Below are 57,671 nucleotides of genomic sequence, written 5' to 3' on the forward strand. Positions count from 1 at the left end.
CCCAAATAGAGCAGCATATTTTATATCATTCTTTTCAAAAGTTGATAATAATGGTTGTTTAGTATCGAATCGTTGTAATTTTTGATGTAATAATGTTTGTGAATTCCCTTGAATAGTAATTCTACCAAAACGACCTTTAAGTGGTGGAAAATTATTAAAATCTATATCTTTTTGTTGAAAAGTGATAAAATTCTTATTATAATCAGCTAAATAATCTTCTGATTGATTGATACTACTTTTAGAAAAATCGAATTTTGAATTTAGAAAACTCCAATTGGTTTTTAATCCTGTTACGACTAAAAAATTAGAGTTGATAGCATTCAATACTCGACTAAAACTGGCATCGGGTTGATATAGAATAAAAAATTGATAATTTGAATAGTTTATCTGTTTATTCAAATTCGTTTCAATAGTTACACTTCTTTTCTTATCACTTTCAATAGCTCGTTTTAATGCTCCTAAATCTGGATGTAAAACTGATGCTAAAATCAATCCTTTTTGCTGCTCATCTATAACTTCTACAGAGAAGTTTTTTATATTGTTTTTAGTATTTTTTTCGCCATTTATTTTAGTAATTTGAGCGGAATAAAACTGTACTCCTTTTCCTGTGGATTCTAAATTGGCAACAACTGTTTCTGTAGATTTATCTGGTGATAATTGTACTTTTTTTGTAAATACTTTCCTTCCTTTATGAAAAATTGCAAACTCTGTGGTAATCGAATTTTTACCATTATAATGCAACAAAGCTTCCACAGGAAACTTGTTCTTTATATAATTGTATTTGTTTACGTTTAATTGACTTATTCGAACATCTTGATATTGCGTTGTATCTCCCACAACTACTGGGAATATCTTCTTGTTAGAACGTACAAATTCATAATCATTTCCAACAGTTTGATTTCCATCGGTAAGTATAGCTATGGCTCCGAGTTTATCTTTATACAATTCATTTACAGATTGTATAGCTTTCGAAATGTTAGTTTGTTTTTGAGAGTTTAACGTAGAATCTGACAATGAAATATTATCAGAAAATGAATAGGCTCTAATTGAAAACTTATTATTGAGTTCTGAATTTGATTCTATCTTTTTTACAACCTCTTCTAATGTTTGTTCACTTTTAAAATAATTTATAGAAGACGATTTATCTTTTAAAACAGCTAAAATCGGTTTGCTATTTTCAGTAGTATTTAATTTTATTTTCGGATTAATTAATAAAACTAACAGTAAAAAAAAGCTTAACAATTTTAATGTAAACAATACTATTCTTCTAACAGTTTGTATTTTTTCTTTGTAGAAGTATTGAAAAAATGCCACTAACAAACTCAATAAAGCTGCAAGTATCAAATAAACTATTGTAGTAACGCTCACTAAAAATATTTTTAACCGTGAATATATAAATAACTATTAAAAATTCACTTAAAATACAGCCAATTTATTCTTTGTTTATGATTAGAGTCATAAAACCAAGACTCGTAGCTAAAGTAACTTTGTAGTAAATTATTTTAATTATGATTACTACACAAAATATAAACACAGACATCACTCTAAAACCACGATCTTTTTCTTTAATAGACTATATCAACAAAAAAATTCAACAAGAAGAAAAAAACGGAATAGGAATCGCAGTTATTTTGATAATGGTAAGTACTATGATAGCTTCTTTTTCTGCCGCTTTAGCAATTCACAAACAAATTAATATTATTCCTTTGGCATTTACATGTATCTCTGCTATGGGGGCAAATGCAGTAGCTATTAGCCAACGCCCTTTTAAATATATAGCTTGGGCATTTATAATTAGTATTGTAGGTAATATTGGTATGATTATTTATCAATTAGCTTTATTAGCTATTTAGGTTTTTTCTCAAACATTTTAAAGAAGAGCATAGAGGCAATGTTTCGTGCTCTTTCTTTGGCTTCGTTTGCTTTTTGTCCATGAAAAAGTTCATCGATTGTAGTAAACCACAATTCAAGCCACTTACCAAAATGTTCTTGATGAATACTGTATTGAAAATTAGCATCTACATCTTGATGCGCTTTCATTGGATTTCCTTTAAACTTTCGTACAAAAAACAAGTTTGTTTCCCAGAAGTCTGTTAATTTTTCTATGTGAGGTTCCCACTCATCATCAGAAATTGATTTCAGGAAAATAGGACCAATAAAATCATCTTTTTTAATTTTATTATAAAACGTATTTACTAATAAAAAAACATCTGCTCTGTTTTCAATTTCTTTTGTTGCCATTACTCTATATTAATTTACCTCAAAAGTATATCTTTATACTATTGACAATTTATGACCTTAATCATAATGATTCCAACTCAACTACTTCATACTATCGGTTCGCAAGTTAAAACATTTGCGAAAGATGAGCTTATTTTTAACGAAAATGATAATGCTAAAAACTATTATCAAATTCTTTCTGGAGCAGTAAAAATGAGTAATTTTAATGACGAAGGAAAAGAGTTTATTCAAGGTATATTTTATAAAGAACAAAGCTTTGGTGAACCTCCTTTGTTTATTGATGTAAAATATCCTGCACATGCTATTTCGTTAGATGAGACTCAATTATTTATTGTTCCAAAAGACGAATTTTTAAAGTTACTTCAAGAAAATCCTGATATTCATCTTTATTTCACGAAAACTTTGGCGAAACGCTTATATTACAAAGCCATTATTGCTTCAGAAATATCGAGTCAAGAACCCGCACATAGGATCTTACGATTTCTAGATTATTTAAAAAACGATGTATACAATATCACCAATTCTTTTGCTTTTGAAGTGCCTTATACAAGACAGCAAATAGCCGATACTTTAGGTTTACGTGTTGAAACTACCATTAGAGCAATTAAGAATTTAGAAAAACAAGGAAAAGTAAAAATCGTTAAGCGAAAAGTTTTCAGATAAAAACTGCTGATTTTTAGAAATTAATTGTAGTTATTTTTACTTTTGCGCTTTACAACACAACAACACAAAAATGAACTTAACTCAATTAAACGCCATCTCTCCTATAGATGGTAGATACCGAAATAAAGTTTCGGATTTAGCTCAATATTTTTCTGAAGAAGCACTTATAAAATATCGTGTAAAAGTAGAAATTGAATATTTTATTGCTTTATGCGAAATTCCTTTACCACAATTAAGCGATTTCAATACTGATTTATACGGTGACCTTCGTAAAATTTATGAAGATTTTTCTGCCGAAGATGCTTTAAAAATTAAAGAGATTGAAAGCGTAACGAATCACGATGTTAAGGCAGTTGAATACTTCATTAAAGAAAAGTTTGATGCTTTAGGTTTAAAAAAACATAAAGAATTTATTCACTTCGGACTAACCTCTCAAGATATTAACAACACGGCAATTCCTCTATCTATAAAAGATGCTATTGAAGAAGTATATTACCCAACTTTAGATGGTTTAACTTCTAAACTTGCAGAATTATCAGAAGAATGGGAAAACATACCAATGTTAGCAAGAACACATGGGCAACCAGCTTCTCCTACAAGATTAGGAAAAGAGTTGTTTGTTTTTGTAGAGAGAATCAATCAGCAAGTACTATTTATTCAAAACACGCCAAATGCTGCTAAATTTGGTGGAGCAACAGGAAATTACAATGCGCACAAAGTTGCCTACCCAAATATTGATTGGAAAAACTTCGGAACCAATTTCGTAGAAAATATTTTAGGATTACACCATTCTTTTCCAACAACTCAAATTGAACATTACGACCATATGGCTGCTTTGTTCGATGGTTTAAAGAGAATCAATACTATTTTAATCGATTTAGACCGTGATGTGTGGACATACATTTCTATGGACTATTTCAAACAAAAAATTAAAAAAGGTGAAGTTGGTTCTTCGGCAATGCCTCATAAAGTAAATCCGATTGATTTTGAAAATTCTGAAGGAAATTTAGGTATTGCCAATGCTATTTTTGAGCATTTATCGGCTAAGCTTCCTGTTTCAAGATTACAGCGTGATTTAACAGATAGTACTGTTTTACGTAATGTTGGAGTTCCTTTCGGACATACTGTAATTGGTTTTAAAGCCACTTTAAAAGGATTGAATAAATTATTATTGAATCAAGCTAAGTTTGAAGAAGATTTAGAAAATAACTGGGCAGTTGCAGCAGAAGCTATTCAAACTATTTTACGTCGCGAAGGTTACCCAAATCCGTACGAAGCTTTAAAAGGATTAACTCGTACTAATGAGAAAATAACACAACAATCAATTGCTAATTTTATTGATACGTTAGAAGTCTCAGATGCTATCAAAGCCGAATTAAAACAAATTACTCCATCTAACTATACAGGAATTTAATGAGAACATTTTTAGGATTTTTATTTGTATTCATATTTTTTGTTTCATGTAACAATACCCCACAAGGCAACCCAGAGCGTTTTAAAAAAGGAACGTTTGAAATACCTGCTGGTGATGGTTACGGAAAAACATTTATAACTCGAGTAGATAGCCTTCAAATTGAAGAATATACTAAAGAGGTTAGTGTATATAAAGATTCTGTTGCTACTTTAAAAAAGGTAAAGCATATTGATACACTTTTTATAAAGTGGAAAAACAATTTTGCGTATTCACTTAGAATGAAAAATCCTAAAACAAAATTAGACAAAGATCCAATTTTTGTTCAAATAAATAAGGTTACCGATACTTCATATAGTTTTACTGCAAAAATTGGATACTCAAATTTTAAACAAAAAGGAACCGTTTTTATTTCTAAAAAACAATAAGTATTTTAGCCTGATCTAATAAAAAAATCAACTATAAACTATGGAAATATTTTTACAACCAGATACTTGGGGTGCCTTGGTTACGTTAACTTTTTTAGAAATTGTTTTAGGTATCGATAACATTATATTTATATCGATTGCTGCAAACAAACTTCCTGAAAATCAACAGAAAAAAGCAACCAACATTGGTTTAGTTTTAGCCATGTTATTACGTATTGCTTTATTATTTGGTATTTCATTGCTTATTGCTATGAACTCTCCTCTTTTCCATATTGATTTATCTTGGTTTAAAGCTGGTGTAACTGGTCAAGCATTAATTTTATTTGCTGGGGGAATATTTTTACTATATAAAAGTACCAAAGAAATTCACCATAAAGTAGAAGGTGACGATGACGACGAAACTAATGGCAAGCCTCAAAAAGGATATACATTAACTCAAGCTATCATTCAAATTACCTTAATTAATATTGTATTCTCATTCGATTCTATTTTAACTGCTGTGGGTATGACTAATGGTGTTGAAGGTGCGATGATTATTATGATAACATCTGTAGTTTTATCAATGATTATTATGATGTTATTTGCTAATCCTGTTGGTAAATTTGTAAATAAGCATCCAACCATTCAAATGTTAGGATTATCATTCTTAATCTTAATTGGGTTCATGTTAATTGCTGAAAGTGCTCATTTATCACATGCAGTATTATTTGGTGAAGAAATGGGTACAATTCCTAAAGGATATTTATATTTTGCTATTACATTCTCTTTAGTTGTAGAAATGCTAAATATGAGAATGAGAGGTAATTCTAAGAAATAATTAAGAAAAGTTTATGACACTTTTCTTCAATACCTGATGATAAATTATCATCAGGTGTTTTATTTTTTATATTTTTGCCCAAATGCAGCTGTTTAAGAAACTCATAGCAACCCTTTTTTTCATCGCTTTAGTATTACCTACAGCAATTCAGTCTATGCATGCTTTCAAAGAGCATGAGCATGTTGTATGTACCTCTAAAACAGATCAGCATTTACATGAATTAGAAAATGATTGTGCAGAGTTACACTTACAATTAGAGCTCTTTTCTTTTCAAATAAATAATAATTACGAGGTAATTCCTCAAGATTATTATTCACAAAATTTTATCGAACAACCACAACAAGATAAGGTTGTTTACTTTTCTAAAAAATCATCTAGAGCACCACCCTACTTTACTATTTAATCAGTTTTTATTGGAGAGTATAACTACTTCAAGCTCAATTTTATTTAAAATCATTAAATAGTAAATACTAATGAAAAAATTATTTACAATCCTATTTTTATTAGGATTCGTTGCTGTATATGCACAAAACAGTTTATCTGGAAAAATTACCGACACTAATAATCAACCTTTAGAAGGAGTAGAGATTTATGCTCCTATGCTTCATAAAGGAACAACAACAAATCAAAAAGGAGAATACACTTTAAAAAATATTCCTAACGGAGAGATAACAATTAATGTAACTTTTTTAGGTTATAAAACTATTACTAAAACTTTTTCTTTCAAGAATAATAGTATTACAGACAACTTTTCTCTTAAGGAAGCTATTTTTGAAATAGACGAGGTTATTGTTTCTACACCTTTCAATAAACTACAATCAGACAATGTTATGAAAGTTGATAGATTAACAGCCAAATCTTTACAAAAAACTGGAGCTAGTTCATTAGCAGAAGGAATTACAAATATTGCTGGTGTATCTCAAATTTCTACAGGAATTGGAATTGGAAAGCCAGTTATTAGAGGGCTTAGTGGTAACAGAGTTTTAGTATATACTCAAGGGGTACGTTTAGAAAATCAACAATATGGTAGTGAGCATGGTTTAGGGTTAAGTGATAATGGAATACAAAGTATTGAAGTAATTAAAGGTCCTGCTTCTTTATTATACGGTTCTGATGCTTTAGGAGGTGTTTTATATATTAATCCTGAAAAATTTGCTCCAGAGAACAAATCTCAACTCTTATTTGGTCAACGTTACTTTAGTAATACTTTAGGTAGTAATACTACGATAGGCTTAAAACACTCTGGTAATTTATGGAATTTTTTAGCAAGAGGAACATATGCTCTTCATTCAGATTATAAGATTCCAACTAATCAAAGAGTAACAAACACTCGTTTTAAAGAAAAAGATTTAAAATTAGGTGTAGGTTTCAATAAAGATTATTTTACTTCAGAATTACGTTATAACTTTAACAACACAGTTGTTGGTATTCCTGAAGAAGGAATTAAAGAACAAACTACAACTACTACTCCAGAGAATCCTTATCAAAAAATTAACAATCACGTTATTAGTTTACATAACCACATTTTCTTCGGAGATTCAAAATTAGATGCTGACTTTGGTTATATTATTAACGACAGAAGTGAATTTGAAGAGCATGAAGATCATGATGAAGATGAAACTGAAGAAGAACATGAAGAGCATGGTGATGAAGCTGCCTTAAGAATGAAACTAAAAACATTTAGCTATAATCTTAAATACCACTTACCAAAATTTGGTGATTTTGAAACACTTGTGGGTATACAAGGAATGCATCAAACTAATAAAAACTTCGGAGAAGAACTTCTTATTCCAAACGCAAAAGTAAATGACTTTGGAGCTTTTGTTACTGCAAATTATGAATGGAATGACATAAACACATTACAAGCAGGTGTTCGTTTTGATAATAGAGCAATAACCACCGAAAGACATGAAGTTCAACATGAAGATGAAACTCATATTTTTAATGCGATAGACAAATCTTTCAATAGTTTTACAGCCTCTTTAGGATTTAAAACTCTTTTATTTAAACATTTAGATACAAGAATAAATATCGCAACTGGTTTTAGAGCACCTAACTTAGCAGAGTTAACTTCAAACGGAGTACATCACGGAACGAATCGTTTTGAAGTAGGAAACAACAACTTATCTACAGAAAAAAACATTCAAGTAGATCTTTCTTTTGAATATGATACCGAGCATTTCGAATTATTTGCTAATGGTTTTTATAATTCTATTAACGATTATATTTTTATTGCTCCTACTGGTGAAGTTGAAGATGGCGCACCTGTTTTTAGATTCACTCAAGAAGATGCTAAATTATATGGAGGAGAATTTGGTTTTCACTTACACCCTCACCCGTTAGATTGGTTACATTTAGAAAGTAGTTTCGAAACAGTAATTGGTAAACAAAATAATGGAAGTTATTTACCTTTAATTCCTGCTAATACATGGAAAAACTCTTTTAGAGGAGAGTTTAATGTATCTAACTGGTTACAAAGTGGTTATGCCTCAGTTTCTTTAAATACTACTTTCGATCAAAATAATATTAGTTCTTTTGAAACTAAAACAAATGGCTATAGTTTAGTTAACTTAGGCTTTGGTGGAGATTTAATATTTGGAAAAACTAAGTTCAATACTTCTATATCTGTAAACAATTTATTTAACAAGAAATATATTAATCATTTATCTCGCTTAAAATCTGATGGTATTTTAAATGCAGGTAGAAATATTGTACTAGGTTTACGTTTTACAATATAAAATGTAAGTATTTATTTTTTTTACGACTAAACACACATCAAATTGTTTCATTTAGTTGTATAAATTAAAAAAATATATAACTTTGAAGTGTAAATAATTACGAGCTGGGGGGCTTCTAATTATTAAATAAGTAAAAAGCTACTGATTTTATTATCGGCAGCTTTTTCTTTTTTTATTTAAATTAACTGATGTTACTCCAAATACCCGTTTTCTTTTGTAGTTGTGTATATGTTTTTAAAAACAATTCATGTTCTGGTTTCGATAAATTAGGGTCTTCGTTTAACGTTTTAATAGCTATTTGACGTGCTTGATGCAAAATAGGACTGTCTTTAACAACATCGGCAATTTTTAAATTCAGTACACCACTTTGCTGAGTTCCCATAATATTTCCTGGACCTCTTAATTTTAAATCTACTTCGGCTATTTTAAATCCGTCAGTAGTTTCTACCATGGTTTGTAAACGGGTTTTTCCATCGGAAGATAATTTGTAACTCGATAGTAAAATACAATAACTCTGTTCTGCTCCTCTACCAACTCTACCTCTTAGCTGATGTAATTGACTTAATCCAAAGCGTTCAGAACTTTCAATAACCATAACCGATGCATTTGGAACATTTACTCCAACTTCAATAACAGTTGTTGCTACCATTATTTGAGTTTCACCGTTGGCAAAACGCTCCATTTCATAATCTTTATCGGCAGGTTTCATTTGTCCATGAACAATACTTATTTGATATTTTGGTGAAGGAAATTCACGAGAAATACTTTCGTATCCATCCATCAAATCTTTATAATCCATTGCTTCCGATTCTTGAATTAACGGATATACCACATACACTTGTCTACCTTTTTCTATCTCATCTTTTAAGAACTTAAAAACTGCTAATCTATTACTATCATAACGATGTACTGTTTTTATTTCTTTTCTTCCTGGTGGTAATTCATCTATGACAGAAATATCTAAATCTCCATAAACAGACATTGCCAAAGTTCTTGGTATTGGCGTAGCAGTCATTACTAAAATATGAGGGGGCAATTCATTCTTTTGCCACATTTTAGATCGTTGAGCAACTCCAAAACGATGTTGTTCATCAATAATGGCAATTCCTAAGTTTTTAAACTGTACTTTATCCTCTAACAAAGCATGTGTACCTACTAAAATATGTAATGTTCCGTCTTCTAAATTTTGATGAATTTCTCTTCTCTTTTTGGTTTTTGTTGAGCCTGTTAGCAAGTTAACAGTAACATTGGTGCCTTTTAACAACTCTACCATTCCGTTGTAATGCTGGGTAGCCAAAATCTCAGTAGGAGCCATTATTGTTGCTTGATATCCGTTATCAATTGCCAATAACATCGTTAATAAAGCAACAATGGTTTTACCAGAACCAACATCTCCTTGTAATAAGCGATTCATGTGAGCTCCAGTACTAACATCTTTTCGAATTTCTTTTAAAACTCGTTTTTGGGCATTGGTTAATTCAAACGGTAGATAATTTTCGTAAAAATTGGTAAACTCCTCTCCTACTTTTTCAAAAACATATCCTTTAATTTTAGATTTTCGAATCAGCTTTTTTAACAACAATTGAATTTGAATAAAAAACAATTCTTCAAACTTTAATCTGTATTGAGCTTTTGCTAATAATTCTTGACTCTTAGGAAAATGAATATTCAACAAAGCTTCTTTCTTTCCAAAAAATTGATATTCATCAATAAAATACTTCGGAAATGTTTCTTCTATAGATCCATAAACTTGCTGTAACAAGTTTTGAATCATAGTTCGCATGACCTTATTGGTAATTCCTTTATTACTTAACTTTTCTGTCGAAGGATACACAGGCTGCATAGCCATTTGAAGTTTACTTTTATAAGCACTCACAGTCTCCATTTCAGGATGTGGCATGCTTGCTTTACCATTAAACCAATTCAATTTTCCGTACACTACATAAGGTGTATTTACTTTAAGAGAATCTTGAATCCATTTTACACCTTTAAACCAAACCAATTCAATAGTTCCTGTAGCATCTGCAAAAGTGGCAACCAATCGGCTTCCTCTTTTTTGTTTTACCGTTTTTATACCTGTTATTTTTCCAACAATTTGAACTTCAGATGAGTTTTGTTGCAACTGATTTATCGTATAAAACTGCGTTTTATCTACATATCTAAAAGGAAATAAATGTAATAAATCTCTACAAGTACGTATTCCTAGCTCAGAATACAACAATTCTGCCCTAGCAACACTTACTCCTTTTATATACGTAACGGGTTGATTTAAATTCATGCAAAACGAAAATACAAAAAGCCATTAAATTCAACTATCTTTGCAGCCTTAAATCCATCAAATGAGACTACATAGAAATTTAGTTTTCGCGGTTATCGATAGCCTACGCGATATTTTTAATGAAGATGTTTATGCAGACAAAGCTGTTGAAAAAGCTTTAAAAAGAGACAAACGTTGGGGAGCAAGAGATCGTAAGTTCGTTGCCGAAACTATTTATGAAATTGTTCGTTGGAAACGTTTATATGCTGAAATTGCGAATGTTAAAGCTCCTTTTTCTCGACCAGATTTATGGCGTTTATTTGCCGTTTGGTGTGTTTTAAAAGGAATTAAATTACCAGATTGGAATCAAATTGAACCTACTCCAACTCGTAGAATTAAAGGAAAGTTTGATGAATTATCTAAAATTAGAAAGTTTAGAGAAGCTATTCCTGATTGGATTGATGAAGTTGGCGTTAGAGAATTAGGTGAAAAAGTTTGGACTAAAGAAATAGCTGCGTTAAACAAGCAAGCTGAAGTAATTTTAAGAACCAATACTTTAAATATTTCTAAAGAACAGTTACAAAAAATGCTTCGCACTGAAGATATAGATACGGAATTCATCAAAGGAAATGATGATGCTTTAAAACTTGTAGAAAGAGCGAATGTTTTTAAAACTGCTGCTTTTAAGAAAGGTTTTTTTGAAGTTCAAGATGCTTCTTCGCAATTAGTTGCTCCTTTTTTAGATGTGAAACCAGGTATGAAAGTTATTGATACCTGTGCTGGTGCTGGTGGAAAAACCTTACACTTAGCATCTTTAATGGAAAACAAAGGACAAATTATAGCTATGGATATTTACGAAAGTAAATTAAAAAAGCTTAAAGTTCGTGCACGTAGAAACGGAGTTCACAACATCGATACTAAAGTTATCGATTCTACCAAAGTTATTAAGAAATTACATGGAAAAGCAGATAGAGTTTTAATTGATGCTCCATGTTCTGGTTTAGGAGTAATCAGAAGAAATCCTGATAGTAAATGGAAATTACAACCTGAGTTTTTAGATAGAATTAGAGGTGTTCAACAAGAGGTTTTACAACAATATTCTAAAATGGTTAAACCTGGCGGAAAGTTAGTTTATGCTACCTGCTCAGTGTTACCTTCTGAAAATCAGCAACAAATAGAATTCTTTTTAGCTTCTGATGAAGGAAAAGATTTTATCTTTGTAGAAGATAAGAAAGTGCTTGCTTCAGAATCTGGTTTCGACGGATTCTATATGGCACTGTTAGAAAAGAAATAATTATGATGAAAAAATTACCCTTATTAATTTTTCTTGCTTCGTTTTCTCTTTTTGCGCAGCAAAGCTATTATAATGATGTAGATTTAACCAAATCTGGCACAGCATTACGTGATGAATTAGCAACGAAAATTATTAATACGCACACCAAAGTATTGAGTTACGGATGGGAAGCAGATCAAGCTACTGATGTAGATCCTAATGACGCTTCAAAAGTATTTTTAATTTATGGTTGGGAAGATGGTAGTGACTCTGATTGTACAAATGATTTAAAAAGAGGAATTAATGACAATGGAGGGAGTAGTTGTGATTGGAATAGAGAACACGTGTATCCTAAATCTTTAGGAACACCTTCTTTTAGTAATAATACTACACCTGGTGCAGACGGACATCATATTAGAGCTAGTGATGTACAAAGAAACAATTCACGAGGAAATTTATTGTTTACCAATGGCTCTGGTAATTCTAAAAGTGTATCTGGTGGTTGGTATCCTGGAGATGAATGGTGTGGTGATGTAGCAAGAATTATTATGTATATGTATTTACGCTACGGAAATCAATGTTTACCAAAAAATGTTGGAACTGGTGCTACTAATTCTGTTGATAGTAATATGATGAATTTATTCCTTGAATGGAATGCAGCTGATCCTGTTTCTGCTACCGAAGATCAACGTAATAATTATCTTGAGAATTCTAGTAACACTTACGGTCAAGGTAATAGAAATCCTTTTATCGACAACCCGAATTTAGCTACTCAAATTTGGGGAGGTCCAACTGCCGAAAATCGTTGGGCTACCGCTAGTACTGAAGAAAATGTTCTTTTATCTTCAATTGCTATTTTTCCAAATCCATCAACAACAAGAAGTATAAATATAAGAACACCTAATTCATCTCTTAGCATTATAAATATTACTTTATATTCTGTTATTGGTAAAAAAGTATTCTCTACTAATAAACCAGTATTTGATAATAATTTACTTACTATTGAATCTTTAAATAGTGGTATTTATCTTTTAAAAATATCGAGTAAAAATTCGAGTACAACCAAAAAAATTATCATTCAATAAAAAAGGGAAGCTTAAAGCTTCCCTTTTTTTATTATTAATTTTTGTTATTAAATTAACTTTTCTTCTCTTCTTTAGATGCTTTGTTCCAAATTTTAATTTCATCTTCAGCTCCAATACCTTCTAACAATTCTACGTTTACACCGTCTGAAGTACCTAACTTTAATGTTTTCTTTTCGAACTTACCTTCTTCTCCTGTTTTAATTTCTACGTAAGGCTCTTCAGTCTTCTTGTCAAAACGTAATAACGATTCTTTGATAGATAATACGCTGTCTTTCTTCTCTAAAACAATATCAGCATTTGCACTATATCCTGCTCTTACAAAATATTGATCATCTAAAGTTACATCTGCTTTAATTTTAAATTGTACCGCTCCATTTTCTTCAGTTCCTTTTGGTGCAATAAAATTTAATTTAGCAGGAAACTTCTTTCCTTCAATAGCTCCTAAAGAAACTTGAATATCTGAATCTTTAACTAATTTTCCTACTTCTGACTCATCAACTTTTCCTTCAAAAATCATTTTACTCATATCTGCAATAGTAGCAACTGTTGTACCTGCATTAAAACTATTTGCTTCAATTACTTGATACCCCTTTTTAACAGGTATTTCAACTACCATTCCTGATGCTGTTGCACGAATATTTGTATTTGCTCCAGAAGAACCTGCAGAACCTCTTTTTATGATTTGATAATCATTTTGTGCATTTCTTAAATCATTTTTAGCTTGATTATATGCTAATTCAGAGGCTTCGAATGCTTGACTAGAAATTACTCCTTTATCAAATAATTTTTTATTTCTATCATATTGAACTTTGGCATTGTTTAATTGAATTTGTACTGAGTTAATTCTACCTTTAGCACTTTGTAACGATTGTTCGTTTGGTACAACTCTAATAGTTGCAATTAGATCTCCCGCTTTTACAATTGCACCTTCTTCTACCATTATTTTATTAATAATACCTGCTATTTGTGGTTTAATTTCTACTTCTTCTAACGGAATAACTTTTCCTGTAGCAACTGCTTTCTTTACTATTGTTGCCTTAAATGGCTTTTCTGTTTCATAAGTAACAATGCTTTTTTGATTTTTCTTTCCTAGCCATACTAGAATTGCTACAAATAACACTGCTACAATTGCTAAAATAATTTTTGCTCTTTTACTCATGATTAATTGATTGATTTTATTCTTCTCTTAATGCTTCTATTGGTTTTATAATTGTTGCCATATATGCTGGTATCATTCCTATTAATGTTCCTAAGAACACTAATATTGTAAATGCTAGCATTACTATGGGTATGTTCACTGTTGGATTTACAAGCGTTGGATCTGGTCCTTGACCAACTGCCATATCTATAATATATAATACGATTCCTCCGAATATAATTCCTAACATTCCTGCAATTGTAGTTAAGAATACCGATTCTAATATTACTTGTCGTCTTATACTTCTTGGCGTTGCACCAATTGCTCTTCTAATTCCTATTTCTTTTGTACGTTCTTTTACTGTAATTAATAAGATGTTACCGATTGCAAAAACACCTGCTATTAAGGTTGCAATACCTACAAACCAAGTTAAGAATTGCATACCTTTTAAGAATCCCATAAACTTACCTATTTGATCTCCTAAGTTTACACTACCAAATGCTCTTGTGTCATCTGGGTGAACTTTATGCAGACCTTTTAAAGTTAAAAGAATGTCTTTTTCCATTTGTTTAATATCTACTCCTTCATTAGCTGTAATCATCATCCAATCAATAGTATTTGATGTGTTATATACTTTTTGAAAAGTTGTGAATGGAATGTAGGCCGTGTCTCCATCAATATCTATAGTATTTGAAGGCTTGTAAACTCCAACTACTTTATAGTTTATATTGCTAATTTTTACATATTGACCTATAGGTTGTTCATTTTTATCAAACAGTTGTTTGTACATATCTTCTGAAATAACACAAACTTTAGCTGTTGATTTTATATCATTATTATTAATGAAACGACCGTAAATTAAATTTTTCTTCTGAACTTGATCTAATACTGGATAATCTCCACTAACTTGAAATGAACCAGATTTAAAATCTTTAACAACGTTTCCGTTAGTTTGATTTCTTGGAGCTAATAATTTAATCTCATTTTCATATTCTTTCTTAAGAACTTCAATGTCTTTAAAAGTCAAGCTAAATCTTCTGCCTTTTTGAAAACCTTTAAACGGAATATCTGTTCTTTGCGTCCACATAAAAACACTATTGGTAGCAAAGTTTCCGAATATTCTTTTAAAATTATTTTCCATTCCTCTAGCTGCTCCAAGTAAAACAACTAGTATGAATATTCCCCATAATACACCAACTATGGTAATACCAGTTCTAAGTTTATTTTTACGAATACTTCCGTAAATTTCTTGCCAAACGTCTGAATCTAATAAAAACTTCATAATTAGTCTGCTCTTAATGCTACAATTGGTTTAATTTGAGCTGCTTTTTTTGCTGGTAAATACCCTGCAATTAACCCTGAAAGAATTAAAATGATAGTTGCTCCTATTACAATTCCTGGGCTTACACTTGGATCTTTAATAAAATACTCTTTTAATCCGTCTCCAATAAAACTTAGAATATAAGTACCTAAGGATAATCCTAAATAACCTGCTATTGTGGTTATAAGTACAGATTCTTGTACTACCATTGCAATAATTGAACTTGGTTTAGCTCCTAAAGCTTTTCTAATTCCGAATTCTTTAGTTCTTTCTTTAATTGCAAAAATCATAATGTTACTAATTCCAATAATTCCTGCGATTAAAGTTCCTGATCCAACAAAAATTACTATGAAATACAAAGCAAACATAAACTGATTAATTCCTTTATTTGCCTCTGCCATGTTTCTAACAGATAATGCACTTTGATCATCTGGATGGATACCTAACTTTTTTCTTAAATCTTTTTCTAACTTGTTTCCAAATTTAATTGCTTGATCTAAACTTAATTTAGGATCATATCCAATATTTATCTGACTTATATAATCGTTATTACCATATAACTTTTGAGCAGTAGTAACAGGCATATACGTCTGTCTTTCTTCATTATCTCCTCCTTTATCAGAAAATACCCCAATCACTTTATACGATATTCCATCTACATTAACTTGTTTTCCTAAAGCTGGTTTTTCTCCAAATAAATCTTTCTTAACTAATCTACCAATTACAATTACTTTCGATTTATTCTTAAGGTCTAACTCATTAATATATCTACCTTCATCCATTATAGTTTTTTCTAAAAACTGATGATCTGGATGTACTGCTCTTAACCTATAGTTATTCTGCTTATTTTTATAACCAATATTCACACTTCTATAAATTCTTGCTGTTAAATGCTGAATTTTATCTTCGTATTGATCTTTTACATAGTTATAATCCTTATTCTTTAACTGAATTCTTCTTCCTGTTTGAAGACCTTTATATGGTTTTGAAGTTTTCCAAACTCTAACAAACATTGAATTATTAGCATCATCTACAAAAGCAGATTTAAACTGATTTTGTAAACCCGATACAATACCAAATAAAAGTGTAAAAAGAAGTATGGCGAAAGCTACAGTAAAACCAGATAAAACGGAACGCAGCTTGTTTTTATTAATACTTTGGAAGATTTCTCTCCAACGATCTAAATCAAACATAACTAAGCAATTTTAACTTTAGCTTTACCCGATGACGTTAATTCATCGCTAATAATAACACCGTCTTTTAAACGTACTACTCTATCTGTTTGTTCAGCTACATCTTCTTCGTGTGTAATTACAAAAACAGTCATTCCTTCATCGTTAATTTCTTTCAATAAATCCATTACCGAATCGGTAGTAGTTGAATCTAATGCTCCTGTTGGCTCATCGGCTAAAACTACTTTTGGCTTCGTTGCTAAAGCTCTTGCAATTGCAACACGTTGTTTTTGTCCTCCAGAAAGTTCGTTTGGTAAATGGTTTGCCCAATCTTTTAGTCCTACTTTTTCTAAGTAATCTAACGCAATTTTTAAGCGTTCTTTTCTTCCAATTCCTTTATAGTATAATGGAAGTGCTACATTTTCTAACGCTGTTTTGTATGAAATAAGGTTAAACGATTGAAATACAAAACCTAAAAACTTGTTTCTTAAAATAGCAGCTTTTTTTTCATTTAAGTTTTCTATTAACTGACCGTTTAAGTAGTAATTTCCTTCATCGTGAGAATCTAATAATCCAACAATATTTAATAATGTTGATTTACCAGAACCCGATGACCCCATAATTGAAACAAACTCTCCTTCTTTTATATGTAAGTCTAATCCTTTTAAAACGTGAAGTGAATCTTTTCCAATTGGATAGGATTTGTGTAGATTTTCTATTCGAATCATTAGTTAGTTAATTTTTATACTAAGGTATTTATCATTCGTAAGTTTCATTATTAATTAAATGTTAAAACAATTAGAATGATATACTACAAGACGCACAAATAAAAATAATGTTACAAAAACTTATTGTAATTTTGTAAAAACCTTTTTAAATGATTGATTTACCTAGTAATAAAAAAATTATTTTGTTTGATGGTGTTTGTAATTTTTGTAATGATACTATTTTAAAAGTTATAAAATACGACACCAAAAACACCTTTGTTTTTACTTCTCTTCAATCTAAAAAAGGAAAAGAAATAACCAACTATTTAGGTATTGATACCGATAAGGTAGACTCTATTATATTATACGAACCTAATGTTTCTTACGATATTAAATCTACTGCTGCTCTTAAAGTTATGAATGATTTTGGTGGTGTTTGGAAACTCTCACAAATCTTCCTTCTCTTCCCTGAAATCATTCGCAATTTAGTTTATGATATTATAGCTAAAAACAGGTATAAGTGGTTTGGTAAAAAAAGTGAGTGTATGATTCCTACTCCAGAACTTAGGGCTAAATTTATTGAATAAAAAAACTCACCTAAATAGGTGAGTTTAAAAATCTATTTTATAGATTTTTCAAGGGGGATTAATTCATAATTAAAACTGTAAACGAACTCCTAATTTATAGTTTCTTCCTCTTGAACTAAATCCTAATGTTTCTTCATAATCTTCATTTAAAATATTAGAAACAGCCCCAAAGAATGTTACTTTATCATTTAATACTTTATAGTTTGCATTAAAATCTACCAAACTATAATTTGGTAATATTACATTTTCTCCAGCAACTCCAAAGCCTCCATATCTATCATATAATACTCTTTCTCCTACGTTCTTATAAACTAAAGACATAAATAAATTTTTCACATGTGTACTTTCTATAGAAGTTACTATTTTATGAGTAGGTATATAATCATCAAAATGTTCTGTACTAACAACATCTGTATAAGTATAATTAGCTAAAACTTTTAACTTTTTAATTGGATTAAGAGTTAAATTTGTTTCTATACCATTCGCTGTTTTATTAGCATTATAATATTTGAATGTAGTATAATCATATTCGATAGCGTTATTTTCTTTTCTATTAAAATAAACTGCTGTGAAATTAACTATCTTATTATATTCAGCATCAAACCCTATTTCAAATGTTTTACTATCCTCAGGATTTAAATCTAAATTTCCTCCAGATGAATATAATTGATACAAACTTGGTGCTATAAATGATGTACCATATGAAGACATTAATTTTAATTTATAATTTCTATCTTTAAATACATTATAAGACACATTAGCATCATAAACAAAATGATTACCATATACGCTGTGAATATTTAAACGGCTTCCTGCATTAACGTTTAAACCAAAGTCTGATATGTAAACTAAAGACACGTAAGGATCTATTGTATTAAAATCCTTATCAATAGCTCCAAATGGAGTTTGAGTATTATTAGTATGTTTTTGATAATTTAAACCAGCTATTATTTGAAGTTGTTCATCTAAAACAGAATATTTATTTACTAAATCAATATTAATTGCTGTTCCTTCATATACAGAATTATCTATTCTATTTGCAAAAGAATTAAATTGAGTTAAATCTCTCTTTATTTCATTAAAAGATGCTAAAGCATAAACTTCTCCTTTATTGTATTTATAACTTGGTTTTATTCCATAACGAACTTGAGAATATTTCCAATTGTTATCAGAATTATCTCTATAAGCACCTGCATCGAATTCAGAATCAAATGCATCGTAATTTAAAAATGCATCAACTTTAATAGCATCATTAATTTGGTATCCTAATTTTACAAGCCCATTTCTCCCATAAAAAGAATCATCTTCAAAATTAGCTCCATTTTTACTTCTTGCAGCTGATAATCCTTCAGAGCCTGTTAAATTAAAATAAGCTAAATAATTAACTTTACCTAAAGTACCATTAATACTTACATTTTGATTTTTATCGTTAGGTCTTAAACTTTTTGATGCACTTGAATTATTGGTACCTAAACTAGCTTCATAAACAGCTGATATTTCTTTCTTAGAAGATTTATTTAAGATTATGTTTATAACTCCAGTAGCTGCTCCAGTACCATATAATGATGAAGCAGCACCTTTTAACACTTCAATTTTTTCTATTTGAGTTAAGGACAATAATCTTAAATCATATGTTTGATTAATTCCTGAAGCATCAGAGACAGGAATTCCATCAATTAAAATTAAGTTCTGACGGCTTCTTCCTCCTCTAACATAAACTCCTCTTACTCTTCCCCTAGTAGCGTTGGCTGCATTAATTTCAACTCCAGGTAAGTTGTTAAGTAATTCTACTACTGTTCTACCTGCATTATTTTTAATGTCTTCTTTGGTTATTTCATAAATTACTTTACCTGTGTGTTCTTTCTTTAACTTAAATTTAGTTGCAGTAACTACAACTTCATCTAATTTTTCGGTTTTCTCTTGCTCTTGAGCAAAAGTTTTTGTGCTAGCTAATGATAATGCCAAAGCACCAACAATTAGTAATTGTTTTTTCATTGGTAATGATTTAATTTTACAATTAATCAGGTTAAATTTTTGTACGTAATAGGTTTAAGTACATAAACTTTTATCCCGAAAGTTTTACTTATTTCGATTGTGGCAGGTCTCCTGACTTGCGTCTTGTAACTTACCTTCCCGTTAAAAACAGTGGTTAAAGTTTTAGTTACAAGCTTTATAGCTTACAGTTGCGGGAACAGTTTTGGATTTTCACCAAATTCCCTTTTAATTTCTAATAGATAGATTATCTGTTAGAAAACCAAAATCGGCGCAAATGTATAAGAAAAATTATGAATCAACAACCAAATTAACAATCTATAATTTTATAAAAGTTGAAAATGATAATGAAGTAGTAGATATATCAACAATTATAAAATACTTTCGTAAACTTGCTAAAAAAACAAATATGCTTAACAAATTAGTTAAAATCGTATTCTTTTTTACACTTCTTTCAATAACTTCTTGTAAGAAAGAACAAAAAGAATCTACATTTTCAATTGATAAAAAGACTAAAAAAATTGAATATGCTGATGGGTTTGATATTGACGAAAATAAAATCATTATAAAATCTCCTTACCCTAAAGCAGAAGAAACTTTTACTTATAGTTTTGGTAAAAAAAATAGTGATCTTAAAAATAACATTAGTAAACTAGTTGTTACCTCAACAACGCATATTCCTGCCTTAGAATTATTAAACAAAGAACATTTGTTAGTAGGATTTCCACATACTAAATATATTTCTTCAGAAAAAACACGTGCAAGAATTGATAGTGGTTTTATAAAAGAGCTAGGAAAAGAACATTCTCTTAATACAGAAATTTTACTAGATCTTAATCCTGATTTAGTAGTAAGTTTTTCAATGGGAAAAATGAATAAAACATTAACTACTATTCAACAAGCAGGTATTCCTATTATTTTAAATGGCGATTGGTTGGAAGAAACTCCTTTAGGAAGAGCTGAATGGATTAAATTATTTGGAGCAATATTAAATGAACAACAAAAAGCTGATAGTATTTTTAACTCTATAAAGAAAAACTACGAAGAAGCTGTAAAAATTGCTCAAAAAGCTACCACAAAACCTACTATTTTATCAGGCGCTATAATGAGTAAAGATATTTGGAATTTACCTGCTGGCGAGAGTTTTGTTGCTCAATATTTAAAGGATGCTAACCTTGATTATTTATGGAAAAACTCTAAAGGAAAAGGTAGTTTGTCTTTAAGTTTTGAAAGTGTTTTAGATAAAGGAAAAGATGCCGATTTTTGGATTTCTCCAGGATATTTTTCATCAAAAAAGCAGTTGTTAGAAAGCAATAAACATTATGCCGAATTTAAAGCTTTTAAAAATGATAATATTTATACCCCAAACCTTAAAAAAGGCAAAACTGGTGGTGTATTATATTTTGAATTAGCCCCTACTCGACCAGATTTAGTTTTAAAAGATATTATTAAAATCACACATCCTGAATTATTACCTAATTACAAATTAACTTTCTTTGAAAAGATGAAGTAATTAGTATTTTAGCAAACCACTTAAATCAAACAAATGAAATCTAGCCAAGAAATTCAAAAATGGTATAATACCTTTTCTTCAAAACAAGTAAATACAGGAACTAACCTACGCCATTATTCTATTTTTAACTCATTAACTGAAGCTGGATTAAAACGAAATCATAAAGTTTTAGAAATTGGTTGTGGTATTGGTACGCTAACTAAGTTAATTGCCAATTATGTAAAAAAAGGAAGTTTGGTTGCTACCGATATTAGTGATGAGTCTATTGAAATTGCCAAAGCTCGTATACCAAACTCAAAAAACAATATTGAATTATTAGTTTCTGACATGTCTGATTTTAATCATTCTGAAAAGTTTGATTTTGTAGTATTACCCGATGTTTTAGAACATATTCCTATTGAGCAGCATGATAATTTATTTAAAATTATTGCAGAACACACGCATGATAATTCTAGAATTTTAATTAACATACCTCATCCTAAAGCATTAGATTATTTACGTATTCATTCTCCTGAAAAACTTCAAGTAATTGACCAATCTATAAGTGCAAAAGAACTAATAGATACTTCGTATGCTCATGGTTTTGAGTTAATCAATTATAAATCATATTCTATCTTTAATAAAGAAAATGATTATGCGTTAATTACCTTTAAAAAAGATACACCAATAACTTTAGCTCCTCTTAAACAGAAAACAATTATTTACAGAAAACTATTAGCTAGAATTAAATATTACTTAAGCTAGATAGCTGTTATTGTTCTAAAAGTTAAGTTTATTCTAGGTCTGTGTACTTTTTTAGTAGGTGGTAATCGATGTAACCAATGTGTTTGTGTTTCATCTTTCATAACCAATAAAGAACCATGCTGTAAGATTAATGAAACAACTTCTTTGGTTTCTTTATGTTTAAATGCAAACTTTCTTTCAGCACCAAAAGTTAATGAAGCAATTGCTCCGTTTTTCTTCAAATCCTTTTCCCCATCACTATGCCACGCCATACCCTCAGAACCATCATGGTACAAATTTAACAAGCAAGAGTTATAGGTTTCTTTTGTTTCCTTTTCTACCAATTCTTTTAAAGTCAATAACTCCTTAGTAAAAGGTAAGGCTACTTTTGTGGTGTTTGAATACGAATACTCAAAAGGTAGTTCGGCATACCAAGCTACTTTTCGTTTAGTAATCATTAATTTACCAAAAATGATAGCCTCGTCATTTCTCCATTCTATTGATGATAATAGATGCTCATAGTAAAAATCAGATTGTTCTTTTGATAATACAATTCCATAATAATTTACTGTTCCTTCTTTTGGAAGCAAATTTTTAGGTATATCATCAAATTGTGAGAATAAATCCATTTAGTAAAAGCTTATTCTATTTGTTTTTGAATCCAATTTAGCAGTTCAGTTTTATTCATTCTTCCCCAAGTTGTTTGTACACTTTTTTCTTTTGTTGAATTTTCCTCAGGCTGTAAAACAATTAGCGATGTATTTTTATTCCCTGCAAGCTCCAATTCTGCTAAAAAACCAACCATGTCTGTTGAATTATTCTCGTACAAAGTCTGAAGTTTTTTTGTAAGCCTGTACTTTATAGCAGGCTCAATATATGCTCTAATAGCGTAGTTTTTAAAAAGTTTAATATTTCTGTTTTTTTCATCAAAATAACTATATGATGAAAAGTCATGGTAATTCTCAGAAGCTGTTTTTGGTATACCTTTCAAGTATGTTTCTAACATGTAGTTTATAAACTTTGGTTCCCATAAGTGATTTCGCTTGATTCGAATTTCACGTTCATGTTGATGCCACTTTCTTGTCCAATCTAAGGTGAAATTGCAAATAACAAGACCTTTTATATTAAGCTGAAAATTTTGATTATTTTCCTTCATAAACTTAATATACCTCATTGCTCTATGACCTATTAAACTTGCTCCTAAAAAGAATACATTTTTATTAGGTAATTTGTATTTAGTAAAGACTTCTTTAATTAAGTCATGAGTAGAACGCATAGAAGCTTTGGTAAAGTAAAAGTCAAAGGGAATTTCTGTTGAGACTGACAACACTGCAAAACCTTTATAAGACGCTAACTTATAAAGTTCTTTTGAATTTTTATTCTTTTTATCAAATCCAGAGTCCTCTAAAAAAATAAGAGTGCTATTGATAGATTTATTTTCTGGCAACATCAATGTATAACCACTTTGAATGAACGGTAAAAAATCACTGTCTTTTATACCTATTCTTAAACTATCATTTTTTAATGGTTTATAATCTTCAATTACTTTCTGTGAAAAGGTCTTACTACTGAAAATAATTAAAGCTAATAAGAAGAATAGTTTTAAGTTTTTCATCCTAATAGTTTATACTTTTATGACATGCAAGAGCTATTCTAACAATCTAGCCATAGCAGTTTTAATAACTTCAATATTCTTATTCTTATTTATAGGATTTGCTTTCTTTTGCATTTGTACCATCTGCCTCATTAAATTAACTCCTACTTTATCAAAATTATATTGTTTATACTGAATTCCTTTAGCTACAATATCATCTGATAAGTTCTTAATAGCTTCTGTATTATTACTTTTTGAAATTTTATCAAAAGCCTTTTTATACAGACTCTGTATTTTTTTATTCTGACTTAAAAACATTCCAGACATTACATTTCCGCCAATAAACGTTAATTCAGAATCATCATTCTCTTCTAAATAAATTCGAGTTAATGGTGTAGCAATAATCTTTTTAACTTCTAACGGCAATGTTTTCGATTTTTTAATCGCTAAGTCTTTATCTACATAATACATTCCTACTAAAGACTTTCCTAAAACCGAATACGATTTACTTTGTAAACCTTTATCAAAAACTGGTTTTAATTCAGGATCAGTTAACTTCCCTAAGGTTTCAATTGCTGCAGCTTGAACCAACGTTTTAGGATCGTTCATAGCAATTTGTTTTATCTTATCAATAACTCTCTTTTTAGAATATTTATTGATTAAGTTAATATTCTCTAAGGCTAAAATTCTGATTTTATAAAAAGGATCACTCATTGCATTGGCAATAGCATTAAACGCTTTTTTATCATCTTGATTCTTGGCAACTTCTAATAACGCTTCTCTTTGATGCTGATAGTTCTTAGCATATTTTAATTGATTAATATAATCGCTCAATACCTTATTCTCATGTACATCACATAATAAAACTCCATCAGCATTAACTTGAATTAAACTTGGTTGTTTTACATACGGAAAGGTAAACGAAGCATCTTTTCCGTTTACAAAAACATTATGTCTTGTAGCTTTACTTCCTTCAAATATGTCTATTGCTAAAGGAAACTTAAATTCCTTAGCTTGTGTCTGGATAATATTGACTGTTACTGTTTTTCTTAGGGTATTGTAATCGTAAGAAATATCTAACTTAGGATGTCCGCTACCAAAATACCATTGATTAAAAAACCAGTTTAAATCTTTACCTGTAACTTCTTCTAGTACTAAGCGTAATTGATGTGCTTCTGCTGTTCCATACTTATGTTTTGTTAAGTATTGTTTTAATCCTTCAAAAAAAGCTTCATCACCTAAATAATTTCGTAACATATGTAAGATTGCTCCTCCTTTATTATAGCTAACCGCATCGAACATATCTTCTTTGTCTTGATAGTTAAAACGTACTAAGTGCTTGTCATAGTTTTGCCCGTTTTTATACGCTTGTGTATCTTCAAATAAATGAGCATCTGCTACATCTTTTCCATATTTATGTTCTAACCATAAATACTCACTGTAATTAGCAAAACTTTCGTTTACTGTTAAGTTACTCCAACTTTCGGTAGTTACTAAATCTCCAAACCAATGATGAAAGGCTTCATGGGCAATTGTGTTTTCTTGTACGTTTTCATCTATTAACTGCCCTGGCATTTGGTAGGCTTTTTCTCCATGAATAACGGCTGTAGTATTTTCCATAGCTCCACTTACATAATCTCTACCTACAATTTGAGCATACTTATTCCATGGATATTCAATTCCTGTAATTTTTGAGAAAAACGCTAACATCTCTGGCGTATTTCCAAAAATATCTCTTGCATAAGGTGCATACTTCTTTTCTACATAATATTCTACAGGAATATTTTTATATGTGTCTTTTATTATTTCATACTCTCCTACTCCCATAAAGAATAAATACGGAGCATGTTTTTGAATAAAGTTCCAATAATCAGTTCTTGTTCCGTTTGCATTATTGGTTTGTTTTTCTAGTTTTCCGTTAGATAAGGTAACATACTTTTTAGGTACAGTAATGTAAATTTCTTGCGATGTTTTTTGATTTGGGGCATCAATTGTAGGAAACCAACAACTACTCGCTTCTGTTTCTCCTTGAGTCCAAATTTGAGTGGGTTTGTTTTTATCTAATCCCGTTGAATTAATAAAGTACAATCCTTTAGCAGATGTGATTGCAGCACTTCCTTTTTGCTTAACTTTTTCTGGTCGTGCAGTATATTTTATATAGATTGTAAATTCTTCGTTTCTTTTATAAGCACGTGGTAAATTTATGATTAATTCATTTCCATCGTAATTATAATTTAAGGGTGAATTATTCATTAGTACTTTATGAATAATCATTCCTTTTGCATCTAAAGTTAATTTATCAGTTTTATAAAAGTGTGGTTTTAGAGTTACCCATTCTTCACCATTTAACTGTTTTTCTTTAAAGTTAAAATCAACTTTAAGTTTGGTGTGAATTAAATCGTGAATTTTATCTCTCTCTGCTCTGTAAGTAGATGTTTGAGCAAATAATGCAACTGTAAAAAGAGTAATAAAAAATGTAAGGGTTTTCTGAAACTTCATAAAATCTTTTCTTAAAGCTTCAAAAATAAGAAAATAAGTTCGCTGCCTTGTTAATAGCGAGTTAAAAAGAAAACCACCGCAATTTGCAGTGGTTTGATTATTATTTTATAGGACCTATCTTGTTGCCTATTATATCTTTAAACTGTTGTAGTTTTCCTTCATCATCATTTACATTAACACTTCTCATCATTTTCATTAATGCATTCGGGTTCATATTTTCTCCTAATAATCTTCCTACTCCTACTCCAGCTCCTTTAATATTAACGAAACCAACTATTTCGTTGATAGCTTCTAAATCTCCTGAATAATATAGAGTTGCTTTTCCTTTTTTATCATTGAACTTCATTAATGTTTTGTATTCAGAATCTTTTAAAATAGTTTTTATCTTTTGCTCTTCTGCTTTAACTTCTTCTTTGGTTGATTTATTCTCTGGCAAAAAGGCAATATTCACTTTACGAATACTTTCGAATGCTTTTTTATCTTCTTCTGAAGCATTCTCTTTCATTGAGATTGGTAAAATACTAGCAGAAAAATCTACAGTCACAAACTTAGAATCGTTCTGACTGTCTACTATATATTTTTGTAATGATGGTTTGTTACACGAAATAAGTGTTAACATAACCATTGATATGGTAAAAATTATAAATCGTTTCATTTGTAATTGAATTTTAATTGAATTAAGCGAGGAGAAATTCCTCGCTTAATATATTGTTTACTTGTCGCTATCTTTTTTATCAGAATACTTATGAGCAATCTTAGATAGTTTGTTAACATCAATATTACCTGTTAATGTAATTACTGTGGCTTTAGATTTGTTATTCTTCTCCTTATTCTTTACATACATTAACACCTCACTTACTAAGTCTTTATTCTTTGTAGATTTTACATAGATCTTAACTTTAGAGTCTTTTTCTTTAACTCTCATTAATTGAGTTAAATTAGATCTCTTGATAGCAGAATTAACCATACCATCCATTTTAGAAGCGACTCCTTCATCTTCTGTAGAAAATACTTTTAACTCGTTTAATCCTTTAATTACGTTAAACACTTCCATATCATCAGACTTTGCATCTGGAAACTTTTGTAATAATTCAAAAGCGTCTTTAGTTACTACCACTGCCGATACTTCATCTAAGTCTTCTAAAGAATCGAACATTGATTGTGAAAATGCTACGTTAGATATGAATAAAAATGCGAATAGATATATTACTTTTTTCATGATTTTACTATTTAAATTCTTGGTTTTGTTTTATTAGTTTACTTTGGTTTTAATTTATTTTATTTAACACCTTATTTACTGTATTTTCGTAAGTGTACAATTGTGCTACGGCATTGTTCCCTTTGTTTAAATTATTAGACACGCTGTAAAGTGCTTCGTTTCCTCTATTTAAATTAGAGGATACCATTTGTAAAGCTTCCTTTATTTGTGCAAATTGTTGTCTTTGAACATGCTCATCGTACTTTTGTTTTCCTATAAAAACACTAAATAATAAGACTACTGATGCTGCTACCGATGCCCATTTCCAGCTCTTTCTATTTTTCTCAGGTTTTAACTGAATGGTTTTGGTAAACGTTTCGTCTTTGCTTTGTTTAAAATAACTAAACATTACACTATAGTCTTGCAAATGCGATGCCACATTGTTAGACGTAAAATAGTCTTGTAATATTTGCTCTTCTTGTAAAGAAGTTTCTGCGTTTAGATATTTCTCTAATAACTTTTCTATGTTAGCTAACTCCATAGTTATGTTGTTTTATGAGTTCTTGTCTTATTGTTTTTCTTGCTCTTGATAAAGCTACTCTTACTGCAGTTGGTTTCATATCAACCATTTTACAGATTTCGTCAAAATCATATTGTTCAATATCTCTTAATTGAATAATTATTTTTTGTTGTTCTGGTAACTTTTCAATGAGCTTATGTACTTGGTTTACTGTATCGTTATTTTCTACTTTCTTATCTAAAGACGTTTCTTTTTCTTTATAATTACTATGAACCAACGTTAAATTACTTGCTTGTTTAGATTTTAACCTATCAAAACAATAATTCTTAGTCATTGTCATAGCAAAAGCTTCAACATTCTTATAATTAGAAAGCTTCTCTTTATTTCTCCACAACTTAAAGTAAAGTTCTTGTGTAGCGTCTTCAGCTTCTTCGGTAGAAACTAACAACCTTTTTGCTAAACGAAAAACTTTGTCTTTAAAAGGTAATACAGCTTTTAAAAAGTCTGATTGGTTCATTGGTTTAATTAATTGATGTAAATTTTACTTAAAAACTTCGTCTTAATTAGTGGTTTACATCTCTACGACGACCCTAAATTATTTTTGTTACATCAAAAATGAAAAAAATAATATTATTAATTAAATTGCGTTGTATTTAAATAGTATAAAAATCACTCCTTTATGAGAATATTTAATAAATCCATTGTTTTAATTTTTAGTTTATTAATCCTATCATGTAGTAAAGAAGATTTTCCTCCTCAAGGAATTCAAGTACAAGATTTTATTTGGAAAGGATTAAATGCTTATTACTTATGGCAAGGTGATGTACCAGATTTATCTGACCGTCGTTTTTCAAGCGATCAACAATTATATTCTTATTTAGAAGGATTCCCAAATCCTGCTCATTTTTTTGATGCTCATTTATATCAAAAAGGTCAAGTAGATAAATTCTCTTGGATTGTAGATGATTATATAGCTTTAGAAAAATCGTTTCAAGGTATTCGTAAAACTAGTGGAATTAGAGCAACTTCGGTAAATTATCAAGACGGTACAAATAGAATTTTTATTTATGTTCGTTATGTAGCAAAAGGATCTGATGCTGAAGCAAAAGGAATTCAAAGAGGAATGATTTTTAGTGAAGCTAACGGACAACAGTTAACCAATGCAAATGTAAATCAGCTATTAGGTAATGACTCTTTTTCATTAACCTTAGCAAATTATAATGGTGGAAATCCAGCAAGTACTGCTACTGTTTTTAACTTAACCAAAACTGAATTAGAAGAAAATCCAGTAAAGATTGCTTCGGTTATTAATGAAGGAAGTAAGAAAATAGGATATTTAATGTACAATCAATTCTCTACTCCTTTCGATGATGAATTAAATGCTGAATTCGCTAAATTTAAAAGCGAAAACATTGATGATTTAATTATTGATTTACGTTACAACGGTGGAGGTTCTGTAAGATCAGCAATATATTTAGCGAGTATGATTACTGGTCAGTTTAATGGCGAATTATTTTCAAAACAAGTATGGAACGATAAAGTACAATCTAGTAGAGATGTTAGCTCTTTTATAAACAACTTTACCAATCAAATAGACAACGGTGTTGTTACTCAAAACATTAATAGTTTAAATTTAAGTACTGTATATTTTATTGTTTCTGATAGAACTGCTTCTGCTTCAGAATTAGTTATTAACGGATTAGCACCATACATAAGTGTAAAATTAGTTGGAGAAACTACTGTTGGGAAACAAGTTGGTTCTATTACCTTATACGACTCTGATGATTTTAGAAGAAACGGTCCTAATTTTAATACTTCTCATACTTGGGCAATGCAACCTATTGTGTTAGAAATTCAAAATAAAAAAGGAGAAAATAAACCTGACGGATTTACTCCTGAAGTTCCTTTAGAAGAAGATCCAGGAAACTTAGGTGTACTAGGAGATGTAAATGAACCTTTGCTACAAAGAACAATTCAATACATAACAACGGGTTCTAGAGGTAGTTTACAGAAGACGAATTCTTTTGATATCAACTCTAAATGGAATACCGAAATGAGTTCGCCAGATTATAACAATATGTACGTTAACTTTAAATAAAAAAATCCGCTTTAAAAAGCGGATTTTTTGTTACAACAAACTCATTTGTTGATTAGTATCTTCATTTGGTATTTTTAAATTCAAATTAAACTCTTTGTTCAACTTTTTAATGAAATAAGCAGCTAATAAAGGAGATTCAATTTCTAAATTTTGATGTACAAAAAAATGAACATTTGTTAAACCTAACTGTTTCCATTCTTTCAGCCTTTCAACCCAATCATCTAACCTTGAATAATCTGAAACATGATTCGCTCCAACATAACGAATAAATGCTTCATTATTAGTCAAACGCATATGTATCATGTCTCTTCTACCTGCCGTGTCTACTAATACATTAGTAATATTATTCGTCTCTAAAAGATGCGTATATTCATTAAATACACTTCTATCTTCAAACCAATCTGGGTGACGAACTTCAATTGCTAATGGAATTCCCTTTGGCCAACTCATTACAAAATTCTGTAACCTGTCAAAATTCTTTGGTCCAAAATTAGAATGTAATTGTAAAAAAATAGTTCCTAACTTATCTTCTAAATGAGCTGCATTATCTAAATATAAATTTACAGCGTCTTGAACCCCTTGCAAACGTTTCCAATGACTTATTTCTTGTCCTAACTTAGGAAAAAACTTAAATCCCATAGGGGTTTTATCTTTCCATTTTGAAAATTGTTCTGCTGGGAATTGTCTATAAAAAGTAGCATTTAACTCAATACAATTAAATTGTTTTGAATAATATACCAATTCATCTTTTGTTCCTCTTGGATAAAAACCTTTTAAATCTGCTCTATTCCACTTTGCACAGCCTACATAAACCGAGAAATCATCTTCTTCAACTTTTGATAAAACGCTACTTGTATCTTCATGGGTTTTTGGTAGTGTAAAATCTATTAACTCTGGCTGTGGTACTTTTCCAAACTTCATTATTTATCTACTAATTCGGTTCTAAAATCATTCATCATCATATCATTCTTATTCTTTGCATGGTTGAATCCTTGCTTCCACCAACGAGTCATTAATTTTTTATCAAACACTAATGAATTTGTCGTTAAAACAGTTGGGGTATAATATAAATTCAATTGAACATCGTTATGTTTTGCTGAGAGTTTTCCTATAGTAACATTATGACGCTCTACATGCTCTAGCATAAAATCGAAAACATCTAACATTAACGAAAACGGATTTTTAGCAGGTAAACGATTAATCTGAGTTACTTCGGTTTCTAAGATAATCGCATCAATTTCTTTAGCTCCTCTTTTTATCGCTTCTCTTATGGGAATTAAACATCCAAATCCTCCATCAGCATATTGGCAATGATTTTTTTCTAACAAACTCATAAAAGGTACATAATTGCACGACCCCCATATCCAATCACAAAAATCATCGTATTCACATTCTAAAATAGATTTGTACTCAATTTGATTCGCTGTTAAATTAGAAACGGTAACAACAACTTCTTTATTCATAGCTCTTGCTTCGTCATACAATTCTCGAGTAATCTTCTTCTTTATTAATTTTCTAAGGTTTTTACTCTCACCAAATGTTTTTCGTCCATTTAAAAAGTTCCATAACGTATTTCTATGTCGAATAGAAACCACTTTTTCACCATGAACTGTTTTTATTCTAAAAGGACTATTACTAAAAATAGATTTTTGATTTACATTCGTATACAACTCTCTTAAGGCATCAATTTTACGGTTAGCCAAATGAGTAACCATTAACGAGCCTGTTGATGTACCTAAAAACAAATCGTATTCTTTTTGTTTTTCTTTCATAAGATATTCGGCAACTCCACCTGCAAAGGCTCCTTTACTTCCTCCTCCAGAAATAACTAAGGCTTTTTTCATTGAATTTATCTATTTTAGTTCTGTAAAAATATCAAAAAATGAAACGATTTTCACTTATTATTTTGGTCGTATTTATCTTATTTTCTTGCAAAAAAGAAAATACTTCGAAAACCTTAATAAAACATTCACCTAAAGTCATTGAAAAAATCAATATTCAAGAATTTAAAGTTGATAGTTCTAGTATCAGAGCTATACTCCCTTTAAGTAAAAAAGAAGTTGCTTTTGCTGGTTCTCATGGAAAAGTTGGAATTTTAAAAGATGATGGTTCTTTTGTCTATTTAAAAAAAATAAAGTTTAACGATTCAATTACTCCACACTTTAGAAGTTTAGCTACAAATAATAAAGATTTATTTGCCTTATCAATAGTTAATCCAGCTTTACTCTATAAAATATCTGAAATTAAAGATGATAAAATTGTTTATACAGAAGAACATGAGAAAGTATTTTATGATAGTATGAAGTTCTTTGAAGATGGAATTCACGGAATAGCTGTTGGTGACCCTACAGAAAACTGTCCGTCTATAATTACAACTGAAAATGGTGGAGAAAATTGGACAAAACTACCTTGTTCTCAATTACCAAAATTTGAAGATGGCGAAGCCTTTTTTGCAGCTAGTAACACCAATATTGCTATAGTTAACAGAACTATATGGATTGCTTCGGGAGGGAAAAAAGCACGTATTTTAAAATCTGCCGATTATGGAAAAACTTGGGAAGTTTTTAATACACCAATAGTTCAAGGCGATGGACCTCAAGGTATTTATTCTATTGATTTTTATGATGATAACAACGGAATTATTATTGGAGGAAACTATGCAAAACCAAACGATAATTGTGCTAACAAAGCTATTACAAAAGATGGAGGAAAAACTTGGACAATTGTTGCCGACAATGTAAATCCTAATTACAAAAGCTGTGTACAATACGTACCAAATTCAAACGGAAAAGAAATATTCGCAGTAGGAAAAACAGGTATTTCTTATTCTAACGATGGAGGAATGACATGGAACGATATTTCTAATGAAAGTTATTATTCAATAAGCTTTGTAGATCGTAACACTGCTTGGTTAAGTGGTAATAACAAACTTGGAAAGCTAATTCTAAAATAAATCTTAATCTTTTGTTAAAGAAATCGTAAACCCAAATGCAATTCAATACTTTTATAGTTTACCCAATTAATCTATAACTAAACTTTGGTTACGTGTAACTAAAAATAACACTTTACACATGAAAAACATTTTCGTATTTCTCGTATCCTTGTGCATAACATCAATGTCTGCACAAGAATACTTCCCCACTAATTCTGGGGTAAAAACATCAAAAAATAGTTCATATGCTTTTACCAATGCAACTATTTATGTTACTCCAAAACAAAAAATTAAAAAAGGAACTTTACTCATTAAAGATGGTAAAGTTGTTAATGTAGGTAAATCTGTTTCTATTCCTAAAGGAACTGAAGTTATTGATGCAAAAGGAAAAACTATTTATCCTTCTTTTGTTGATGTGTATTCTACATTTGGAATTGCAAAACCTAAACGTGAAAGTGGTTTTAATAAACCGCCACAGTACGATGCTTCTAGAAAAGGTTATTACTGGAATGATCATATCCGTCCTGATGTTGATGCTTCCAAAGAACTTAAATTTGATGCTAAAAAAGCTAAAGAATTATTAAAATTAGGCTTTGGTGTTGTTAACACGCATTTAGATGATGGAATTATGCAAGGAAATGGAGTTTTAGTAGCTCTAAACCCAAATTCTTCTGCTGCTTATAGAGTTTTAAATGAAAGATCAGGTAATTATCTTTCTTTTTCTAAAAGTAGAAAATCTCGTCAAGCATACCCTACTTCTCGTATGGGAGCTATGGCTTTATTGCGTCAAGCATATTTAGATGCCGATTGGTACGCAAAAGGAAATGCAAAGAACAAGGACTTAGCTCTAGAAGCACTAAATAAGAACAAAGATTTACCTCAAATTTTTAATGCTGGTGATTATTTAAACGATATGCGTGCCGATAAAGTTGGTGACGAATTCGGTATTCAATATACTATCGTTGGTGGCGGTGATGAATACGAAAGAGTTAATGACATTAAAAAGACGAATGCTACCTATATTATTCCTTTAAACTTTAGAAAAGCTTATGATGTTAGTAATCCGTTTTTGGCTAATTATATTTCATTAAGTGATATGCGTAAATGGAATCAAGAGCCTTCAAATCCTGGTATTTTAGCAAAAAATAATATCCCATTTGCATTAACTACTCACGATTTAAAATCGAAAAAAGATTTTTCAAAAAACTTACAAAAAGCAATTAAGTTTGGTTTAGACAAAACCACTGCTTTAGAAGCTTTAACTACCCTTCCTGCTAAAATATTAAAAAACAACAAAATAGGAAACTTAAACACTGGTAGTTATGCTAACTTTTTAATTACTTCGGGCGATGTTTTTGATAGTAAAACTACTTTATTTGAAAACTGGGTACAAGGACAAAAGAATGTTATCAACCCAATGGATATTAAAGATATTACGGGTAATTATATGTTATATATTAACGGTAATAATTACGATTTAGAAATTACTGGTAAAGGAGCAAAACAAACTGGAACTATTAAAAAAGGAGATAAAAAAGTAAATTCTAAGTTCTCTTTTAAAGATGGTTGGATTCAAATTGCAATGAATGAAGATGGTAAGTTTACACGTTTAACAGGTAAAACTATCAACGCTTCTAATGTAATGCAAGGAACTGCCATTGATAATAGCGGAAACGAGTCTACTTGGTCAGCTTCTAAGAAAGTAGTTAAATCTGATAAAAAGAAAGACAAAAAGAAAAAAGATTCTGAAACTCCAGAAGTTGTTGCAGTAAGTTATCCAAACATCGGATTTGGTAATCATACAAAACCACAACAAGAAACAATTTTAATTCAAAATGCTACAGTTTGGACTTCAGACAATAACAAAGTTTTAGAAAACACCGATGTATTACTTAAAAATGGTAAGATTGCTCAAATAGGAAAAGGACTTTCTAAAAGAGGAGCTAAAGTAATAGATGGAACTGGTAAGTTTTTAACAGCAGGAATTATCGATGAACATTCTCACATTGCTACTTCAGCAGTAAACGAAGCAGGTCATAATTCAACTGCCGAAGTTACTATTGAAGATGTTGTTGATCCTAATGACATTAATATTTACAGAAACTTAGCTGGTGGTGTTACTTCTATTCAAATTTTACACGGTTCTGCAAACCCAATTGGTGGGCGTTCAGCAATTATCAAACTAAAATGGGGAGAAAATGCCGATGGAATGATTTACAAAAACACTCCTAAGTTCATCAAGTTTGCTTTAGGTGAAAATGTAAAACAATCTAACTGGGGTGATTTACAAACGGTACGTTTTCCACAAACTCGTATGGGAGTTGAGCAAGTTTACATTGACTATTTTCAAAGAGCTAAAGAATATGATGAGAAGAAAAAAAGCGGAAAACCATATCGTAAAGATATTGAGTTAGAAACATTAGCTGAAATCATTAATAAAGAGCGTTTTATTTCTTGTCACTCTTATGTACAATCAGAAATTAATATGTTAATGAAAGTTGCAGAAAAATTCAACTTCAATATAAATACATTCACTCATATTTTAGAAGGATATAAAGTAGCTGACAAAATGAAAAAACATGGTGTTGGTGGTTCAACTTTCTCAGATTGGTGGGCTTATAAATATGAAGTAAATGATGCTATTCCTTACAATGCTGCTATTATGCACAATCAAGGAGTAACTGTAGCTATAAATTCTGATGATGCTGAAATGTCTCGTAGATTAAACCAAGAAGCTGCAAAAACTATAAAGTATGGTGGAATGTCTGAGCAAGAAGCTTGGAACACAGTAACTATTAATCCTGCTAAATTATTACACTTAGACGATCGCACAGGAAGCATTAAAGTAGGTAAAGATGCCGATGTTGTTCTATGGAGCGGAAATCCATTATCGGTATATTCTAAAGCAGAAAAAACAATTATAGACGGTGCTATTTATTTCGACTTAGAAAAAGATTTAGCAAAACGTAAAGCTATCAAAGCTGAACGTGCTAAACTAATTAGCATGATGTTAAAGGAAAAGATTAAAGGTGCCAAAACACAAGCTCCTGCTAAGAAAGTTAAAAAATTATTCCACTGTGATACAGAATAAGAACTTAAAAAGACAAAAAATGAATATTAAAAATTTATATATCGCATTATGTTTCTTATTCATAGGAAATAGTTTTGCACAACAAACACCGGCTCCTTCACAAACATCCGATGTTACTATTGAAGGAGGAACTGCACATTTAGGAAACGGTAAAGTAATAGAAAATGCTCTTATCATGTTTTCTAATGGAAAAATAACTCACGTAGGAAACGCTAATTCAAAAATTGCACGTCGTGGAACAGTAATTAACGCTTCAGGAAAACATATTTACCCAGGATTAATTGCTGCAAATACTTCTTTAGGGTTAGCTGAAATTGATGCTGTCCGTGCAACACGTGATTTTGATGAAATAGGAACAATGTTACCTCATATTAGAAGCATTATTGCTTACAATACTGAAAGTAGAGTCGTTGAAACCATGCGACCTAATGGAGTTTTTATAGCACAAGTTACTCCTAGAGGTGGTCGTATTTCAGGAACTTCATCTGTAGTTCAATTAGATGCTTGGAATTGGGAAGATGCAGTAATGAAAAAAGACGATGCAATTCATGTAAATTGGCCAAATGCCTTATCGAGAGGAAGATGGTGGCTAGGTGAAGATCCTGCTTTAAAACCAAATAAAAATTATCAGAAAAATGTAGATAAGTTAGTCTCTTATATTAAGGAAGCTAAAAACTATTTAAACGGAAATAGAAATAGCAAAAGCTTACCATACGAAGCTATGGAAGGTTTATTCAATGGAAAACAAAAAATGTTTATCCATGTTGGTGGGCAAAAACCAATTACAGATGCTATTACTGTTATGAAAGAAACTGGTATTAAAAACATTGTAATTGTTCATGGGCAAGAAGCAGAAAAAGTTGCAGATTTATTAAAATCAAACAACATTCCTGTAGTTTTAGAGCGTGCTCATCGTTTACCTAATTTAGAAGATGAGGATTATGATTTACCTTTCCGTTCTGCTAAAATCTTATCTGATGCTGGTATTTTAGTTGGACTAGGAATGGAAGGTGATATGGAACGTATGAGTACAAGAAACTTACCTTTTTATGCAGGTACTTATGCTGCTTATGGTCTTGACAAAGAAAAAGCATTGCAAATCATTACAGAGAATAATGCTAAAATTTTAGGTATTGATAATGTGACAGGAACTATACAAGTTGGTAAAGATGCTACATTATTTATTTCTAAAGGAGATGCTTTAGATATGAGAACTAATATTTTAACTGATGCTTTTATACAAGGGAGAAAGTTAAGTTTAGAAACACATCAAACAAAACTTTGGAAACGATATTCTAATAAATATAAAAACAATTAAAAAACAAAAAGCTCGGTAATTACCGAGCTTTTTAATTAAATCAAATAAGTTAAAATCACACCCCTTACTATAATTTCAATTTATCTGACATCTCTTTTCCTTTTCTTTTAATAACTACTTTTGCAATTGCATTACAAATATTTGTAATATTCTTCAATTATAAAATACCTAGATTTAGGTATTTTTACCTATCGCAATCATAATATCCATATCCATAATCTTTTTCACCCAATCTAATTTTGTTAATATACACATAGATTGAGTTTCCTGACCTTACTAAATAATAGCTTCCTCTTGTATCTCCAGAATCTACATGAACTCTATCTGTGGTTCTTCCAGAGCTTCTTATGTCATATTTTTCATTCGGTGCAACCGCTTTATAACTAAAATGAATATCATCTCTATATCTATTTCTAAATTGAATAGACCATCTGTATTTTTTAGCATACTTATTATATCCATCATTTCTTACTCTAAAATCTAAACCTCTTAAACAATCAGTTCTATTCCAATTTCCCCAACCTGTTTTAGACTCATCTATATCTATTTTTAATACAATAGTATTAGAATCAATAATTGGTAAATCATCATTAAAAGTAAACGACATTAATAATAACGCAATAAAACCTGTTAAAAACACTTTTTTCATAAATAAAAATTTTAAAATTTACTGAATAAAATTAAATATGAAACACATTATAAAAACTCCTTATAAATAAGTATTTTCGCTTTACAATGAAACAAATAAGCAGTATTCAAAACAGCTATATTAAAGAGCTATTAAAACTTCAAGAGAAATCTAGAGAACGAAGAAAAAAAGGATTATTCTTAATTGAAGGAGAACGAGAGATTTCTTTAGCCAAAGCAGGTAATTACTCTATAGACACTATCTTATTTAATCCAGAAATTTATAGTTTAGATAATATAGAAGAAAACATTAATTACATAGAAATTACTTCAGAAGTCTATAAAAAAATAGCTTATAGAGAATCTACTGAAGGAATCATTGCTGTTGTAAAAACAAAAGATTTTTCCTTCAGCGAAATTAAACTCAACTCTCCTGCCCCACTAATTTTGGTTATGGAAGGAATTGAAAAACCTGGTAATATTGGCGCAATGCTAAGAACTGCAGATGCCGCAAATGTTGATGCTGTGTTTATAGCAAACCCTAAATCAGATATATTTAATCCTAATATTATTCGCTCTAGTGTTGGTTGTATCTTTACCAATCAAATTGGGGTTGGAACATCAGAAGAAATTATTGAGTTTCTACAAAAAAACAACATCAATATTTACAGCGCTACCTTACAAAACTCTAACGAATACCATAAAAACGATTATACGCAACCAACAGCTTTAGTCGTTGGTACTGAAGCTACTGGACTTACCAAAATTTGGAGAGAAAAAGCTACTCAAAACATCAATATTCCAATGCAAGGAGTAATTGATTCTATGAATGTTTCTGTAGCTGCAGCTATCTTAACATTCGAAGCCAAAAGACAAAGAGCATTTAAATAAGCTATTATTTGTACATTAAAATTCTTTATAGTACTTTCAATCTACAATTAAGAATGAAAGGCATATGGCGTATACAGCAACGATAGAAGAGGAAAAAAAGGAGATTGCAAATCGTTATAAAGATTTATTAAAAGGAACTTATCAAACACTTTCTGAAGATGATAAAAAATTAATACGTAAAGCTTTTGATGTTGCTGTTGAAGCACATTCTGAGCAACGAAGAAAAACTGGTGAACCTTATATTTATCATCCTATTGCAGTAGCAAAAATTGTAGCTTATGAAATTGGCTTAGGAGCTACTTCTATTGCCGCTGCCCTACTGCATGATGTTGTTGAAGACACCCATTACACAGTAGACGACATGGAGCGTTTATTTGGTGAAACAGTTGCAAGAATTGTTAGTGGTCTTACAAAAATTTCGAACTTAAAAAAAGAGCAAGATTACTCTATTCAAGCAGAAAATTTCAGAAAAATGCTGCTTACATTACATGATGATGTTCGTGTAATTTTAATTAAAGTTGCTGATAGATTGCATAACATGCAAACTATGGATGCGATGCCACCACATAAGCAGGTAAAAATTGCTTCAGAAACCTTATACATTTATGCACCACTAGCTCATCGCTTAGGTTTATATAACATTAAAACAGAACTAGAAGACTTAGGATTAAAATATACTGAGCCAGATGTTTACAATGATATTCTTAATAAAATAAAGGATAGTAAAGAAGAGCAACAAGCGTATATTGATAGTTTTACTAGCGTACTTAAGGAAGCTTTAGATAACGAAAATTTTAAATACGAAATTAAAGGTCGTTTTAAGTCTATTTTCTCTATTCGTAGAAAAATGCGAAAGCAAAATGTAACCTTCGATGAAGTATATGATAAGTTTGCTATTAGAATTATATACGAACCACAATCTGGAGATGAAAAATTCGATGCTTGGAAAATCTATTCAATAGTAACCGATTTCTTTAAACCTAACCCTGCTCGTTTACGAGACTGGATTTCTCAGCCTAAATCTACTGGTTATGAAGCTTTACACATTACAGTAATTGGTCCTGAAGCTCGATGGGTAGAAGTACAAATTCGTTCAGAAAGAATGGATGAAATTGCAGAAAAAGGATATGCTGCTCACTTTAAGTATAAGCAAGGTAATATTCAAGAAAATGGTTTAGAAGGTTGGTTGAACAAACTAAAAGAAACCTTAGAAAACCAAAGTTTAAACGCTGTTGATTTTGTTGAAGATTTTAAACTAAATCTTTACGCAAAAGAGATTTATGTTTTTACACCGAAAGGAGATTTAAAGTCGTTACCTAAAGGTGCATCTGCTTTAGATTTTGCTTTCTCGGTTCATACTGATGTTGGGTTAAAAACTAGAGGAGCTAAAGTTAACGGAAAGTTAGTTCCGTTGAGTTACGAACTTAAAAGTGGAGATCAAGTAGAAGTATTAACAGCAAACAATAACAAACCTAATGTACGCTGGTTAGATTTCGTATTAACTGCACGAGCAAGAACCAAAATAAAATCAGCTTTAAAAGCGGAAGAGAAGAAAATTGCCGAAGAAGGAAAAGCAATTTTAATGCGTAAACTTCGTCATTTAAAATTAGGAACTGATGAAAAAACTATTCATGAATTAGCTTCCTATTTCAACCTAAAAACAAGTTTCGATTTATTTTACAGAATTGGTAATGGTGCAATAGATAACACACAACTAAAAGAATTTGTTGCACAGAGAAGTAGCTCTATTGTTAACTTCTTTAAAAATCCTTTTAGAAGAGGTAACCATAAGAATATTAGTAATACCGAAGAGGTAACAGATAAATACGACTCTTTAGTATTTGGTAAAGAAGAACAAACTTTAGACTACACTTTAGCTAAATGTTGTAGCCCAATTCCTGGAGATAAAGTATTTGGTTTTGTAACCATAAATGATGGTATAAAAGTGCATAAAAATGATTGCCCTAACGCAATTTCGTTGCAATCTAACTATGCCTATAGAATTATGCTTGCTAAATGGATTGACTCTACCAAGCAAGAATTCACCGCAATTTTACATTTATCAGGTATAGATAATAAAGGAATTGTTAGTAATTTAACTAGAATTATTTCTAGTAATATGGATGTTAATATTCATAGTATCAATATCTCTGGAACTGACGGGGTTTTTGACGGAAAACTATCATTAAGTGTTAAAAACAAAACTCAATTAATTAAGCTAATTGATAGTATTAAAAAGGTAGAAGGAGTACGAAAAGTAGAACGTGTTAATACTTTGTAAATATCATTCTAAAAATACTATTTCAATATTCAGAAATAAACGTAAATTTGTGTTTTCGTAATAAAATTAAATATGAGCAGTACTGCCGATAATCAAGAAATTGTAAAAAAAGTTTTTACTTCTTTTTTAGAAGACAATAAACACCGTAAAACTCCAGAGCGTTTCGCAATTCTACAAGAGATTTATGATGCTGAAGATCACTTTGATATTGAGTCTTTATACATAAAAATGAAGAACAAAAACTATCGAGTAAGTCGTGCTACACTATATAATACAATCGATTTATTATTAGAATGTGGCTTGGTTCGTAAGCATCAATTCGATGGTCAGTCAATGGCTCGTTACGAAAAAAGTTACTTCGATAAAAATCACGATCACGTAATTTTAACAGATACTGGTGAAGTAAAAGAATTCTGCGACCCACGAATTCAAATCATCAAAAAAACAATTGAAGAGGTTTTTGATATCGACATACACAACCACTCTCTTTACTTTTACGGAACAAAGAAAAAACAATAAGAATACAACACCCTAAAATCAACTTTTCACAAGTTGATTTTTCTTTTTAAACTAACAACATAACACATTAATAACACAACTAAATGGCTGTAGATTTATTACTTGGTCTTCAATGGGGAGACGAGGGAAAAGGTAAAATTGTAGATGTACTTACCAAAAATTACGACATTATTGCTCGTTTTCAAGGAGGTCCAAATGCAGGTCACACATTAATTTTTGATGGAAACAAACATGTATTACACACCATACCATCGGGTATTTTTCATAAAACTGCATTAAACGTAGTAGGAAACGGTGTCGTAATAGATCCTGTAATTTTCAAAAGAGAATTAGAAAACTTAGACAAACACAATATTGATTACACTTCTAAGCTTCTGATTTCAAGAAAAGCACATTTAATTTTACCAACGCATAGATTGTTAGATGCCGCTTCAGAAACTTCTAAAGGAAAAGCCAAAATTGGTTCTACTTTAAAAGGAATTGGTCCAACGTATATGGACAAAACCGGTAGAAATGGAATGCGTGTCGGTGATTTAGAATTAGATAACTGGAAAGATAAATACAGAGCATTGACCGAAAAGCATATTAAAATGTTAAACTTTTTTGATGTTGACATTCAATATGATTTAGATGAATTAGAAGCTGAATTTTCTGAAGGAATTAAAAAATTAAAGACATTACAATTTATAGATTCTGAAGACTTTTTAAACAAAGCTATAAAAGAAGGAAAATCTATTTTAGCAGAAGGAGCACAAGGTTCTTTATTAGATATCGATTTTGGAACCTATCCTTTCGTAACTTCATCTAATACAACTGCTGCTGGTGCTTGTACTGGTTTAGGAGTTGCGCCCAACAGAATTGGAGAGGTTTTTGGAATTTTCAAAGCATACACTACACGTGTAGGTTCTGGACCTTTTCCTACTGAATTATTTGACGAAGACGGTGCTACAATGGCAAAGGTTGGTCATGAATTTGGGGCAACTACTGGTCGTCCACGTCGCTGTGGTTGGTTAGATTTAGTGGCTTTAAAATATGCTGTAGATGTAAACGGAGTTACCCAATTAATGATGATGAAAGGTGATGTACTTTCTGGTTTCGATACCTTAAAAGTATGTACTTCTTATAACTATAAAGGAGAAGAAATAGATCACTTACCTTATAATATTGAACCTGAAAATGTGTCAGTAAACTATACTGAATTTAAAGGTTGGGAAGATGATTTAACTAAAATGACTTCTGCCGATGAGTTACCTCAAAACTTATTAGACTATGTAGCTTTTATTGAAAAAGAAACAGGAGTACCTGTAAAAATAGTTTCGGTAGGTCCAGATAGGAAACAAACAATAATGAGATAAAAAATTAATAAGGAGCTTTAAATAGCTCCTTTTTTTATTATGGTTAAAGAATACTTACACAATATTGTTAAACAATTTAAATCGTACAAAGAAGTAGCTGATAAAACGATTACTCAATTAGAAGAACAAGATTTACATTGGAAATATAACGAAGAAAGTAATAGTATTGCTTCCATTATGATTCATGTTTCTGAAAATATGTTATCTCGTTGGACAGATTTTTTTATTTCTGATGGAGAAAAAGAATGGAGAAATAGAGATCAAGAATTTGAACCTCAAAAACTAAATAAGCAAGAATTAATTGACAAATGGGAAAACGGATGGAACTGCCTTTTCAATGCTTTAAATTCTTTAAATGAAAGTAATTTCGACCAACCTATTTATATTAGAAATAAGCAACACAAATTAATTGAGAGTATTACAAGACAAATTGCTCATTACCCTTATCATATCGGGCAAATAGCGTATATTGGAAAAATGATTCTAAACAATAAATGGCAAACAGCTTCTATTGCAAAAGGAAAATCTAAAGAGTTTATACAAGCTCAATTTGAACTAAATAAAAAAGGAACTCTTTAATGTGAGTTCCTTTTTTTAACTTTATTTCTTTTCTGCTAAAATCTCTTCAGCAAACTTATTGCATAGTAAAAATGTTTCTCTAACATCTTCAATTGTAGTTTTTGGGTTTATTAAACACATTCGTAAAACTACTTGTTTATTCAAAATGGTAGTTACTAATAACGCTTCTTTCGACTCCATTACTCTTTTTGAAATTTCTTGATTCAACGCATCAATTTCTTTTTCAGAATAATTTAATCCAATCGGATTATATCGATAGTTAATAACCGCTAAAGTCGCTGGAGAAATAATTTCCCAATTTCTACTTTTACGTAACATTCTTTCAACTTCCTCAGCCAAATCAATATTATAAGTAACTGCTTTTTTAAAGGTTTCTAATCCATATGTTTTTATAGACATATAAAACTTTAAAGCTCTAAATCTACGCGTTAACTGAATTCCATAATCGTAAAAATTAATTTCAGACTCATTCCCTTCAATATCTCTTAAATATTCAGGTTTTTCACTAAAAGTATTACTTAACCAAGAAGAATCCTTCACTAATAAACATCCAATCTCATAAGGTTGAAAAAACCATTTATGAGGGTCGACAGTTAATGAATCTGCTCTTTCTATTCCTCTTAAAGCTCTAGCTCCTTTTTTAGATAAGATTCCTGCTCCACCATAAGCTCCATCAACATGAAACCATAAATTTTCTTCTTCACAAATATCTGCAATTTCATCTAACGGATCTACAGTACCTGTATTGGTTGTTCCTGCAGAAGCAATAAAACAGAAAGGTTGTAAACCTTCTAACCGATCTTTAGCTATTGCATTTTTTAATTTGTTGATACTAATTCTGAATTCAATATCAGTAGGTAAAATACGAATCTGTTCTTTTTTGAATCCTAGAACACGAATCGCTTTAATATTCGAAGAATGCGCTTGGTCAGATAAATAGATAACAGCTTTCGAAAAGTCGTCTCCACACTTTATTCTCCTAGCAGTAACCAAAGCTGTTAAGTTAGCCATAGAACCACCACTAGTAAAGATTCCTCCTCCCTTTTTCACAGGAAAATTGAACATTTTTAATAACCAGTTCATGGTAACAATTTCTAACTCTGCAGCAGCTGGAGATACAATCCATCCTCCAGAAAAAATATTAAATCCAGTAGCCAAACTATCAGCCATTGTACTAACAAAATTACTTGGTCCTGGAACAAACGAATATGATTTTGGATGTGAAATAACGTTACTATACTTCATCACATTATCCATTACAAAATCTAATACTTCATTTGCTGGAGTTGCTTTTTCTGGAGCTTCTTGTAAAAAAATAGAATCCATTTCTTCTCTTGTTGCAGAAGTTACAGGTTTCTTTTCTTCCATCGTAGCCCAATGCTCAGCAATTAAATCTACTATTTTATAACCGTAAGCTTTCATTTCTTCTAACGGTAAATCAAAATGAGCGCTCATATACTTTATTTAAAAAAATTAATTCGGCAAAATTACGGATTCGCTTTAGTTTAGCTGCTCTTCTTTTTTTATTTTTTTATTAAGAACTTAATTTTTTCTTTTCTTTATTTTTGCGTTCTAAAACATATTATTTTGAAGCATTTTTTGTTACTAATTTCTTTACTAAGTTTTATAACTCTTCAAGCACAAACAAAGCAAATTAAAATTCTTTCTTCTGAGCAAACCATTTTTGGTGATGAAAAATTTCCAGGAGCTCAGATATTAATTGGTAATGTTAAAATGCGACACGAAGGTGTTACTTTAGATTGTAAGCAAGCGTTGTATTACAAAGACAAAAACTTATTTAAAGCTGTTGGCGAAGTTGTGATTGAGCAAGGTGATAGTATAATTCAATACAGTGATTTTGCTAATTATAATGGTAATACTAAAAAAGCAACTTCTTGGGGAAATGTTGAAGTTAATGATAAAGAAATGCAATTAAAAACGGATACTTTGCATTTTAATAGAACTGAACAAATTTTGTATTACCCCAACCACGGAACAATTAAAGACAAAAAAAACACCTTAAAAAGTAACAAAGGAACCTATTATTTAAAAGACAAAAAATTCTCAGCTACAACCAATGTTACTGTTGTGAACCCAGATAATTTTTTAGAATCAGATCATTTAGATTATTATACAAACTCTCAGTTAGCATATTTATACGGACCAAGTACAGTAACTAATTTAAAAGATAGTACAAAAGTATATTCCGAAAGAGGTTTTTACGATACAAATACCGACGTCTCTTACTTTGTAAAAAATGCAAAACTATTTTTAAAAGATAGAACCGTATCTGCCGATAGTTTATACTACGACAAACGAAAAGGTTTTGCTTCAGCCACTAACAGAATTAAGGTAATAGACACAGTACAAAATATGGTTACCAAAGGTAATTATGCTGAATTATATGAATTAAAAGATTCTTTATTTATCATTAAAAGAGCTGTTTCAATTTCTGTAATGGATAAAGATTCTATGTACGTTCATGGTGATAAAATTTTGGTTACAGGAAAGCCTGAGAAAAGAATAGTACGCATTTTTAACAATGTAAAAATCTTTAAAGAAAACTTACAAGGAAAATGTGACTCTATTCATTCTAGCCAAGAAACAGGAGTTACTCGTATGTTTAAGGATCCTATTTTATGGTCTGGAAAAAGTCAAATTACAGGAGATAGCATTCAACTATTAAATAATAAAGAAACAAATAAATTAGATTCTCTAAAAGTGCTTTTAAACGCTTTTATTATTCAAAAAGATTCTTTAGCTAAAGACAATTTTAATCAAATCAAAGGTAGAAATATTTACGGAAAGTTCGAAAAAAACGATTTAAAAACAATGCTTGTAAAAGGTAATGCAGAGTCTTTATATTTCAACAGAAATGAAGATACTCAAAAGTTAGAGACCATTACCAAAGAGATAGCAAGTGATATTGAGTTTACACTAAAAGACAATGAAATTGAAGAAACTAAATACTTCAAAAAAACGGAGGGAAAAACATTTCCTCCCTCTGAATTTCCAGAAACAGAACGAAAGTTCCGTGGTTTTTTATGGCGAGGAGATGAACAACCTTTAACGATGGAAGATATTTTTGTTAAAGACAATACAAAGACAAAATCAAAAAAAGCTAATATTCCTGAGGTCGTAAAAAAAGCTAAACAGCAATTTATAGACGAAACTCAAAAAAAGCCTCGCGCTAAATTTGATATTAAAAATTTAGGAGACAAATAAAACTTTACTTTGAAAACTGATTTTTTAAAATACCAAGGACAAACTACTCCACATCCTTTAGCTATAGAAATTTCTCACGCTAACGGAAGTTATATTTATGATGCAAGCGGAAAAAAAATGTTAGATTTCGTTGCTGGCGTATCGGCTAATAGTTTAGGGCATAATCACCCTAAAATAAACGAAGCCATTAAAAATCAGTTAGAAAAATATACACATGTAATGGTGTATGGAGAGTTTATTCAACAAGCACAACTCGATTTGTGTAAAGCGTTGATTAAAAATTCTCCACAAAATTTAAACTCCGTTTATTTAGTTAATTCAGGAACTGAAGCTACAGAAGGCGCTTTAAAATTAGCAAAACGTTTTACTGGTAAAAGTGAAATTATTGCTGCTAAAAACGCCTATCATGGGAATACGCAAGGAGCTATGAGTGTTTGTGGTGCTGAACAACAAAATCGTCCTTTTAGACCTTTATTACCTGGTGTAAAATTTATTGATTTCAATAACGAAAACCATCTAGAAAAAATAACATCAAAAACCGCTGCGGTTATTTTAGAAACTATTCAAGGAGGAGCTGGTTTTATTGAACCTACAAACAGTTATTTACACAAAGTAAAACAACGTTGCGAAGAAGTAGGTGCATTACTTATTCTTGACGAAATACAAACAGGTGTTGGACGTACAGGAACATTTTGGGGATTCGAAAACTACAATGTTTCTCCAAATATTGTTATTACAGGAAAAGGATTAGGTGGTGGTATGCCTATTGGAGCGTTTATCAGTTCCTATGAAATTATGAATTCTTTGAAAGAGCATCCAAAATTGGGTCATATAACTACTTTTGGTGGTCACCCTGTAATTGCTGCTGCTGGTTTAGCTACCGTAAATGAAATTACATCGAGTAACTTAATTCAAGAAACATTACGAAAAGAAAAAATTATTCGTAATGCTTTTAAAAATCATCCTAAAATAAAAGAAATCCGTGGTAGAGGTTTAATGCTTGCATTAATAGTAGAGTCTCCTGAATTATCTTCAAAAGTTATTTTAGAATCTTTAGACAAAGGATTAATTCTTTTCTGGTTACTATTTGAAGGAAAAGCGATTAGAATAACTCCCCCATTAACAATTTCTGACGAAGAATTGCAAGAAGGATGCAATATCATATTAGAGATTTTAAATAAGAGTTAAATATTTTTTTTTAGATTTATGCCAAAGTCAAACCCTTTATGCATACATCTGGAAAAATTAGTCGTTTGTTCGATTACCCTTATTATCAGTTAGAAAATCATCCGCAACAAAATTCATTAGTTTATAAAAATAATAATCAATGGCACAGTATATCTACAAAAGAATATGTAGATACTGCCAAAAAAGTAAGTTGTGCTTTATTAAAACTAGGAGTAAAAGCTGGTGATAAAATTGCTGTAATTACTACGAATAACAATCCGAAATGGCATATTTTAGATATTGGTGTTATGCAAATTGGCGCTATAAATGTACCTCTCTACCCTACTTTTTCTGAAAAAGATTATGCATATATTTTAGATCATTCCGATAGTATATATTGTTTTGTTTCTGACAATGAATTACTAGAAAAAGTAAACAATGTAAAAGAGCAAACGAAATTAAAAGGAGTTTTTACTTTTGAAGAAATTGATACAGATTACGACTGGAATGCTTTCTTAGACACTGATAGAAATAACGAATATCCTCCACAATTAAACTCTTACAAAGACAAAGTAAAACCAGAAGATTTGGCTACTATAATTTATACTTCTGGAACAACAGGAACTCCAAAAGGTGTTATGTTATCGCATAAAAATGTAGTTGATAATATTATAGCTGTTAGCAATCGTTTGGATTTGCAGGGACATAATAAAAGAGTAATTAGTTATCTTCCTATTTGTCATATTTTTGAAAGAGCAGCTTCTTATTATTGTCAAGGAATGGGCTTTGAAATTCATTTTGCTGAAAGCATCGAAAAAATTGGAGACAATTTAAAAGAAATCAAGCCTCATTTTATGGCAGTAGTTCCTAGGCTTTTAGAAAAGGTTTTTGACAAAATTGTAGACAAAGGAAGCAATTTATCAGGCATTAAAAAACAACTTTTCTTTTGGTCATTGAATCTTGGAGAGCAATATGAACCATACAGAAAAAAAGGTTGGTGGTATGAATTTAAACTTAGTATTGCTAGAAAGTTAGTCTTTAAAAAATGGAGAGAGGCTCTGGGTAATCATTTAGAATTTATGCTTGCGGGTAGTGCCCCAATGCAACCTCGTTTAATTAGAATGTTTACAGCTGCTGGAATTCCTGTTTACGAAGGTTATGGGATGACAGAAACATCACCAGCAATTACTGTAAATGATCTAAGAAACAATGGCTTTAAAATAGGAACAGTTGGAAGAGTTTTAGATGATGTAGAAGTAAAAATTGCAGAAGACGGGGAAATTCTTGTAAAAGGTTCAATTGTAATGAAAGGTTATTATAAAAATGAAGAACTTACCAATAAAACCATACAAAACGGATTTTTACACACAGGTGATATTGGAGAAATTGATGATCAAGGTTTCCTAAAAATTACAGATAGAAAGAAACAAATTTTTAAAACTTCTGGAGGTAAATACATTGCTCCTGCTGTATTAGAAAGCGAATTAAAAAAATCTCGCTTTATAGAACAAGTTATGGTTATTGGTGAAGGTCAAAAAATGCCTGCAGCTCTTATTCAACTCGCACCCGATTTTATTTCAGAATGGGCAAAAAGACATCATCATACGATTACAGATATTACTTCTGATGAAAAGCTTATAGATCGTGTTCAAAAAGAAATAGACTATTATAATAAGAAATTTGGTAAGTGGGAACAAATTAAGCGTTTTGAAATTACTCCAGATGAATGGACTATTGAAGATGGACATTTAACTCCCACAATGAAAATGAGACGCAAAATAATTTTAGAAAAATATCAAAACTTGTACGAAAAAATATATAATTCACAATAAATCAACACATAAGATAAGACTTGTACAATCGAGCTATTTTTTATACTTTGCAAAGCCCAAAAATTTGAAATATGTCGATTGAAATTAAACGTCTTTTTGACTTTCCCTATTACCAACTAGAAAAATACAATTTAGATAAAGCTTTAACCACCAAATATAATGATGAGTGGAAATCTTTATCTACTCAAGAATACATCAATCAAGCCAATGCAATTAGCCGTGGTTTATTGCGCTTAGGTGTTCAACCAAACGACAAAATTGCTGTAATTTCTACAAACAACCGTACAGAATGGAATGTTTGTGATATAGGTATTTTACAAGTAGGAGCTCAAAATGTTCCTATTTACCCGACAATTTCAAAAGAAGATTACGAATACGTTTTAAATCACTCCGAGGCTACTTATTGTTTTGTTTCTGATACCGATATTTTAGAAAAACTAAATCAAATTAAAGGAAATACTAAACTAAAAGCTGTTTTTACTTTTGAAGATATTTCAGGAGAAAAAAACTGGCAAGAAGTTTTAGATTTAGGTAAAGACGAAAGTAATCAGTCTGAAGTAGAAGCTAGAAAAGATGCTGTTAAACCAGAAGATTTAGCTACATTAATTTATACTTCGGGGACTACTGGTAGACCAAAAGGGGTGATGCTTTCTCACAACAACATCGTTTCTAACGTTTTAAGTAGTAATAAACGTGTTCCTTTAGTGTATGGTGAAGAAAGAGGATTAAGTTTCTTACCTGTTTGCCATATTTTCGAAAGAATGATCTTATACTTATATCAATACTGTGGAGTTTCTATTTATTTTGCAGAATCTATTGAGAAGTTAAGTGAAAATGCACAAGAAATTAAGCCTCATGTAATGACTGCTGTACCTCGTTTGTACGAAAAGATTTATGATAAAATCTATGCAAAAGGTACTGACTTAACTGGTATTAAGAAAAGACTATTCTTTTGGGCAATTGATTTAGGATTAGAGTACGAACCATATGGAGCAAACGGATGGTGGTATGAGAAAAAACTAGGTATAGCTCGTAAATTAATTTTCTCTAAATGGCAAGCTGCTTTAGGAGGAGAATTAAAGTTAATGGTATCAGGTTCTGCCGCTTTACAAGCAAGACTTACACGTGTATTTGCTGCTGCCGGTATGCCAGTTATGGAAGGTTATGGGTTAACTGAAACTTCACCTGTTATTTCTGTAAATGATCAAAGAAATGGAGGGTTTAGAGTTGGAACTGTTGGTAGAATTATTGATGGTGTTGAAGTGAAAATAGCAGAAGACGGTGAAATCTTAGTAAAAGGTCCTAATGTATTAATGGGTTACTATAAAGATCCAGAAAAAACTGCTGAAGTAATGAGTGGAGATTATTTCCATACAGGAGATAAAGGAGAGGTTGATGCAGATGGATTCTTAAAAATTACAGGACGTACTAAAGAAATGTTTAAGACATCAGGAGGAAAATATGTAGTACCACCATTATTAGAAGGTGAATTAAAACAATCTCGCTTTATAGAACAAGTAATGGTTGTTGGTGAAGGAGAAAAAATGCCTGCTGCTATTATTCAACCAAATTTTGAATTTGTAAAAGAATGGGCACAGCGTCATAATATTTCTTTAGGAGACAATGCAGATATTGCTGCCAACCCTAAAGTAATAGCACGATTACAGGAGGAAGTAGATACTTGTAACAAAAAGTTTGGTAAGTGGGAACAAATTAAAAAGTTTGAGTTAACTCCTGAAGAATGGTCTATTGACGGAGGTCATCTTACTCCTACTATGAAGATGAAACGAAAAATCATCAAAGAAATTTACAAAGACCTATACAATAAAATATACGATTGTTAATCAGCTAAAAAGTGTTGCGTAAGCAGCACTTTTTCTTTCTATACAGATGTCTAAATTTCACCTATTCAAACACAATATTTCTGAAATTGAACTTCCAAAAGAGTTTACATTTCCTTATAACTATACTCCACATCCTTTAGCTGAAATAGCAGTAAAACAGCTTCAAGAATATTTAAAAAATCAAACTGATTTTGAACATAACTTTGGTATAAATAATCCTACTAACAAAAATGCTTTGGGCAAAATGTTAGGTGTTCTAGTTGTAAAAAACACTCAAAATGAACTTGGTTTTTTAGCTGCTTTTTCCGGAAAATTAGCCGATAGTACTCAACACAACAATTTTGTACCACCAGTTTTTGATGTTTTAGATGAAAAAGGATTTTATAGAATTACTGAAAACAAGATAAATTCTATAAATCATGAAATAGAAACTCTTGAAAACAACTCTTCCTTTTTATCATTAAAAGAAAAGTTTTCTTCAACAGAAAATGAATATTTACAATTACTACAAGTTGAAAAAGACAAAATTAAACACCGTCAACAGCTTCGAAAAAAAGAATATAAAACAAGACTCAATTCAGAAAAGAATCAACAAAACATAAAAGTTTTACAGGAGAAAAACAATCAATTAAAGATTAACGAGAGTTTCTATTTGAGAGAATATGAGATTTATTTAGATGAAAAGTTACATCCTCTAAAAGTTCAATTAGATTTTTATCAATCAAAAATTGATACACTAAAAAAAGAAAGAGCTCAAAAATCGGCTTGGGTTCAACAGGAAATATTTAAGCATTATAATTTTTTAAATTCTAAGAGAGAAGCCAAAAATCTGTTAGATATATTTAAGAATACCAAACAAAATATACCAGCAGGTGCAGGAGATTGTTGTGCTCCTAAATTACTTCAATATGCTTTTTTGCATAACTTCACTCCTATTTGTATGGCAGAATTTTGGTGGGGAAAACCTTTACAAACTTCCGTAAGAAAACATGGTTTTTATTATGGTGCTTGTGTAGGAAAATGCAAACCTATTTTAACGCACATGCTACAAGGAATGAGTGTAGAAGAAAATCCTTTGTATAAAGAATTGAGTACTCCTAAAACAATTGAAGTAATTTATGAAGATGAGGAACTAGCCGTAATTAATAAACCTTATGATTTACTTACTGTTTCTGGAACCGAAATAAAAGATTCGGTAGAAACTAGAGTAAAAAAGCTTTGGCCACAAGCAACAGGACCAATGATTGTTCATCGTTTAGACATGTCTACCTCTGGAGTTTTACTCATTGCTAAAACAAAAGAAAGTCATAAACATCTTCAAGAACAATTCAAAAACAAAACTATAAAGAAACAATATATAGCGATTTTGGATGGTGTTATAAATCAAAATTCAGGAAGTATTAACCTTCCTTTAAAAGTTGATTTTCATCATAGACCCAAACAAATGGTTTGCTTTATAAATGGAAAAAAAGCATTAACCAAATGGAATGTTATTGAAGTTAAAAACAATCAAACTAAAATTAACTTTTATCCTATTACAGGAAGAACACATCAATTAAGGATGCATGCTGCACATCATTTAGGGTTAAATACATCTATTTTAGGTGATGATTTGTATGGGAAAAAATTAGATAGATTGTATTTACATGCTGAAAAAATTCAGTTTCTTCACCCTAGAACAAAATTAGAACTAGAATTTACAATACCAACTCCTTTTTAAGTTTACGGAAATCCGCAATTTAAACATGGTATCTCCGCAACTATAGCTTATGAAGTTCATTTAACTTTGAGTTAACCAAACTACGTAATGTTATTAGTATGAAGATGCAGTCTAATAAAAACCAAACAAGTACCTCTCAACTACAAGAGTTAGAAAATAAAATAGCGCTCTACACCAACTTAAGAAGTGTTTCTGCTTGGGCGGCAATTATCTTTACTTTATCTGCCATTTTATATTTAATATTTATCTCTTAATTCTTTAACTTTAGGCTTTATTTATTGAAATAGCCTATGAATATTCTTATTAGACAAGAAAATAAAACTGATTACACTTCTGTCTTTAACCTAATTGAACAAGCTTTTAAAACTGTACCTTTTAGCGATCATAAAGAGCATTTTTTAGTTGAACGATTACGAAAATCTACTTCTTATATTCCAGAATTGTCTTTGGTAGCCACTTATAACGAAACAGTTATAGGTCATATTTTACTTACCAAAATCAAAATTATAAATGAAAAAACTGAATTTAATTCTTTAGCATTGGCCCCTGTTTCTGTATTACCAGAATATCATAAAAAAGGAATTGGAAGTTTATTAATTAAAAAAGCACATGAAATAGCAAAAGAGTTAAGACATCAATCAATAATTTTAATAGGACATGAAGATTATTATCCCAAATTCGGATATAAACAACTTCACACATTTAATATTAAGCTTCCTTTCGATGTACCTAAAGAAAACGCTATGGCTATAGAATTGGTAAATGATTCTTTAAAGAATATATCTGGAACTGTAGTCTATCCTAAAGAATTTACTGAAGCTTAAACTATGATTATTCAAAACTTATCTAATACAAACTTTGAAGATATTATAGAATGTTTCTTAGAAGCTTTCTCTAATTATTTTGTACCGATGCCAACAGATGATCAAAATTACTATAGAAATCGTTGGAAAGCTGCTAATGTTAATTTTGAATTATCCTACGGAATGTTTGATAAAAATCAACTCGTTGGTTTTATTTTACATGCCGTAGATGTTAGAAACAATACTAAAATAGCCTATAACACTGGTACAGGAGTAATACCAAATTATCGCGGAAAAGGAATTACAAAACTCCTCTATAAATATGCTTTAGAAAATTTACAAAAATATAATATTGAAAAAAGTACATTAGAAGTAATTACAGAAAATACAAGAGCTCTAAAAACCTATGAAAATATTGGATTTAAAGTTTGTAAAACATTCTATTGTTATAAAGGAAGTCTAAACTTAACTACTAAAACTGAATACCAACTATCAGAAAAACCTTTAAACGAAATAGATTGGAAAAAACTTCCTAATCAAGAATTTTACTCATGGGACAATCAAAAAGAAACTATAATAAACGGTAATTATCAGTGTTTTTCTGTAATGTCAAATTATGAAGAGATTGGATATTTTATCATTAATTCAGAATTAAATTATTTAGCACAGTTTGATACATATGAGCCTCAAAAAACAGAGAATTGGTATGGGTTATTTTCTATGATTCAACAAATTTCTTCTAATATCAAAACTAATAATGTAGATAATCGACTCATAGAAAAAATAAAATTTCTTAAAGAAATTGGATTTCAAAACACAGTAAATCAGTATGAAATGGAATTAAATTTAAGATAGAAAAGCTCCTAAACTAATCTGTTTAAGGAGCTTTTGCATAAATATAACTATATAAACCTAACTTCCTCTAATGATTCTTTTTTAATATACTAGGAAACTTCTTTTTAAATCTATTTAATCTTGGTATCGAAACGTTTTGTACATATGGGTTATTTGGGTGTAAACGCTCGTAATTTTGATGATACTCCTCAGCAGGATAAAATTTAGTTAACTTACTAACTTCAGTAACTATTTTTCCTTTATAAATCTCTTTATTTAGCTTTTTAATTGTGTTATCTATTATTTGCTTTTCCTTATTATTTGTATAAAACGCAATTGAACGATATTGAGTTCCATAATCGGGATGTTGCCCATTTTTTGTAGTCGGATTGTGAGATCCGAAGAAAACATCTACCAAAGTTTCAAAGCTTACTTTTTTAGGATCATAATACACAGCAACAGTCTCTGCATGTCCTGTAGTTCCTCTACCTATTGTTTGATAGGTCGGGTTTTTAGTATGCCCACCCGCATAACCAGAAACAGCTTCTTCTACACCTTTAACGCTTTCAAAAATAGCTTCAACACACCAAAAACATCCACTTGCGAAATAGGCTACTTTTAAATTTTCATTCTTAATTAATAAGGATTCTGAATCTGTACTAGGTTGAAAACCATCTTTAGAAAAATAGTTCGTAAAAGAAAAAAATGCAGCAGCAACTAACAATAAGAAAATAGGCTTTATGTATTTCATCGATTTTAGATTTTATGCTCAATTCGTCGCAACAAAATCTATATTCATACAATTGTTTACAACTTTAAGAATTCGTTAAGATAATTGCTTGTAAAAAAAAGTGCATATATGTACATTTGCTCTTGTAAACTTAAAGAAATTAATGGAACACTTTATAGTATCTGCACGTAAGTATCGCCCTCAAAATTTTGAAGATGTTGTAGGACAACAAGCTATTACCAATACGTTAGAAAATGCTATAAAAAACAATCATTTAGCACAAGCTTTATTGTTTACAGGACCTCGTGGAGTTGGTAAAACTTCTTGTGCTCGTATTCTTGCTAAAAGAATTAATCAAGAAGATGCAACCAATGGTGATGAAGATTTTGCATTTAACATTTTTGAATTAGATGCCGCTTCAAACAACTCGGTTGATGATATTCGTAATCTTACCGATCAGGTTCGTATTCCGCCACAAACAGGAAAATATAAAGTATATATTATTGATGAGGTTCATATGCTTTCACAAGCTGCTTTTAATGCTTTTTTAAAAACTTTAGAAGAACCACCAGCTCATGCTATTTTTATACTAGCAACTACCGAAAAGCATAAAATTATACCAACGATATTGTCTCGTTGTCAAATATTTGATTTTAAACGAATAGGAGTTTTAGATGCTAAAAACTATTTAAAAATTATTTGTGAAAAAGAAAATATTACTGCTGATGATGATGCATTACATATTATAGCTCAAAAAGCCGATGGTGCTATGCGTGATGCACTTTCTATCTTTGATCGTGTGGTAAGTTTTTCTGGTAATAATTTAACAAGAGAAGCTGTTACTCAAAACTTAAATGTTTTAGACTACGATGTGTATTTTAATATTACTGACTTATTGTTAGAAAATAAAATACCAGAAGTATTAATGGCATTTAATACTGTATTATCTAAAGGATTTGAAGGACATCATTTTATTAACGGATTAGCAAGTCACTTTAGAGATTTATTAGTCGCTAAAGATGCTGCTACAATTCCGCTTTTAGAAGTTGGTGATAATACTAAAAAGAAATATTTAGAACAAGCTGCCAAAGCAAGCATGCAATTTTTACTCCCCGCTATTGACAAAGCAAACGATTGTGATTTAAAGTACAGAGGAAGTAAAAACCAACGCTTACTTGTTGAATTAACCTTAATGCAAATTGCCTCTATCACTTTTGATGGAGCAAAAAAAAAATCTAGCAACTACATAATTCCTGCAACTTTTTTCACAGCCTTATCTCCAACCATTAAAAAGGAAGCTGTAAAAGTTGAACCACAAAAAGAAGTTAGTAAACCTGTTGTTAAAACTGAAGAAAAGCCTACTCCTAAACCTCGTTTACAAGGAGTTCGTAGAAGATCTTCTTCACTTACCTTAAAGAGTGTTCACGAAAAACAGGTTGAAAAAGAAGTAGATTTAGAGGAGAACTATGATAATCATCCAAGAACACCATTTAATCAAGAGCAGCTAGATAATATTTGGAAGAAATACTATTTCAAATTATATGATGGTGGTGAGCGTAGTGTAGCGTCTATTTTAACTGCTGGTCAGCCTAAACTTTCAAATAATTTTGAGATACTTTTTACATTACCTAGTAAATTAATGGCGAGTCAGTTACAAAAGGCACAGCCAAAGTTGCTTAGATATTTAAGAGAGCATCTTAATAATTATGGTATCAGTATAAAAGTTAGTATAAACGAAAAAATTGAAAAGAAATTCGCTTATACCAACCACGAAAAGTTTGAAAAACTGAAAGAAAAAAATCCGTTACTTCAAAAGCTTAAAAATACTTTCGGTTTAGACCTCTAGTTTTTTTCCAAGGTAAACAATCGCACTATTTTCTTTTACATTATTTACATTAAATGCAGGTAATACTTCTAGTCTACCTTCTACTTTAACAAATAAAGGAAT

The 57,671-nt window shown here is 30.4% G+C and carries 51 protein-coding genes and 1 riboswitch (2 of these 52 running past the window's edge); of the genes, 30 read left to right on the plus strand and 21 right to left on the minus strand.

Annotation, left to right across the window (positions count from 1 at the left end; translation table 11 throughout):
- Positions 1–1,368 carry the 5' portion of a VWA domain-containing protein gene (locus WH52_RS02205; protein WP_233131500.1) on the minus strand. 648 nt of this gene lie to the left of the window's left edge, so the window shows 1,368 of its 2,016 coding nt (coding positions 1–1,368); it begins with the start codon at positions 1,366–1,368; the stop codon falls past the left edge of the window.
- Positions 1,369–1,508: 140 nt separating this feature from the next.
- On the opposite strand from WH52_RS02205, the gene WH52_RS02210 reads away from it, so the two are divergent.
- Positions 1,509–1,853, plus strand: a complete 345-nt coding sequence (locus WH52_RS02210; protein WP_086029279.1) for a hypothetical protein — start codon at positions 1,509–1,511, stop codon at positions 1,851–1,853.
- On the opposite strand, the gene WH52_RS02215 is transcribed toward WH52_RS02210, so the two are convergent.
- Positions 1,846–2,241 carry a group III truncated hemoglobin gene (locus WH52_RS02215; protein WP_086029280.1) on the minus strand — a complete coding sequence of 132 codons (396 nt, stop codon included), beginning with the start codon at positions 2,239–2,241 and terminating at the stop codon, positions 1,846–1,848. The two genes, WH52_RS02210 and WH52_RS02215, sit on opposite strands and share 8 nt — an antisense overlap.
- A gap of 51 nt (positions 2,242–2,292) precedes the next feature.
- Here WH52_RS02215 and WH52_RS02220 point away from each other — a divergent pair, with 51 nt between their 5' ends.
- The 6 genes from WH52_RS02220 (at position 2,293) to WH52_RS02245 (ending at position 8,298) form a co-directional block, all read left to right on the plus strand.
- Positions 2,293–2,904 (plus strand): Crp/Fnr family transcriptional regulator, encoded by a 612-nt coding sequence (locus WH52_RS02220; RefSeq protein ID WP_233131501.1) that lies wholly within the window; start codon positions 2,293–2,295, stop codon positions 2,902–2,904.
- A gap of 70 nt (positions 2,905–2,974) precedes the next feature.
- On the plus strand, positions 2,975–4,318 hold the full coding sequence (gene purB / locus WH52_RS02225) for an adenylosuccinate lyase (protein WP_086029282.1): 1,344 nt from the start codon (positions 2,975–2,977) through the stop codon (positions 4,316–4,318).
- Positions 4,318–4,743, plus strand: coding sequence for a hypothetical protein (locus WH52_RS02230; RefSeq protein WP_086029283.1), 426 nt, complete (start codon positions 4,318–4,320; stop codon positions 4,741–4,743). Before purB ends, WH52_RS02230 begins: the two co-directional genes overlap by 1 nt.
- A gap of 40 nt (positions 4,744–4,783) precedes the next feature.
- Entirely contained in the window at positions 4,784–5,560 is a 777-nt protein-coding gene (locus WH52_RS02235) for a TerC family protein (protein ID WP_086029284.1), read from the plus strand.
- An 82-nt stretch (positions 5,561–5,642) separates the two neighbouring features.
- Positions 5,643–5,963: a hypothetical protein gene (locus WH52_RS02240; protein ID WP_143592018.1), complete on the plus strand. Its 321-nt coding sequence runs from the start codon at positions 5,643–5,645 to the stop codon at positions 5,961–5,963.
- Between the two features lie 70 nt (positions 5,964–6,033).
- The gene (locus WH52_RS02245; RefSeq protein ID WP_086029286.1) at positions 6,034–8,298 is read left to right on the plus strand and encodes a TonB-dependent receptor; all 2,265 of its coding nucleotides are present in this window, start codon (positions 6,034–6,036) and stop codon (positions 8,296–8,298) included.
- 181 nt (positions 8,299–8,479) lie between these two features.
- Here the strand turns inward: WH52_RS02245 and recG are convergent, their stop codons facing one another.
- Positions 8,480–10,576, minus strand: a complete 2,097-nt coding sequence (gene recG, locus WH52_RS02250) for an ATP-dependent DNA helicase RecG (protein ID WP_086029287.1) — start codon at positions 10,574–10,576, stop codon at positions 8,480–8,482.
- Positions 10,577–10,637: 61 nt separating this feature from the next.
- Here recG and WH52_RS02255 point away from each other — a divergent pair, with 61 nt between their 5' ends.
- Both WH52_RS02255 and WH52_RS02260 read left to right on the plus strand, forming a co-directional pair.
- A complete protein-coding gene (locus tag WH52_RS02255) occupies positions 10,638–11,849 on the plus strand; it encodes an RsmB/NOP family class I SAM-dependent RNA methyltransferase (RefSeq protein WP_086029288.1) in 1,212 nt (403 codons plus the stop codon).
- Between the two features lie 2 nt (positions 11,850–11,851).
- Positions 11,852–12,913, plus strand: coding sequence for an endonuclease (locus WH52_RS02260; protein ID WP_086029289.1), 1,062 nt, complete (start codon positions 11,852–11,854; stop codon positions 12,911–12,913).
- Between the two features lie 52 nt (positions 12,914–12,965).
- Here the strand turns inward: WH52_RS02260 and WH52_RS02265 are convergent, their stop codons facing one another.
- Genes WH52_RS02265 through WH52_RS02280 form a run of 4 tightly spaced genes read right to left on the minus strand, consistent with a single transcriptional unit; the run spans position 12,966 to position 17,272 of the window.
- Complete coding sequence (locus WH52_RS02265) at positions 12,966–14,072, minus strand: efflux RND transporter periplasmic adaptor subunit (RefSeq protein WP_086029290.1); 1,107 nt, start codon at positions 14,070–14,072, stop codon at positions 12,966–12,968.
- Between the two features lie 16 nt (positions 14,073–14,088).
- Entirely contained in the window at positions 14,089–15,333 is a 1,245-nt protein-coding gene (locus WH52_RS02270; RefSeq protein ID WP_086029291.1) for an ABC transporter permease, read from the minus strand.
- Positions 15,334–15,335: 2 nt separating this feature from the next.
- Positions 15,336–16,565 carry an ABC transporter permease gene (locus WH52_RS02275; RefSeq protein ID WP_086029292.1) on the minus strand — a complete coding sequence of 410 codons (1,230 nt, stop codon included), beginning with the start codon at positions 16,563–16,565 and terminating at the stop codon, positions 15,336–15,338.
- 2 nt (positions 16,566–16,567) lie between these two features.
- Complete coding sequence (locus tag WH52_RS02280; protein ID WP_086029293.1) at positions 16,568–17,272, minus strand: ABC transporter ATP-binding protein; 705 nt, start codon at positions 17,270–17,272, stop codon at positions 16,568–16,570.
- A 149-nt stretch (positions 17,273–17,421) separates the two neighbouring features.
- Between WH52_RS02280 and WH52_RS02285 the strand changes: the two genes are divergently transcribed.
- On the plus strand, positions 17,422–17,838 hold the full coding sequence (locus tag WH52_RS02285; RefSeq protein ID WP_086029294.1) for a thiol-disulfide oxidoreductase DCC family protein: 417 nt from the start codon (positions 17,422–17,424) through the stop codon (positions 17,836–17,838).
- 69 nt (positions 17,839–17,907) lie between these two features.
- Here the strand turns inward: WH52_RS02285 and WH52_RS02290 are convergent, their stop codons facing one another.
- Positions 17,908–19,833, minus strand: a complete 1,926-nt coding sequence (locus tag WH52_RS02290) for a TonB-dependent receptor plug domain-containing protein (RefSeq protein ID WP_086029295.1) — start codon at positions 19,831–19,833, stop codon at positions 17,908–17,910.
- A gap of 84 nt (positions 19,834–19,917) precedes the next feature.
- A riboswitch (cobalamin riboswitch) is annotated at positions 19,918–20,112 on the minus strand.
- Between WH52_RS02290 and WH52_RS02295 the strand changes: the two genes are divergently transcribed.
- Entirely contained in the window at positions 20,108–21,343 is a 1,236-nt protein-coding gene (locus WH52_RS02295) for an ABC transporter substrate-binding protein (RefSeq protein WP_317041831.1), read from the plus strand. It overlaps the preceding riboswitch by 5 nt.
- 33 nt (positions 21,344–21,376) lie before the next feature.
- Entirely contained in the window at positions 21,377–22,087 is a 711-nt protein-coding gene (locus WH52_RS02300) for a class I SAM-dependent methyltransferase (RefSeq protein ID WP_086029296.1), read from the plus strand.
- Here WH52_RS02300 and WH52_RS02305 read toward each other — a convergent pair.
- The 7 genes from WH52_RS02305 to WH52_RS02335 form a co-directional block, all read right to left on the minus strand.
- Complete coding sequence (locus tag WH52_RS02305) at positions 22,084–22,695, minus strand: alpha-ketoglutarate-dependent dioxygenase AlkB family protein (RefSeq protein ID WP_086029297.1); 612 nt, start codon at positions 22,693–22,695, stop codon at positions 22,084–22,086. The genes WH52_RS02300 and WH52_RS02305 overlap by 4 nt on opposite strands.
- An 11-nt stretch (positions 22,696–22,706) precedes the next feature.
- Positions 22,707–23,681 (minus strand): hypothetical protein, encoded by a 975-nt coding sequence (locus WH52_RS02310; RefSeq protein WP_086029298.1) that lies wholly within the window; start codon positions 23,679–23,681, stop codon positions 22,707–22,709.
- Positions 23,682–23,714: 33 nt separating this feature from the next.
- Positions 23,715–26,159 (minus strand): M1 family metallopeptidase, encoded by a 2,445-nt coding sequence (locus WH52_RS02315; RefSeq protein ID WP_086029299.1) that lies wholly within the window; start codon positions 26,157–26,159, stop codon positions 23,715–23,717.
- A gap of 100 nt (positions 26,160–26,259) precedes the next feature.
- Positions 26,260–26,814 carry a DUF4252 domain-containing protein gene (locus tag WH52_RS02320; protein WP_086029300.1) on the minus strand — a complete coding sequence of 185 codons (555 nt, stop codon included), beginning with the start codon at positions 26,812–26,814 and terminating at the stop codon, positions 26,260–26,262.
- Between the two features lie 57 nt (positions 26,815–26,871).
- Positions 26,872–27,378, minus strand: coding sequence for a DUF4252 domain-containing protein (locus tag WH52_RS02325; protein ID WP_086029301.1), 507 nt, complete (start codon positions 27,376–27,378; stop codon positions 26,872–26,874).
- Positions 27,379–27,427: 49 nt separating this feature from the next.
- Positions 27,428–27,898 carry a hypothetical protein gene (locus WH52_RS02330; protein WP_086029302.1) on the minus strand — a complete coding sequence of 157 codons (471 nt, stop codon included), beginning with the start codon at positions 27,896–27,898 and terminating at the stop codon, positions 27,428–27,430.
- Positions 27,885–28,394, minus strand: coding sequence for an RNA polymerase sigma factor (locus WH52_RS02335; RefSeq protein ID WP_086029303.1), 510 nt, complete (start codon positions 28,392–28,394; stop codon positions 27,885–27,887). Before WH52_RS02335 ends, WH52_RS02330 begins: the two co-directional genes overlap by 14 nt.
- 162 nt (positions 28,395–28,556) lie before the next feature.
- Between WH52_RS02335 and WH52_RS02340 the strand changes: the two genes are divergently transcribed.
- Entirely contained in the window at positions 28,557–29,975 is a 1,419-nt protein-coding gene (locus WH52_RS02340) for a S41 family peptidase (protein ID WP_086029304.1), read from the plus strand.
- A gap of 30 nt (positions 29,976–30,005) precedes the next feature.
- Here WH52_RS02340 and WH52_RS02345 read toward each other — a convergent pair whose 3' ends face one another.
- Both WH52_RS02345 and WH52_RS02350 read right to left on the minus strand, forming a co-directional pair.
- The gene (locus WH52_RS02345; protein WP_086029305.1) at positions 30,006–30,896 is read right to left on the minus strand and encodes a DUF72 domain-containing protein; all 891 of its coding nucleotides are present in this window, start codon (positions 30,894–30,896) and stop codon (positions 30,006–30,008) included.
- Entirely contained in the window at positions 30,896–31,819 is a 924-nt protein-coding gene (locus WH52_RS02350) for a patatin-like phospholipase family protein (RefSeq protein WP_086029306.1), read from the minus strand. The genes WH52_RS02345 and WH52_RS02350 overlap by 1 nt, the downstream gene beginning before the upstream one ends.
- A gap of 38 nt (positions 31,820–31,857) precedes the next feature.
- On the opposite strand from WH52_RS02350, the gene WH52_RS02355 reads away from it, so the two are divergent.
- From WH52_RS02355 to WH52_RS02365, 3 genes are all read left to right on the plus strand, one after another.
- Positions 31,858–32,928, plus strand: a complete 1,071-nt coding sequence (locus tag WH52_RS02355) for a WD40/YVTN/BNR-like repeat-containing protein (protein WP_086029307.1) — start codon at positions 31,858–31,860, stop codon at positions 32,926–32,928.
- 118 nt (positions 32,929–33,046) lie between these two features.
- Entirely contained in the window at positions 33,047–35,998 is a 2,952-nt protein-coding gene (locus WH52_RS02360; protein ID WP_086029308.1) for an amidohydrolase family protein, read from the plus strand.
- 19 nt (positions 35,999–36,017) lie between these two features.
- A complete protein-coding gene (locus tag WH52_RS02365) occupies positions 36,018–37,316 on the plus strand; it encodes an amidohydrolase family protein (RefSeq protein ID WP_086029408.1) in 1,299 nt (432 codons plus the stop codon).
- 184 nt (positions 37,317–37,500) lie between these two features.
- Here the strand turns inward: WH52_RS02365 and WH52_RS02370 are convergent, their stop codons facing one another.
- The gene (locus WH52_RS02370) at positions 37,501–37,965 is read right to left on the minus strand and encodes a hypothetical protein (protein ID WP_086029309.1); all 465 of its coding nucleotides are present in this window, start codon (positions 37,963–37,965) and stop codon (positions 37,501–37,503) included.
- A gap of 86 nt (positions 37,966–38,051) precedes the next feature.
- Here WH52_RS02370 and WH52_RS02375 point away from each other — a divergent pair, with 86 nt between their 5' ends.
- The 5 genes from WH52_RS02375 to WH52_RS02395 all read left to right on the plus strand — a co-directional run bounded on the left by WH52_RS02375 (position 38,052) and on the right by WH52_RS02395 (position 43,568).
- The gene (locus tag WH52_RS02375; RefSeq protein ID WP_086029310.1) at positions 38,052–38,834 is read left to right on the plus strand and encodes a TrmH family RNA methyltransferase; all 783 of its coding nucleotides are present in this window, start codon (positions 38,052–38,054) and stop codon (positions 38,832–38,834) included.
- A gap of 64 nt (positions 38,835–38,898) precedes the next feature.
- Complete coding sequence (locus WH52_RS02380) at positions 38,899–41,115, plus strand: RelA/SpoT family protein (RefSeq protein ID WP_086029311.1); 2,217 nt, start codon at positions 38,899–38,901, stop codon at positions 41,113–41,115.
- Positions 41,116–41,187: 72 nt separating this feature from the next.
- The gene (locus WH52_RS02385) at positions 41,188–41,634 is read left to right on the plus strand and encodes a Fur family transcriptional regulator (protein ID WP_086029312.1); all 447 of its coding nucleotides are present in this window, start codon (positions 41,188–41,190) and stop codon (positions 41,632–41,634) included.
- An 83-nt stretch (positions 41,635–41,717) separates the two neighbouring features.
- Positions 41,718–42,989 (plus strand): adenylosuccinate synthase, encoded by a 1,272-nt coding sequence (locus tag WH52_RS02390; RefSeq protein ID WP_086029313.1) that lies wholly within the window; start codon positions 41,718–41,720, stop codon positions 42,987–42,989.
- Positions 42,990–43,028: 39 nt separating this feature from the next.
- Entirely contained in the window at positions 43,029–43,568 is a 540-nt protein-coding gene (locus tag WH52_RS02395) for a DUF1572 family protein (protein WP_086029314.1), read from the plus strand.
- Between the two features lie 21 nt (positions 43,569–43,589).
- Here the strand turns inward: WH52_RS02395 and WH52_RS02400 are convergent, their stop codons facing one another.
- The gene (locus tag WH52_RS02400; RefSeq protein WP_086029315.1) at positions 43,590–45,023 is read right to left on the minus strand and encodes a pyridoxal phosphate-dependent decarboxylase family protein; all 1,434 of its coding nucleotides are present in this window, start codon (positions 45,021–45,023) and stop codon (positions 43,590–43,592) included.
- Positions 45,024–45,155: 132 nt separating this feature from the next.
- Here WH52_RS02400 and WH52_RS02405 point away from each other — a divergent pair, with 132 nt between their 5' ends.
- From WH52_RS02405 to WH52_RS02435, 8 genes are all read left to right on the plus strand, one after another.
- On the plus strand, positions 45,156–46,793 hold the full coding sequence (locus tag WH52_RS02405) for an OstA-like protein (RefSeq protein WP_086029316.1): 1,638 nt from the start codon (positions 45,156–45,158) through the stop codon (positions 46,791–46,793).
- Between the two features lie 9 nt (positions 46,794–46,802).
- Positions 46,803–47,981 (plus strand): aspartate aminotransferase family protein, encoded by a 1,179-nt coding sequence (locus WH52_RS02410; RefSeq protein ID WP_086029317.1) that lies wholly within the window; start codon positions 46,803–46,805, stop codon positions 47,979–47,981.
- A gap of 38 nt (positions 47,982–48,019) precedes the next feature.
- Positions 48,020–49,792 carry an AMP-dependent synthetase/ligase gene (locus WH52_RS02415; RefSeq protein ID WP_086029318.1) on the plus strand — a complete coding sequence of 591 codons (1,773 nt, stop codon included), beginning with the start codon at positions 48,020–48,022 and terminating at the stop codon, positions 49,790–49,792.
- A 71-nt stretch (positions 49,793–49,863) separates the two neighbouring features.
- Entirely contained in the window at positions 49,864–51,636 is a 1,773-nt protein-coding gene (locus tag WH52_RS02420; protein ID WP_086029319.1) for an AMP-dependent synthetase/ligase, read from the plus strand.
- A 46-nt stretch (positions 51,637–51,682) separates the two neighbouring features.
- Positions 51,683–53,356, plus strand: coding sequence for an RluA family pseudouridine synthase (locus WH52_RS02425; protein ID WP_086029320.1), 1,674 nt, complete (start codon positions 51,683–51,685; stop codon positions 53,354–53,356).
- 98 nt (positions 53,357–53,454) lie between these two features.
- Positions 53,455–53,610 (plus strand): hypothetical protein, encoded by a 156-nt coding sequence (locus WH52_RS14850; RefSeq protein WP_158091346.1) that lies wholly within the window; start codon positions 53,455–53,457, stop codon positions 53,608–53,610.
- Between the two features lie 36 nt (positions 53,611–53,646).
- Complete coding sequence (locus WH52_RS02430; protein ID WP_086029321.1) at positions 53,647–54,180, plus strand: GNAT family N-acetyltransferase; 534 nt, start codon at positions 53,647–53,649, stop codon at positions 54,178–54,180.
- Between the two features lie 3 nt (positions 54,181–54,183).
- On the plus strand, positions 54,184–55,014 hold the full coding sequence (locus WH52_RS02435; RefSeq protein WP_086029322.1) for a GNAT family N-acetyltransferase: 831 nt from the start codon (positions 54,184–54,186) through the stop codon (positions 55,012–55,014).
- 67 nt (positions 55,015–55,081) lie between these two features.
- On the opposite strand, the gene msrA is transcribed toward WH52_RS02435, so the two are convergent.
- On the minus strand, positions 55,082–55,744 hold the full coding sequence (gene msrA / locus WH52_RS02440) for a peptide-methionine (S)-S-oxide reductase MsrA (RefSeq protein WP_086029323.1): 663 nt from the start codon (positions 55,742–55,744) through the stop codon (positions 55,082–55,084).
- Between the two features lie 142 nt (positions 55,745–55,886).
- On the opposite strand from msrA, the gene dnaX reads away from it, so the two are divergent.
- On the plus strand, positions 55,887–57,569 hold the full coding sequence (gene dnaX, locus WH52_RS02445; protein ID WP_086029324.1) for a DNA polymerase III subunit gamma/tau: 1,683 nt from the start codon (positions 55,887–55,889) through the stop codon (positions 57,567–57,569).
- On the opposite strand, the gene WH52_RS02450 is transcribed toward dnaX, so the two are convergent.
- A protein-coding gene (locus tag WH52_RS02450) for a cation:proton antiporter (protein WP_086029325.1) crosses the window boundary here: on the minus strand, positions 57,558–57,671 show its 3' end. It continues 1,704 nt past the right edge of the window; only the last 114 of its 1,818 coding nucleotides appear in the window; the start codon falls outside the window, past its right edge — the gene reads right to left on this strand; it ends in the stop codon at positions 57,558–57,560. The two genes, dnaX and WH52_RS02450, sit on opposite strands and share 12 nt — an antisense overlap.

This window comes from Tenacibaculum holothuriorum, from assembly GCF_002120225.1.
GTDB lineage: Bacteria > Bacteroidota > Bacteroidia > Flavobacteriales > Flavobacteriaceae > Polaribacter > Polaribacter holothuriorum.

Bases quoted from the DNA above. Each gene is read 5' to 3' on its own strand.
- WH52_RS02210 (WP_086029279.1), top strand. From the start codon at position 1,509: ATGATTACTACACAAAATATAAACACAGACATCACTCTAAAACCACGA.
- WH52_RS02215 (WP_086029280.1), bottom strand. From the start codon at position 2,241: ATGGCAACAAAAGAAATTGAAAACAGAGCAGATGTTTTTTTATTAGTA.
- WH52_RS02220 (WP_233131501.1), top strand. From the start codon at position 2,293: ATGACCTTAATCATAATGATTCCAACTCAACTACTTCATACTATCGGT.
- purB (WP_086029282.1), top strand. From the start codon at position 2,975: ATGAACTTAACTCAATTAAACGCCATCTCTCCTATAGATGGTAGATAC.
- WH52_RS02230 (WP_086029283.1), top strand. From the start codon at position 4,318: ATGAGAACATTTTTAGGATTTTTATTTGTATTCATATTTTTTGTTTCA.
- WH52_RS02235 (WP_086029284.1), top strand. From the start codon at position 4,784: ATGGAAATATTTTTACAACCAGATACTTGGGGTGCCTTGGTTACGTTA.
- WH52_RS02240 (WP_143592018.1), top strand. From the start codon at position 5,643: ATGCAGCTGTTTAAGAAACTCATAGCAACCCTTTTTTTCATCGCTTTA.
- WH52_RS02245 (WP_086029286.1), top strand. From the start codon at position 6,034: ATGAAAAAATTATTTACAATCCTATTTTTATTAGGATTCGTTGCTGTA.
- recG (WP_086029287.1), bottom strand. From the start codon at position 10,576: ATGAATTTAAATCAACCCGTTACGTATATAAAAGGAGTAAGTGTTGCT.
- WH52_RS02255 (WP_086029288.1), top strand. From the start codon at position 10,638: ATGAGACTACATAGAAATTTAGTTTTCGCGGTTATCGATAGCCTACGC.
- WH52_RS02260 (WP_086029289.1), top strand. From the start codon at position 11,852: ATGATGAAAAAATTACCCTTATTAATTTTTCTTGCTTCGTTTTCTCTT.
- WH52_RS02265 (WP_086029290.1), bottom strand. From the start codon at position 14,072: ATGAGTAAAAGAGCAAAAATTATTTTAGCAATTGTAGCAGTGTTATTT.
- WH52_RS02270 (WP_086029291.1), bottom strand. From the start codon at position 15,333: ATGAAGTTTTTATTAGATTCAGACGTTTGGCAAGAAATTTACGGAAGT.
- WH52_RS02275 (WP_086029292.1), bottom strand. From the start codon at position 16,565: ATGTTTGATTTAGATCGTTGGAGAGAAATCTTCCAAAGTATTAATAAA.
- WH52_RS02280 (WP_086029293.1), bottom strand. From the start codon at position 17,272: ATGATTCGAATAGAAAATCTACACAAATCCTATCCAATTGGAAAAGAT.
- WH52_RS02285 (WP_086029294.1), top strand. From the start codon at position 17,422: ATGATTGATTTACCTAGTAATAAAAAAATTATTTTGTTTGATGGTGTT.
- WH52_RS02290 (WP_086029295.1), bottom strand. From the start codon at position 19,833: ATGAAAAAACAATTACTAATTGTTGGTGCTTTGGCATTATCATTAGCT.
- WH52_RS02295 (WP_317041831.1), top strand. From the start codon at position 20,108: ATGTATAAGAAAAATTATGAATCAACAACCAAATTAACAATCTATAAT.
- WH52_RS02300 (WP_086029296.1), top strand. From the start codon at position 21,377: ATGAAATCTAGCCAAGAAATTCAAAAATGGTATAATACCTTTTCTTCA.
- WH52_RS02305 (WP_086029297.1), bottom strand. From the start codon at position 22,695: ATGGATTTATTCTCACAATTTGATGATATACCTAAAAATTTGCTTCCA.
- WH52_RS02310 (WP_086029298.1), bottom strand. From the start codon at position 23,681: ATGAAAAACTTAAAACTATTCTTCTTATTAGCTTTAATTATTTTCAGT.
- WH52_RS02315 (WP_086029299.1), bottom strand. From the start codon at position 26,159: ATGAAGTTTCAGAAAACCCTTACATTTTTTATTACTCTTTTTACAGTT.
- WH52_RS02320 (WP_086029300.1), bottom strand. From the start codon at position 26,814: ATGAAACGATTTATAATTTTTACCATATCAATGGTTATGTTAACACTT.
- WH52_RS02325 (WP_086029301.1), bottom strand. From the start codon at position 27,378: ATGAAAAAAGTAATATATCTATTCGCATTTTTATTCATATCTAACGTA.
- WH52_RS02330 (WP_086029302.1), bottom strand. From the start codon at position 27,898: ATGGAGTTAGCTAACATAGAAAAGTTATTAGAGAAATATCTAAACGCA.
- WH52_RS02335 (WP_086029303.1), bottom strand. From the start codon at position 28,394: ATGAACCAATCAGACTTTTTAAAAGCTGTATTACCTTTTAAAGACAAA.
- WH52_RS02340 (WP_086029304.1), top strand. From the start codon at position 28,557: ATGAGAATATTTAATAAATCCATTGTTTTAATTTTTAGTTTATTAATC.
- WH52_RS02345 (WP_086029305.1), bottom strand. From the start codon at position 30,896: ATGAAGTTTGGAAAAGTACCACAGCCAGAGTTAATAGATTTTACACTA.
- WH52_RS02350 (WP_086029306.1), bottom strand. From the start codon at position 31,819: ATGAAAAAAGCCTTAGTTATTTCTGGAGGAGGAAGTAAAGGAGCCTTT.
- WH52_RS02355 (WP_086029307.1), top strand. From the start codon at position 31,858: ATGAAACGATTTTCACTTATTATTTTGGTCGTATTTATCTTATTTTCT.
- WH52_RS02360 (WP_086029308.1), top strand. From the start codon at position 33,047: ATGAAAAACATTTTCGTATTTCTCGTATCCTTGTGCATAACATCAATG.
- WH52_RS02365 (WP_086029408.1), top strand. From the start codon at position 36,018: ATGAATATTAAAAATTTATATATCGCATTATGTTTCTTATTCATAGGA.
- WH52_RS02370 (WP_086029309.1), bottom strand. From the start codon at position 37,965: ATGAAAAAAGTGTTTTTAACAGGTTTTATTGCGTTATTATTAATGTCG.
- WH52_RS02375 (WP_086029310.1), top strand. From the start codon at position 38,052: ATGAAACAAATAAGCAGTATTCAAAACAGCTATATTAAAGAGCTATTA.
- WH52_RS02380 (WP_086029311.1), top strand. From the start codon at position 38,899: ATGGCGTATACAGCAACGATAGAAGAGGAAAAAAAGGAGATTGCAAAT.
- WH52_RS02385 (WP_086029312.1), top strand. From the start codon at position 41,188: ATGAGCAGTACTGCCGATAATCAAGAAATTGTAAAAAAAGTTTTTACT.
- WH52_RS02390 (WP_086029313.1), top strand. From the start codon at position 41,718: ATGGCTGTAGATTTATTACTTGGTCTTCAATGGGGAGACGAGGGAAAA.
- WH52_RS02395 (WP_086029314.1), top strand. From the start codon at position 43,029: ATGGTTAAAGAATACTTACACAATATTGTTAAACAATTTAAATCGTAC.
- WH52_RS02400 (WP_086029315.1), bottom strand. From the start codon at position 45,023: ATGAGCGCTCATTTTGATTTACCGTTAGAAGAAATGAAAGCTTACGGT.
- WH52_RS02415 (WP_086029318.1), top strand. From the start codon at position 48,020: ATGCATACATCTGGAAAAATTAGTCGTTTGTTCGATTACCCTTATTAT.
- WH52_RS02420 (WP_086029319.1), top strand. From the start codon at position 49,864: ATGTCGATTGAAATTAAACGTCTTTTTGACTTTCCCTATTACCAACTA.
- WH52_RS02425 (WP_086029320.1), top strand. From the start codon at position 51,683: ATGTCTAAATTTCACCTATTCAAACACAATATTTCTGAAATTGAACTT.
- WH52_RS14850 (WP_158091346.1), top strand. From the start codon at position 53,455: ATGAAGATGCAGTCTAATAAAAACCAAACAAGTACCTCTCAACTACAA.
- WH52_RS02430 (WP_086029321.1), top strand. From the start codon at position 53,647: ATGAATATTCTTATTAGACAAGAAAATAAAACTGATTACACTTCTGTC.
- WH52_RS02435 (WP_086029322.1), top strand. From the start codon at position 54,184: ATGATTATTCAAAACTTATCTAATACAAACTTTGAAGATATTATAGAA.
- msrA (WP_086029323.1), bottom strand. From the start codon at position 55,744: ATGAAATACATAAAGCCTATTTTCTTATTGTTAGTTGCTGCTGCATTT.
- dnaX (WP_086029324.1), top strand. From the start codon at position 55,887: ATGGAACACTTTATAGTATCTGCACGTAAGTATCGCCCTCAAAATTTT.